The 57671-nt window shown below is 50.8% G+C and carries 47 protein-coding genes (2 of these 47 cut by a window edge); 17 read left to right on the plus strand and 30 right to left on the minus strand.

Features of this window, described 5'->3' with window-relative positions; translation table 11 throughout:
- On the plus strand, positions 1–814 hold the 3' portion of the coding sequence (locus IQ256_RS01685) for a sodium:solute symporter family protein (protein ID WP_193853643.1). It extends 692 nt beyond the left edge of the window; 814 of the gene's 1506 nt are visible here — the last part of the coding sequence; its start codon lies beyond the left edge, outside the window; the stop codon is at positions 812–814.
- Positions 815–833: 19 nt separating this feature from the next.
- Here the strand turns inward: IQ256_RS01685 and IQ256_RS01690 are convergent, their stop codons facing one another.
- Positions 834–2435, minus strand: coding sequence for a hypothetical protein (locus IQ256_RS01690; RefSeq protein ID WP_193853763.1), 1602 nt, complete (start codon positions 2433–2435; stop codon positions 834–836).
- A gap of 122 nt (positions 2436–2557) precedes the next feature.
- On the minus strand, positions 2558–4060 hold the full coding sequence (locus IQ256_RS01695) for a hypothetical protein (protein ID WP_193853645.1): 1503 nt from the start codon (positions 4058–4060) through the stop codon (positions 2558–2560).
- A 594-nt stretch (positions 4061–4654) separates the two neighbouring features.
- On the opposite strand from IQ256_RS01695, the gene IQ256_RS01700 reads away from it, so the two are divergent.
- Both IQ256_RS01700 and IQ256_RS01705 read left to right on the plus strand, forming a co-directional pair.
- Entirely contained in the window at positions 4655–7570 is a 2916-nt protein-coding gene (locus tag IQ256_RS01700) for a S8 family serine peptidase (RefSeq protein WP_193853647.1), read from the plus strand.
- A 197-nt stretch (positions 7571–7767) separates the two neighbouring features.
- Entirely contained in the window at positions 7768–8214 is a 447-nt protein-coding gene (locus IQ256_RS01705) for a carboxypeptidase-like regulatory domain-containing protein (RefSeq protein ID WP_193853649.1), read from the plus strand.
- A 19-nt stretch (positions 8215–8233) separates the two neighbouring features.
- On the opposite strand, the gene IQ256_RS01710 is transcribed toward IQ256_RS01705, so the two are convergent.
- From IQ256_RS01710 to IQ256_RS01745, 8 genes are all read right to left on the minus strand, one after another.
- On the minus strand, positions 8234–10309 hold the full coding sequence (locus IQ256_RS01710; RefSeq protein ID WP_193853651.1) for a cation:proton antiporter: 2076 nt from the start codon (positions 10307–10309) through the stop codon (positions 8234–8236).
- Positions 10310–10477: 168 nt separating this feature from the next.
- Positions 10478–11971 (minus strand): TrkH family potassium uptake protein, encoded by a 1494-nt coding sequence (locus IQ256_RS01715; RefSeq protein ID WP_193853653.1) that lies wholly within the window; start codon positions 11969–11971, stop codon positions 10478–10480.
- 3 nt (positions 11972–11974) lie between these two features.
- Entirely contained in the window at positions 11975–12637 is a 663-nt protein-coding gene (locus tag IQ256_RS01720) for a TrkA family potassium uptake protein (protein ID WP_193853657.1), read from the minus strand.
- 8 nt (positions 12638–12645) lie between these two features.
- The gene (locus IQ256_RS01725) at positions 12646–13116 is read right to left on the minus strand and encodes a TrkA family potassium uptake protein (RefSeq protein WP_193853659.1); all 471 of its coding nucleotides are present in this window, start codon (positions 13114–13116) and stop codon (positions 12646–12648) included.
- A 106-nt stretch (positions 13117–13222) separates the two neighbouring features.
- A complete protein-coding gene (locus IQ256_RS01730) occupies positions 13223–13873 on the minus strand; it encodes a sigma-54 dependent transcriptional regulator (protein ID WP_193853661.1) in 651 nt (216 codons plus the stop codon).
- An 11-nt stretch (positions 13874–13884) separates the two neighbouring features.
- Positions 13885–15762, minus strand: a complete 1878-nt coding sequence (locus IQ256_RS01735; RefSeq protein ID WP_193853663.1) for an ATP-binding protein — start codon at positions 15760–15762, stop codon at positions 13885–13887.
- Positions 15763–15973: 211 nt separating this feature from the next.
- Positions 15974–16930, minus strand: a complete 957-nt coding sequence (locus tag IQ256_RS01740; RefSeq protein ID WP_193853665.1) for a YegS/Rv2252/BmrU family lipid kinase — start codon at positions 16928–16930, stop codon at positions 15974–15976.
- A 327-nt stretch (positions 16931–17257) separates the two neighbouring features.
- A complete protein-coding gene (locus IQ256_RS01745) occupies positions 17258–17998 on the minus strand; it encodes a DUF2993 domain-containing protein (protein WP_193853667.1) in 741 nt (246 codons plus the stop codon).
- Between the two features lie 378 nt (positions 17999–18376).
- Between IQ256_RS01745 and IQ256_RS01750 the strand changes: the two genes are divergently transcribed.
- Both IQ256_RS01750 and IQ256_RS01755 read left to right on the plus strand, forming a co-directional pair.
- A complete protein-coding gene (locus tag IQ256_RS01750) occupies positions 18377–19252 on the plus strand; it encodes a TIGR02587 family membrane protein (RefSeq protein ID WP_193853669.1) in 876 nt (291 codons plus the stop codon).
- Positions 19253–19285: 33 nt separating this feature from the next.
- Positions 19286–19744, plus strand: coding sequence for a TIGR02588 family protein (locus tag IQ256_RS01755; protein ID WP_228024475.1), 459 nt, complete (start codon positions 19286–19288; stop codon positions 19742–19744).
- Positions 19745–19760: 16 nt separating this feature from the next.
- Here the strand turns inward: IQ256_RS01755 and IQ256_RS01760 are convergent, their stop codons facing one another.
- From IQ256_RS01760 to IQ256_RS01775, 4 genes are all read right to left on the minus strand, one after another.
- Entirely contained in the window at positions 19761–20483 is a 723-nt protein-coding gene (locus tag IQ256_RS01760) for a hypothetical protein (protein WP_193853671.1), read from the minus strand.
- Between the two features lie 187 nt (positions 20484–20670).
- Positions 20671–22218: a 1-acyl-sn-glycerol-3-phosphate acyltransferase gene (locus IQ256_RS01765; protein WP_193853673.1), complete on the minus strand. Its 1548-nt coding sequence runs from the start codon at positions 22216–22218 to the stop codon at positions 20671–20673.
- A 309-nt stretch (positions 22219–22527) separates the two neighbouring features.
- Positions 22528–23013 carry a translation initiation factor IF-3 gene (gene infC / locus IQ256_RS01770; protein WP_193853748.1) on the minus strand — a complete coding sequence of 162 codons (486 nt, stop codon included), beginning with the start codon at positions 23011–23013 and terminating at the stop codon, positions 22528–22530.
- 363 nt (positions 23014–23376) lie between these two features.
- Entirely contained in the window at positions 23377–25158 is a 1782-nt protein-coding gene (locus IQ256_RS01775) for a vanadium-dependent haloperoxidase (RefSeq protein ID WP_193853675.1), read from the minus strand.
- A gap of 293 nt (positions 25159–25451) precedes the next feature.
- Here IQ256_RS01775 and nudC point away from each other — a divergent pair, with 293 nt between their 5' ends.
- Positions 25452–26315 (plus strand): NAD(+) diphosphatase, encoded by an 864-nt coding sequence (gene nudC, locus IQ256_RS01780; protein ID WP_193853677.1) that lies wholly within the window; start codon positions 25452–25454, stop codon positions 26313–26315.
- A 303-nt stretch (positions 26316–26618) separates the two neighbouring features.
- Here the strand turns inward: nudC and IQ256_RS01785 are convergent, their stop codons facing one another.
- From IQ256_RS01785 to IQ256_RS01810, 6 genes are all read right to left on the minus strand, one after another.
- Positions 26619–27014 (minus strand): TIGR03643 family protein, encoded by a 396-nt coding sequence (locus IQ256_RS01785; RefSeq protein WP_193853679.1) that lies wholly within the window; start codon positions 27012–27014, stop codon positions 26619–26621.
- A 53-nt stretch (positions 27015–27067) separates the two neighbouring features.
- Positions 27068–27550, minus strand: coding sequence for a cupin domain-containing protein (locus IQ256_RS01790; protein WP_193853681.1), 483 nt, complete (start codon positions 27548–27550; stop codon positions 27068–27070).
- Between the two features lie 102 nt (positions 27551–27652).
- Positions 27653–28081, minus strand: coding sequence for an HHL1-like protein (locus tag IQ256_RS01795; protein ID WP_193853683.1), 429 nt, complete (start codon positions 28079–28081; stop codon positions 27653–27655).
- A 41-nt stretch (positions 28082–28122) separates the two neighbouring features.
- Positions 28123–28806, minus strand: coding sequence for a tRNA (guanosine(46)-N7)-methyltransferase TrmB (gene trmB / locus IQ256_RS01800; RefSeq protein ID WP_193853685.1), 684 nt, complete (start codon positions 28804–28806; stop codon positions 28123–28125).
- Positions 28807–28869: 63 nt separating this feature from the next.
- Positions 28870–29778: a CPBP family intramembrane glutamic endopeptidase gene (locus tag IQ256_RS01805; RefSeq protein ID WP_193853686.1), complete on the minus strand. Its 909-nt coding sequence runs from the start codon at positions 29776–29778 to the stop codon at positions 28870–28872.
- A 118-nt stretch (positions 29779–29896) separates the two neighbouring features.
- Entirely contained in the window at positions 29897–30109 is a 213-nt protein-coding gene (locus IQ256_RS01810; protein WP_193853688.1) for a hypothetical protein, read from the minus strand.
- Positions 30110–30174: 65 nt separating this feature from the next.
- Between IQ256_RS01810 and IQ256_RS30260 the strand changes: the two genes are divergently transcribed.
- Together IQ256_RS30260 and IQ256_RS01820 are read left to right on the plus strand one after the other, a co-directional pair.
- Positions 30175–35430: a translocation/assembly module TamB domain-containing protein gene (locus IQ256_RS30260; protein ID WP_193853690.1), complete on the plus strand. Its 5256-nt coding sequence runs from the start codon at positions 30175–30177 to the stop codon at positions 35428–35430.
- 124 nt (positions 35431–35554) lie between these two features.
- Entirely contained in the window at positions 35555–36436 is an 882-nt protein-coding gene (locus tag IQ256_RS01820; RefSeq protein WP_193853692.1) for a tetratricopeptide repeat protein, read from the plus strand.
- Positions 36437–36586: 150 nt separating this feature from the next.
- Here the strand turns inward: IQ256_RS01820 and IQ256_RS01825 are convergent, their stop codons facing one another.
- Positions 36587–36988, minus strand: coding sequence for a response regulator (locus IQ256_RS01825; protein WP_193853694.1), 402 nt, complete (start codon positions 36986–36988; stop codon positions 36587–36589).
- Between the two features lie 626 nt (positions 36989–37614).
- Between IQ256_RS01825 and gyrA the strand changes: the two genes are divergently transcribed.
- The 4 genes from gyrA (at position 37615) to IQ256_RS01850 (ending at position 42932) form a co-directional block, all read left to right on the plus strand.
- The gene (gene gyrA, locus IQ256_RS01835; RefSeq protein WP_193853698.1) at positions 37615–40119 is read left to right on the plus strand and encodes a DNA gyrase subunit A; all 2505 of its coding nucleotides are present in this window, start codon (positions 37615–37617) and stop codon (positions 40117–40119) included.
- A gap of 104 nt (positions 40120–40223) precedes the next feature.
- The gene (locus IQ256_RS01840) at positions 40224–41477 is read left to right on the plus strand and encodes an ABC transporter ATP-binding protein (protein WP_193853700.1); all 1254 of its coding nucleotides are present in this window, start codon (positions 40224–40226) and stop codon (positions 41475–41477) included.
- A gap of 80 nt (positions 41478–41557) precedes the next feature.
- Entirely contained in the window at positions 41558–41752 is a 195-nt protein-coding gene (locus IQ256_RS01845) for a hypothetical protein (RefSeq protein ID WP_193853702.1), read from the plus strand.
- Between the two features lie 10 nt (positions 41753–41762).
- Positions 41763–42932, plus strand: a complete 1170-nt coding sequence (locus IQ256_RS01850) for an alpha/beta fold hydrolase (RefSeq protein ID WP_370623325.1) — start codon at positions 41763–41765, stop codon at positions 42930–42932.
- A 174-nt stretch (positions 42933–43106) separates the two neighbouring features.
- Here IQ256_RS01850 and IQ256_RS01855 read toward each other — a convergent pair whose 3' ends face one another.
- The 5 genes from IQ256_RS01855 to IQ256_RS01875 form a co-directional block, all read right to left on the minus strand.
- A complete protein-coding gene (locus IQ256_RS01855; protein WP_193853704.1) occupies positions 43107–46115 on the minus strand; it encodes an AAA family ATPase in 3009 nt (1002 codons plus the stop codon).
- A gap of 167 nt (positions 46116–46282) precedes the next feature.
- Positions 46283–46552, minus strand: a complete 270-nt coding sequence (gene nrtS / locus IQ256_RS01860) for a nitrate/nitrite transporter NrtS (protein WP_228024476.1) — start codon at positions 46550–46552, stop codon at positions 46283–46285.
- A gap of 128 nt (positions 46553–46680) precedes the next feature.
- Positions 46681–46857, minus strand: a complete 177-nt coding sequence (rpmF, locus tag IQ256_RS01865; RefSeq protein WP_193853706.1) for a 50S ribosomal protein L32 — start codon at positions 46855–46857, stop codon at positions 46681–46683.
- A 71-nt stretch (positions 46858–46928) separates the two neighbouring features.
- Entirely contained in the window at positions 46929–47984 is a 1056-nt protein-coding gene (thiL, locus tag IQ256_RS01870; RefSeq protein WP_193853755.1) for a thiamine-phosphate kinase, read from the minus strand.
- A gap of 36 nt (positions 47985–48020) precedes the next feature.
- Positions 48021–49148: a peptidylprolyl isomerase gene (locus IQ256_RS01875; RefSeq protein WP_228024478.1), complete on the minus strand. Its 1128-nt coding sequence runs from the start codon at positions 49146–49148 to the stop codon at positions 48021–48023.
- Positions 49149–49466: 318 nt separating this feature from the next.
- Here IQ256_RS01875 and efp point away from each other — a divergent pair, with 318 nt between their 5' ends.
- From efp to IQ256_RS01900, 5 genes are all read left to right on the plus strand, one after another.
- Positions 49467–50027 (plus strand): elongation factor P, encoded by a 561-nt coding sequence (efp, locus tag IQ256_RS01880; protein WP_193853708.1) that lies wholly within the window; start codon positions 49467–49469, stop codon positions 50025–50027.
- 124 nt (positions 50028–50151) lie between these two features.
- The gene (accB, locus tag IQ256_RS01885; protein WP_370623326.1) at positions 50152–50640 is read left to right on the plus strand and encodes an acetyl-CoA carboxylase biotin carboxyl carrier protein; all 489 of its coding nucleotides are present in this window, start codon (positions 50152–50154) and stop codon (positions 50638–50640) included.
- Positions 50641–50975: 335 nt separating this feature from the next.
- Entirely contained in the window at positions 50976–51377 is a 402-nt protein-coding gene (locus tag IQ256_RS01890; RefSeq protein WP_193853710.1) for a hypothetical protein, read from the plus strand.
- Between the two features lie 251 nt (positions 51378–51628).
- Positions 51629–54187, plus strand: a complete 2559-nt coding sequence (locus IQ256_RS01895; protein ID WP_193853712.1) for a glycogen/starch/alpha-glucan phosphorylase — start codon at positions 51629–51631, stop codon at positions 54185–54187.
- A 117-nt stretch (positions 54188–54304) separates the two neighbouring features.
- The gene (locus IQ256_RS01900; protein WP_193853714.1) at positions 54305–55255 is read left to right on the plus strand and encodes a threonine/serine dehydratase; all 951 of its coding nucleotides are present in this window, start codon (positions 54305–54307) and stop codon (positions 55253–55255) included.
- Positions 55256–55431: 176 nt separating this feature from the next.
- Here IQ256_RS01900 and IQ256_RS01905 read toward each other — a convergent pair whose 3' ends face one another.
- The 4 genes from IQ256_RS01905 to IQ256_RS01920 all read right to left on the minus strand — a co-directional run.
- Entirely contained in the window at positions 55432–55737 is a 306-nt protein-coding gene (locus tag IQ256_RS01905; RefSeq protein WP_193853717.1) for a YggT family protein, read from the minus strand.
- A gap of 220 nt (positions 55738–55957) precedes the next feature.
- Positions 55958–56290: a gas vesicle protein gene (locus tag IQ256_RS01910; protein ID WP_193853719.1), complete on the minus strand. Its 333-nt coding sequence runs from the start codon at positions 56288–56290 to the stop codon at positions 55958–55960.
- 26 nt (positions 56291–56316) lie between these two features.
- On the minus strand, positions 56317–56967 hold the full coding sequence (gene upp / locus IQ256_RS01915) for a uracil phosphoribosyltransferase (protein WP_193853721.1): 651 nt from the start codon (positions 56965–56967) through the stop codon (positions 56317–56319).
- Positions 56968–57122: 155 nt separating this feature from the next.
- Positions 57123–57671 carry the 3' portion of a tetratricopeptide repeat protein gene (locus IQ256_RS01920; protein WP_228024479.1) on the minus strand. It continues 174 nt past the right edge of the window, so only the last 549 of its 723 coding nucleotides appear in the window; its start codon lies off the right edge, out of view; the stop codon is at positions 57123–57125.

Consider the following 57671-nt stretch of genomic DNA (forward strand, 5'->3'; position numbering starts at 1 on the left):
CATACTGGCTTTGGGTATTGGTAACCTGGCGGCCATCGACTTTATGGCTAGAATATTCGCGGCAGATAGCCCTGAAACGGCGCGGCGTGCTTGCTTTATTGGCGGTACAGGCACGCTGGTCATCGGTATTCCGTTTTCTTTGGTGGCGCTATCTGCCAACCGAATCTTAGAGCAGGCTGGCGTCGTTCCTGATGGGCCTGTGCTTTTCGCGCTGCTCGGTAGTGTGGTTCCCGCTTTCCTCGGACTGCTGGTGGTGATGTCGATTATGTCCGCATCGCTCTCTACGGCAGATGGGGCTATTCTAGGCACCTCTTCAGTGATTGCTCACAATGTCATGGGTATTCGCCACGGTCACGATGGCCATGCTGGGCCAGGCGGCGGTAGCGATCAGCTATTAAAAATCACCCGGCTAATGGCTGTTGCAATCACGTTGGTAGGCGTTCTCTTTGCGCTTCGAATTCCGCAAACCGGCGTTTTGCTTTCGCTGGCGTTTGACCTTAGTTTTGCGGGGCTCGTGGTGCCTTTGACTGGCGGGCTATTCTGGTCAAAAGCAACTTGGCAGGGGGCACTGTCCTGTATTCTAGTCGGCTCTGTCACGCGGATTATCTTGTTTGCGCTCACGCCTACGGTTTTTGGGGCCGAAAATACGCTGTTCTATATCCCCAATGGCTTGTTTTCAGAGAGTTTTGACGGGTTTCCTACCCTGATTTGTCCTCTCATTGGATTGGTTGTATTTGTTGTTGTTTCGAATATGACTTATGTTCCTTTGACGACTCAAGCCACCGAGAGACAGCGCGCCCTCTCTCAGCTGTAACGGCTACGCTTCCTTCTAGCTAGCCTTCAAACCGAATGCGATCGCCCGTTTCATCGGTTCGATAGGTGAATTGAATCAGCCCACCTGGCAGATTAGCTTCTACCTTCACTCGCCAGCCTGGAACCAGCGCCTGCGTGCAGACTTCATCTGGCTGCGGCAGACCTAAGCAACCATCAGACCAAGTCTCTTCTTCAACAGAAACAATCTCAAACACACCCGATTCTGCTTCTGTGTCGGTAGAGGCCAACTCTAAGACTGCGGTTTGAACAGCCTCAGGCAGCTGACGAAGACCCGCCTCTGGCACGATGGACGCAAAGGAATCTGCGATCGCCTGTGCCACCGGGCCAAACTCTCGCCGCAGCGCTTGGTCGTACTCGATCTCTAATACTTTAAAAATATCGTCTTCTAGCAGCGTTTTGCGATACACCACTTTGCCGTTATCTGTGCCTGAAACCACAAAGAAATTGTCGGTAATCGCTCGATAGGTTGTACGCTGAGCCGTCTGAGCTTGTTCGTAGCGCTCTACGAGCGTCTCTGACTGATTGGGCTCACCGTAGACGCGCACCGAGATATCGCCCGCCGCATCGAGGAATGTTTGACCCGCACCATCAGCCGATTCGCCTTGTGGAGTCAAAATGCCGCTAGGGTAGAGCAGGCTATAGCGAAAGCGCTGATTACGATAGCGTTCATAGCTAGCGGCGTCGATGCCTGGATCGATATCGAGCTGGGCGTATTCTTGGCAAACGTGGCGGATGGCGGCGTAGCGCTGCGCGGCGAAGGGGCTGCCTTGATGGACAGGAACGGCTTTGTTGACGACTTCTAGCTCTTGCAGATCGCCGTCACCGTCGTAGTAGCGCGATCGCAGTACCTGAACGTTTTCCAAGTTTTGACAGTCCACCTGGTATTCGGTCTCACTCAGGCGGTTGGGTCTGCCGATCAGGGTTGTATAGAAATAGGTATCGGTACTAGACGGAACAGGCTCAATGCTGCCGAAATCCAGATAGACAGGCTGATTATAATAAGCAGAAGCACCTACTTCTCTTAGATCATTGAAGTCTGGGGCGACGCTGACGATACTGCCGGGGCGAGTTAGACAGCTTATAGGCGCAGCAATCTTACCCGCATTGTACTGATAGAAATTATTCAGGTTGAGCAGGGCACTGCGATACAAAATGGCGTCGCGTCGTTCTAGCCGATCGACATACAAACCATTGCCTACTTGCAAAAAGCCTGCATCCCAATTTGATAGCTGAGCCTGTGAGAAATCGTCTGGCGGGGTTTCTCCGGTAGAAAATCGTTCGATCGCCTGGCCGCTAAACGTGTTGTTGTTCACCTGGCCTCTAAAGCAGATGCTGGCTCCTGTATTGGGATAGTAGTAGGTGCCAGTGATGTTTTCTGCCTCCTTTCTAAACCGAAAGCAAGCGCCCATCGCTTGACCGGCTTCATCGGGTCTTTCGCTACAGAATCGGTAGCTACCGTTGGGTAGTTGACCCACAGCCAGCTGCGCTCCGGTCGGCCCAGCAATCACTTCAGCCGACTGAGCAGACCCAGCAGAACCTAGTAGCGCTATTGTGATCAAAGGCAGATAGCGAAGGGTCTGCCTAGCGAAAGAGAGGGTCATGTCGATAGTTAACTGTGTTCAGTCGAGTGTATTTGGCTGTCACAAACTATAGAGCGACGTGGCGATCGCGCCTTATTACTTTTGAGATAGATGCATCGGCGGGCCAATAATCCTGCTATCGACTACTGACCTCGCAATCTTCTCAGCAGCTCTAAAGCCGCCTCCCGGCCCATTCCCTGACGGTTTTCGCTGTGCTTCCAGAATTCTTCCCACCAGTCTTCGGGCTCTTGATGATTGCCTTCGTATTCGGTTGGGCGACCCGTACGGCCATCGGTGACCAGGCTACCCACATAGTCGGCATCGTCGTAGATTCGCTGAATCTGCTCGTCGATTTCGGCTAGGTCCGCTGCGGAGACAACGCCGTTATCGGTAGCTTTGTAGAACTGAATGGTGACACGAATCGGAAAGTTTGGATCGCGTTCTATGGCGAGGTTGTCAATTTCGGTAAACGGCCCTTCGACTTCGCCATGGCTGATGACAGCCGCTTCGACATTGCTACGGTTGCTGGAAAGCGCGGTAGGTTCAGGGGCAGCAGATTCTAGCATCATCAGGTCACTTTGAGCGCCGAAGTTGCCGAAGGGTTCTTTTTGTTTAAGCGGCACCTGGATCAGCATCACCATATTGAGCCCGGCCTCTTCTGACACTTCGACAGGCGGAAGTTCGAGCGTTTCCGCTTGTTCAGCTTGCTCGGTGCGAAAGTCGCTGATGCGTTTTCCCGTCAAAGAAGCGCGATCGCCATTCTGATTAAAGAACAATCTTTGCCCCCAGGTGCGCCCAGTATCAAAGCCGTCTCTTTGATTGTCAATGACCGTGACGCTAGTGCCCTCGCGAGTCGCCAATATAGTCAGCACCGCCGGGTCACCCGGATAAGACTGATAGTTGAACAAAACGGGATTAAAGGTGGCTTCTCCGTTTGCAGGAATGGGTAGAAATGCCGCCTGTGCGCTGACTAAGATATGAGAATCGCGTTCGGCTAGCAAAGAATTTCTACGACCCGCCCAAGAATCTGGCTCGCTCAGGTAGCGCCGCAGATCTTCTAGCACGTCTGCGAGCTGAGTAGATTCTACGTCTTCACCTTTTTCATTGCCTGTCAGAACAGAGAGATTTTGTAAGGGAATATCGGCAGTGCGATCGCTAAAGTTAGGATAGCGAATCACAGGCATCAAGTGTAGCTGCGACTGGTCAGATCGCGGATCGCGGTGCTCGACTTGAATAGTCATATCACTGATATTAGGGCCAACGGCAGAGTTATCGTAGCGGCCCGTATCTTCCCAGGTCACGTCCATAATCTGCAGCCCTTTTTCGTCTGCAAGCTGCTGCGCCTGAGAGTCGTGGATCATAGACTTGGTGCGGTCGATGACCTCGCCGTATTGTTCGTAGTTAGCTATGTCTGCAATTAGCGGGGCAGGTTCTCTTGTATTAGCGGTCGTATCGACAGTTCCATCGCTGACAGCCTCGTTATTCACAGCTTGGTTATTCACAGTCTCGTCATTAGCCGCGTCATTAGCAGGCGGAGTCATGATTCCCCAAGACTGGGCCAAGACAGTTTTACCTAGTCCTGAGACAGAAAGCGTACCTAAGATAAGCGGTAGGGCTAGAAGTCTATTAAGGGCGAGCTTGTTCATAGAGCTGCTTTTAGCTGTTTTGGTAGTGGATCTCTTTGAATTTCTAGAATAGAGCCTGCTTAATGAGGCACTAGAACGGTTGCGGAAAATGAAACGAAGGATAAGACACTTAGTCTAAGAAGCGCTGTCTAGTCAGCAAGACAGGCCAATAATGTCAATAATTTTAATTCTCCTTATTGATTTTTTACGACTGTTTACGTTTCTCATATTTCTTAACACGTCGCCGTCAGGTTAGAGAAAACGTCAAGACTTAGACCTCAATCTAAACAGAAGTTGCTATTTTGATTTGTCAGTTTCTATTAGACATGTTTTTCTACAACCGGTTGCTGCGGGCTTTGAGAATAGTAGCGATCGCCGATTATGAATCTGTTATTTATCCGTTATGAATCTGTTGTTCATCCGTTATGAATTTGTTATGCGGTGTTAATTTCTTTGCGCCTCTAGCTACAATAAAGCAGTCATTTACGCCACGCTTAGCTGACCGACTGTCTTTCTTGAAAAGGGGCCTAAAGAGGGACTGTTGAGTGGGATTGTTGAGTGGGATCGGTCGCTTGCCGTGAGTGATTAGAAGTTTTATGTGCAGGGTAATTCGTGATGTTGTTTGAGCCTTCGTCTTCTGAGTCAATGTTTTTGGCGACTAAAGGGACTTTCCCATTAGCCGAATCGACTAGTCCTGATCTTATTTTAGAGTCACTTCAAAACCAATCTTCACTAGCTTTGAACAGACCAGAACCGATCGACTTAGCTGGGGCGCTGGCCAGTAGTGAGACTAGCAGTAAGGCCAATAGGGAGATGACTTTTGGTGAGATGGCCTTTGGTGAGATAGCTTTTGGTGAGACAACCTTTGAGCAGTCTACCGCTCATACAGGCGTTGTGTATGATGCCAGCGGCATCGGCACATTGGATCCCCTGACGGGTCTGTCTCAATCTGTTGCTACAACGATGCTGCTCAATAGTCAAGGTGATGCGATCGCCAAGTCTACTCAGCCAGAATATAAATCCGAAAGTCTCGATAGAGTTTTGATAGAGGAAGATTCTTTTGTCAAAGAGTTCTCGAATACTCAGAAAGCTAACACAGACTACAGACTAATGCTGTCTGAGGCTGCTGCGGGTTCTTCTAAACCTGACCGGGCGGGAAATACTCCTGGAAGGGCCCGCGATTTAGGTGTTTTGAACCAGTCTACCCGAGTCAAAGACTTTGTTGGCAGAAATGATCGAAACGACTTTTATCGCTTTAGTCTCTCACAGGAGAGTAAATTTAGCCTATCGCTGACTGGGTTGGGAGAAAATGCCAATGTGAGGCTACTCAGCAGTGACAGAAAGACAATTGAAAAGTCTGCTAATAAGAGAACAGACGCTGAAAGTATCGAGCGAACTTTGGCAGCAGGCGACTACCTCATAAAGGTTTTCTCGCATAAACAGTCCGATACCGCCTACAAACTTCAGCTATCTGCAACGGCAGCTTTGTCTTCACCAAATCCGAACGTTAGACCAGGCGATACATTAGATACCGCTGGCGATCTTGGCAGCTTTAGCGGCAGCCGCTCCTTTGAGAACTCGCTTGGATCTACCAATCAAAATGACTACTACCGCTTCACGTTAGAAAAAGACAGCGACTTTAGCCTGATCTTAGGCGTATTGAGTGGGCCTGTGGACGCGCAGCTATTAGACAGTAGCGGCAGTGCGATCGCCAATTCTGCTTGGGTTTCGGGCCGCGATGAGAGCATTAGGGTGGCGCTGACAGCGGGAACCTACTATGTAAACGTTTCTCCTTATTTCTCATTTATAGGCGCAGACTACACGCTAGATCTATCGGCAACAGAGCGCTCGAACCAAGCAGGCAACACGTTTGCGACTGCGTTTAATATGGGCCGACTCAGTAAACAGCGCTCTTTCCAAAGCTTTGTAGGGCCTTACAACAAAAATGACTACTATCGCTTTAACGTTAATAAAGTCAGTCAGCTAGAAGTATCCCTAGGCGATCTAGGGGCGCTTGCCAGCGTCGAACTATATGACAGTAGCGGTACTAGCCTTCGGTCTTCTCAGCATGAAGGCATATTGCCTGAAGGCATGCTGAAGTCGTTGCACCCCGGCACGTATTATGTTCGCGTCTATGTGAATCCCTATTACAGCCGCGATACTGACTATACTTTATCGCTGTCTACCACCCCGCTATCTATTGCAGACGGCGCTGGTAATACAAGAGAGAAAGCTCGTGACCTAGGTGTTTTGAATCGCAGTCGTTCTGTTAGCGATCTGTTGGGAGCGGGTGATGACAAAGAGGACTACTACCGCTTTGAACTCAAAAAGAGACAGGGATTTAGCCTAAGTGTGACCGAGCTAAATGACAATATTAATGTCAAGCTACTCGATAGTAGTGGCAGGGTCATTGAGAGTTCGTCGCGCTATAACGATAGTCCAGAGAGTATAGATGCGCTGCTAGATGCGGGCGTCTACTATATCCGGCTGACGCCTCGCAGTTCGCTCTTAGGGCCAGACAATCCGCTGTCAACCTACCAACTGTCTCTAGCGGCTGAGGATGTGCCAGAGGGATTTGATAGTACCTATGGCTATGGGCTAATCAACGCTGCGGATGCGATCGCTACCGCGCTGGGTCGAACTACTCCACTGAAAGACGTCCGCGATCTAGGTGGCAATAACTGGGGCGTAGATATGGTTAACGCGCCTGAAGCCTGGGCTAAAGGCTATACCGGGAAAGGCATTGTTGTAGCGGTTGTAGATTCGGGTGTGGACTACAACCATAGCGAGCTCCGCCAGAACATCTGGAGGAACAAAGACGAAATTGCCAACAACGGTATAGACGATGATCGCAACGGCTATATAGACGATATTCGCGGCTGGAGCTTTGTCAACGACAGCAACGATCCAATGGATGAAAACAGCCACGGCACACATGTCGCGGGTACGATTGCTTCTGCCAAAAACAATATTGGGGTGACAGGCGTGGCCTATGACGCTCAGATCATGCCAATCCAGGTTTTGAATGCAGCCGGTTCTGGCTTTTATGTTGACGTTGCCGCAGGTATTCGATATGCGGTAGACAATGGCGCAGATGTTGTCAATCTCAGTTTGGGTAGCAGTTCTTCTGCGCCAGATGTGCTCGCGGCGATGCGCTATGCGTCTGAGCGAGATGTAATTGTTGTTTCAGCTTCTGGAAATGAAGGCGGACTTTTTGGAGCTACTCAGCCTATGTTCCCAGCACGCTATGCGATTGACTACGGCATTGCCATCGGCGCACTAGATAGCGATCGCACTGCGGCCAGCTTCTCCAATCCAGCAGGCTATGACGCGAATATGCGCTACGTTACTGCTCCAGGCGTAGACGTTCTATCTACAACGCCCGATGAGAACTACAGCCGTTATAGCGGCACGTCTATGGCCGCGCCTCACTCGGCAGGCGTAGTAGCATTGTTACTACAGGCAAAGCCAAACTTAACCCATGCTCAGGTTCGCAAAATCCTAATGGACTCGGCTACCAAGCTGCCTTAGGCTTTGCTTGTAGACACTGCGAAAAGATTGCCGTATCAGCCATGAGGTAACAGCCCTTGTATAAGAACTTCCGCAGTCGGTTTCTATTAACCCCTGTGTGCTTGATAGCTTTATGGCTTTCTGCGGCTGCCTGCTCGCAGCTAGAATCGCACTCAGGCGCGCCATCATCTTCCCTATCAGTTCCCCCGAATGATTCTATGTCTTCTCGCCCAGCGGTTGAGCTTCCTTCTCCAAGCACGCTAGATCAAAAGACGCTGCCTGCCGAATCTCAAGGCATTGTCGGTACTGTGCAGCGCTTAAGCGGCAACCATATGCCCGGTTCTAGCCCTAGCCAAAATGGTCAGGCGACTGAGCTGGTGAGTACTCAGGTGTGGATATTTTCTGGCAAAGTCCAGAATATGTCTCCTCGCTGGGCGCTAGCAGAAGCTAGAGAGCATCCGGGTTTGATTGGCTGGGTAGCGAGCGATGCTGAAGGAAGGTTTGCCGTTGGACTGCCAGAAGGAGAGTATACGGTACTTGCTCAGTACGAAGAAGATCTCTATCTCAATAGCTTTCAGGGTGATGGTAGCTACAGTTCAGTGGAGGTGACTGAAGATCAAACGACTGAGGTGGATTTGGTCAATAGTGAGAACGCTGTCTTCTAGAGGTGAATCATTGTTTGGCCTAACGTTTGGCCTGACGTTTGGGCTGGTGTTTGGGCTTAGTTGGTAAAGGGTAGTGAGCGACGAGGATAGAGACGTTGGGATGCGATCGCACTACTTCTTCAGGGATATAGCCAATCGCTGGCATGCCTGCTATCTGCTTTTTGCTGGTATTGACTTCTAGTACAAGCAAATCGTTGGGCTGTATGCGTTTGGAGATGCGCTTGAACAAAGATCCTTTGACCTGTTCGACTGTGATCTCTGGGCTGATTTCACATAGCGCCCCCTTGTCCAAAAGAGACTGCCTGCGACCGCTGACAATCAGCACTTGGGGCGTAGACTTGAGCTCATTGGCGATAGTTTGAACAATCTCCAGCGTCGGCGCGAAGTTCTCTGAGAGCGCCTGCTGCCGGTTGACCGCCAAAATAATCCGCCCCGTATTTGAGATGGGATAAACAAATCGGGTCACCAGTACAGGCACCTGCGCTCTAGAAGCAACCGTATCTAGCACATCGCCAAAAAAGTTGTCTTTGTAGCTGGAATAGCCTTTCCAGCCGCAGACGATTAGGCTCGCATCTTGCTCTACCGCCGTCCGCAAGATTCCTTTATCGATGGCGTCGTCTACTCGGCCAATCGGCTCTACTTTGGTCACCGTCGCATGAGCAATATCTTCTGCTGTTTCTAAGAGCTTTACTTGCTGCCTTTTGTCCGCTGCTGAAACCGCTCGCTTGCGATCGCAAATAACATTCAAAGGCAGCAGCGTCCCCTCTCCTGCTCTGGCCAAAATGATGGCCAAATTTAGCAAGGTATCTTCCGTGCTAGGGTTGGCTACGGTTACCAAAACGCGCCGCATCAGCGCCTGGGGTGCGCCTTCAGACTTAGGGGCCACCACATCCACTTTTCTTCCCCAGCGCTGCACGATCCAGGGCGATATAATCGAGGTCGCCAAAATCATTGCCACCACGCCATTGACAGTGAGCTGATCGACTAGCCCAATGTTGAACGCCACCGTAATCGCCGCTAGCGTTGAAGCCGCCTGAGCAATCGATAGCCCAAACATCACCATCACATCTGGCGATCGAAATCCGAATAGCCTGCCCGCTATCCAAGCCGCCGCGTATTTGCCCACTATCTCCGCACCAATCATCACTCCAGCGATCAGCAGCACCCGAGGCTGACGAATTAGCGCCACTGGATCAATTAGCATGCCGACCGAAATCAAGAAAAAAGGCACAAACAGCGCGTTGCCAATGAACTGAATTCGGTTCATCAGCGGACTAACTTGTGGAATCAGCGGCGTTAGCGCGATGCCCGCTAGAAACGCCCCAATAATCGGTTCTATTTCAATCACGCTGGCCGCATAGGAGACGACAAACAGCGTCGCTAGCACAAAAGTAAATTCAGCGTTTTCATCATGGCCGAACCTGTGAAAAAACCAACGGCCCAAAATGGGCACGCCCCACAGGCAGGCTACGGTGTATATAGTCAGCGCCGGAATTAGAAACAGCCAAAAGGAGAGCGTCAGACTACCCTCATCGGCTTTGATAATAACGGCCAGAGTCAGCAGCGCTAGAACATTCGTAATTAAAGTCGCCCCTAGCGTCACCGAGACGGCAGAGGCCCGCATAATCCCTAGCTTGTTTAGCACGGGCAGTGCCAGCAGCGTATGCGAAGAAAAGCAAGACGCCACCAGAATCGCCGCTAGCCAGCCGTAGCCTAGCGCTAGCATCGCCCCTGTTCCGATCACCAGCGGAATTAGAAACGTCGCGATCCCAAACAGAGTTGCCTTATCACCATCTTCTTTAAAGTCATCTAGGCTGGTTTCTAACCCAGCCATAAACATCAAAAACAGCAGGCCCACGGTGCCTAGTAGCACAATCGTGCCATCGCGCTCTAGCAGCCCTAGTCCATCAGGGCCGACCACCACCCCTGCCAGAATTAGCCCGACAATACCTGGTAGCTGCAGTCGCTCGAATAGCAGCGGCGCGACCAGCATAATTGCCAGGATTGTTAAGAAGATAGCGACCGGGTCAGTGATCGGATTAGAAAGGAAATTAGCAACTACAAAGGAGTTGATCGAAAGGATGGTGGCTAGCAAAATATCAACTCACGAGATGTTATAGCTTTTGCCACTTAGCTCTGCACATTTTCAATTGGTGAGACCCGCGTGTGCATGACCCGCGTGTGCATATTGCATATAGAGCTAAGTGGTCAGCAATCGCCGGATGCATCCGGCGGTTACTACAATTTACGCAGTGGCAATTCGCTAGGAAGAGGGCTTAGTCTGGCGGCTGACCATCGGCCCGAAGTCTCGAATCATGCAAGCGACTCCAACAAACACTGTGAAGAACTCCAAACGGCCTAAGAACATGCCGACGGTCTCAGCCCACAGCATGCCAACAGGGGCGTCGGCAGCCGTTACCCCCACAGACAGTCCGACCGTTCCCATCGCGCTAGCGTATTCAAATAAGCTATCTTGCAAGGAATAGCCGTAGCCCATCATGATGGCGCTGCCGATAAAGAAAATCGCCATATACAAAAAAACAAACAGCGAGACTTGGCGAATCTGCTTTGCCTGCAAGAATCGACGCTGTTCTCCCTGCCATATCTGAGTTTCATTGATGGCACCTTTTGGCAGCAGCATTTGCTTAGATTCTGAGATCAAGGCGCGATAGAGAATATAGATTCTTAGCTGCTTGATGCCGCCTGCTGTCGAGCCCGCCCCGCCGCCAATCAGCATCAGCACAATCATGCCGATCCAGGGCAGGCTGTTCCAATCGCCATAGCCAACGGTAGAAAATCCGGTCGTAGTCAGCGCGGTCACCGCTTCAAAAATAGAGACGCGAACGGCCTTGCCCAACGTAGGGTATAGCCCGATAGCAGAGCCAAAAAAGATAATCACGGCGACCAGCGGAATCATAAATGCCTGCAATCGCACCTGACCGTTGCGAACGACAGATTTGATACTGCCCGTCAGCAGCAGGTAGATAGTGACAAAGTTTAGACCGCCAAACAGCATCAGAACGATGGTCACCGCCTCGACGAAGGGGCTATCCCAGTAGCCAATCGAATCTGGGCGGGTAGAAAAACCGCCGGTTGAGAGCGCCGCAAAAGAGTGATTGACCGCGTCAAACCAGCCGACGCCAGAGATTCGCAGCGCCACGATGCCAATCGCGCACAGACTGCTGTAGATAATTACCACCAGCTTAGACGAGCGCCGAACGTTGGGCGCAAGCTGCTCGGCGCGACCTTCAGCGCTGCTAAGACTCGCCCCGACTGGGCCGGCGATCGCACTCAAGGTAATAATCGCCAGTCCGGCCCCGCCAAACAATTCCATAATGCTGCGATACAGCAAAATCAAATTAGACGTCGCGGTGACATCGACTACCGATAGCCCAGTTGTCGTCCAGCCGCTAGTCGATTCAAAAGCGGCCTGCGTAAAGTTCAGCCCGCCCACGGTTAGAAACGGCACCGTGCCAAATAGCACGGCCAAAAACCATGAGAGTACGACGATGACCGACCCTTCTTGTAGGGTCAGCGTCGCTCCAGACTTGGGCGCGAGCGATCGCCACAGAATGACACCCAATCCGCTCAAGCCCAGTCCTGGCAAGAGAAACCCCCAGGCCAGATTGGCTTCTTCGGGGTAGGCAAAAAGGGCCAAAAGCGGTGCCAAAATGCAAAGACCCGCGATCGCACAGGTAAGTCCGGTATAGCCCAAGATCGCTTGATACCGTTGTCGCAAAAAGCTCTGATGACGCATGTTCTAGGCCCCCTCACCAGTCAAGGCTTTTTGAGCCTGACCATATCTGTCACTTTCGCTGATTAGCAAGACGCGATCGCCCGCATGCAAATAGCTGCGCCGCTGCGCCAATAGCACCCGGCCTCGCCGAACGACGCAGGCCACGACGGCCCCTTGCAGTTTCAAATCTTTGATGGCCGAGCCGACCGCAGGGCTGTTTTCTGCTAAGACAACTTCTGTAATCGTCACTCCGCTATCGGTCACGGGTACTAGATTGCGAATATCCGCGCTCGCTGTCTGCTGCTCGATCATCGAGCCGAGCACTTCAGTCGCTGAAAAAGCCACGCTCACGCCTAGCTCTTCAAAGATCTCTCGGTTTTCTGGATCGTTGACTAGCGCCACTGTCTTGGGCACACCGTAGCGGTCTTGAGCGATCTGGCAGGCGATCAGGTTGTCCTGATCCTTTGGCGTTAGTGCCAGCAGCACATCTGCCTGATACGCGCCTGCTTCTTGAAGCATAGCCGGATCGCTGCCATTGCCCGTTAGCACTGTTGCCTTTAGCTTACGAGAAAGTGCGATCGCATTCTCTTCTTCAGGGGTGATGATGGTCAAAAAATATCCTTTGCTGGCAAATCGCCGACCCAAAAAATAGGTCAGCTTATCGGTCCCAATCAAAATAATTCTCATTTTGCTGCCTACTTAGCACTTTGCTGACTTTGATTCTCAAAACGCTCGCCTAGCCTTTGCAAAAATAGGTCGGCAGAAAGTTGAGTCGGACTAATCGTATCAATCTCTAGCTCTTGATAAATTGCTTCGCGATCGGGATCAAAAACGCGAGCAAGCACAATTGGAATTTCAAAAACAGTTCTAGCAATCTGCGCCACCATCAGATTGATATTGTCTTCGCTTGTGACGGCGAGCAGACAGTCGGCCTTGTCTACTTTGGCTTGACGCAGTGTGGCTAGCTCGGCGGCATCGCCCACCACGCTAAATCCACTAAATTCGCTAGAGAGATTCCCGAGGCACGATTCGTTTTGTTCGATTACGACAATGCTATGCCCCTGGGAGCTAAGATCGCCAGCTAGCAAAGAGCCTAGCCGTCCACAGCCGACGATGACAATGTACTGAGATTGTTTGGCACTACCACCAAAGAGGTTAGAAACCATAGACAGGAGTTCTCGCTACTAAAAAACGGTCAGATAGAAAGTAGGTGCAAGACTAGCTGCTTTAACGCAACCTACCTCAAAGGCGTTCGGAAAATAACTAAAATAACTAAAAGGAAGGTTTTGAACTGGGGTTGGTTGCTGCTCTGTCTAGGTTTTTGCTAGCCGCTGTATAGGTTGGATCGAGATCGAGCGCGACGCGATAGTTCTTCAGCGCTTCTGAGCGATCGCCCCCTGCCTCTAACAGTTCGCCTAGTAAATTGAAGCCAGCCGCATTCTCGGGATGACTGCCAATACACTGCTTAACGATTGCGATCGCATCCTCATACTTGCCCTCACCTGCTAACTGGCGAGCATTGGTAACCTGCGCGTCATAGTCGCCGCTCTCTACCGCCTCTCTTTCTAGAACGCGACTGACTAGCTCACGCAGCTCACTCGGTGTAAACGGCTTTTGCAAATAGTCAACTGCGCCTAGCTTCATCGCATCGACAGCGTTATCGACCGAGCCATGCGCTGAAACCATGATTACTTTTAGCGAAGGCTGCTGCGCGATCGCCTTTTGCAATACCTCGATGCCGTCCATCCCAGGCATTTGAATATCTAACAGCAGCAGATCGGCAGGTGTTTCCTTTAGCTGCTCTAGGGCAGTACTACCATCGACAGCAGTAGAAACCTTGTAGCCTTGAGAGGAAAGCGCCTGGCTAATTGTTAAGCGAATGCTTTTCTCATCATCAGCGACTAAAATACTAGAGTTAGGCATCGATCATATCCTCATGCGGGGGTAGAAGAAGTAACAGGAAGTGTGAAAGTAAACGTGCTACCTTGACCAGGGGTTGAATCAACCCAAATTGTACCGCCATGTGCCTTAATAATCTCCTTACAAATGGCGAGTCCTAACCCGGTACCGCCCACGTCTTTTTCGGTTTTGACCTGCACGAACTTGTCGAAGATCTTGGTCTGATAGGCCGGGTCAATGCCAGGCCCGTCATCAATCACGGCAATCGATATCCAAGTGCCATGACGTCTGGTCATGATTTTAATAGTCTCTTTGGCGTAGCGCAGCGCGTTAGCAATCAGGTTGGTCATCACCCACGTAATTTTGTTGATATCTGCCTCTACATGAGGTAAGTTACTGGCCGTTTGACTGGTGACTTCAATCTGTTTGTCTTCTGCTTGAATCTTTAATAGGTCGATTGCTTTTTCGACTAGCGCTTTAGGATCTACCGTTGCTTTTTCCATCTCTAGCTTGCCAGATTCAATCTTAGAAAGATCTAGCAGGTCATTGACTAACTCTCGCAGCCGCTCTACATCCTCTTGCGCGGTCTGCAAAAGCGCCTGTTCATTCTCAGAGAGTTTTGTCTTAGCCGTTTCTGTTAGCAAGTTGATACTCATTGCCATACCGGTCAGCGGCGTTCGCAGCTCGTGAGAAGCGGTCATGACAAATTCACTTTTGAGCTGGTCTAACTGTTTTAGGTTGGTGACATTTTGTAGCAGTAGAACAACCCCTAGTCGGCGGTTGTCTGGCGTTGTTACCGGCGTGGCCAAATATTGATAGTGCTCGACGCTGCCCCGTTCAACCGTCAGCTCGGCGCATCTGGTGTTGTCATCTGCTGTCTCGAACTCTGTGGCGTCAGCGTCTGCTGTCTGAGTCCCTGCTGGCAGTACAGGCGTTTGAGACTCTGCAACAGACTGAATCTGGCTATATAGCGTGCGATCGTCAATAATCTCTAGGCAGTGACGGCCTTGAGCCAGCTCCGGCTTAGTGCCAAATATAGTAGCAGCCACTGGATTAATTGCAACAATATGGAGCTGACCATCGACGACGACAATGCCATCACTCAAACTGTAGATGATCGCTTCGCTGCGCTGCTTTTCGGCCACTACTTTATCCAAGTTCAGCGCCTTAAATGCCTGAAGCCGCTGGCTCATAATGTTGATTTCGTCGGCTAGCTGGCCGAGTTCGTCTCTAGAGGCGATCGCCAGCTTGACATCATAGTTACCGCTCGCAATTTGCTCGGTGGCCTCTTGAATGGCCTCGACCGGTCGAATCAGATTACGTGAAAGCAGCCAGCTAATGATAAAACCGACGGCAGCAGCGCTGAGTCCGGCAGTGGCGACCGACGCGATCGCCTGCCGTGATGTTGCCGCCGCTCGCTCAGCAGCAGCACTCATCGCGCTCTGATTGGTGTCTCTTAGCTCAGCAGCTGAAGCTCGAACAATTTGAAATGCCGGGCGCACTGCCTGTTCATACTCATCTGTTCTATTCTCGGGTGCGGCAATTAGCTGATCGACACTGAGCAGATACTCTTCATAAGCAGTTTCTAGTTCAATAAGAATTTCTGACTCACTCGGTAGCGTAACGTTGTCCTTAGCCCGGCCCAGCCACTGCAAGAACTGCACCTGATACTCACGGAAAATAGAGCGCCCTTCTCCCGCATCGCCCAGCAGCAGGATTAACGTTGCGCTATCTTGCCGCTCCAAAGAGTCGATCATGCTATCGGCGGCGCGAATACTGCGATAGTTCTCTTCCAAGATATCGCCGCTAGCCTGACCCAATCGCCAGAGATTGAAAACGCCCCACAGCCCAACTAGTACAACTAGTGACAGGCTCGCTGCATAACCCGATAGAACCTTCGCCTGGAGTTTCATAGATAACCTAGGTCTGCGTGCAGATCAGTATATCGAAGTTGATGACAGCTAGATGATTTCCACACGTCACACAGGCTTCAACCTCTGCTAAAAAATGCTGTGCTCTGAATGCCTAGAGGCTCTGAGCACAAATGTTTTGACCAAAAAGACAGTGGCGAGAGTAGTCTAGTGCGCCCGCTATTACCGCTACCTATCAGCGCTATCTTCAGCGCTATTTGTATTGAATTTCTAGCTCTGGTAAATCTTCTAATTTCTCTAACGGATCGAAGTTACCATTCGCCGGGGTCATCAGCATTAGTCCATCGGGAATGCAGTAAATGTCGAGTGGGGTAGGCCCAATCATTTCACCATCTAGAACTACTTCTTGTTCAGGATCTGTTGTGATTTTGACCGAGCTGCAGCGAAAGTAGCCAACGTCTTCTCTTTTGGTAGAGCGCTTGTTAAGGGCTGTTTGAAACAGATTATAGGAAGCGGCGATCGCCCCGCCGGTTCCTTCGGGCGCAAAGATAGTGACATCTAGTAACCCATCGTAGGGCACCACCCCGGAAGGGCCTTGCGCCAGCACCGAAGTAGCGGGTGCAACATTAGCAACCGTAATCCCAGAGGCTCTCACCGTGATGATTCGATCGGGCGTTTCCATTACCGCCTTGAAGGTATCTAGCTCTTGCACCTGCCGAAAGGCTGAGAGGATATAGGCGGCGCTACCAATTTTGTTCTTGAGCTGACGGTTGGCCTGAGAGATCACGTCTGCTTCTAGTCCGATGCCTGCTAGCAGCAGCAGCGGCTGATCGTTACAGCTAGCAACGTCAATGCTGTGAGGATTGCCCGTTAGGATCGTCCGACAGGCTTCACGCAGGTCGTTCGAGATGCTAAAAGCTGCTGCGATCGCGTTCGCTGTTCCTCTAGGCACAATGCCCAATGTTGTATCAGTCTTGATCAAAGCGCCAGCCACTGCCGAGACAGTGCCATCTCCACCCGAAGCGATCACGCAGTCAGCACCTTTACTCACGGCTAATTTAGCTAATTTTTTAGCCGGATCTTCCTTGGTCGTTTCTAAAACGGTCAACGACGCATTTGGCTCTATCTCGCTGCGAATGAGGGCAAGATCCTCCTCAGGGTTTCCTTGACCAGAGACAGGATTGAAAATCAGATAAATGTTATTGAACATATAGCTTTCGAAGAGTTGCTTGGTAAATTCTCATCGACTAAAACCTTTACAGGGCAACAGGCAACTCTTCCCGCAACGGTAGGAACCCGAGTCGTCGTACGGCGCTAGGGAACTAGCAGCCATTAGATGCCTCCAGTGGGTAATGACAACAAAGCCATAGCAGAGTCTGCATAGAATAAAATATATGCTAATTGTTATCTTCTATACATAGACACAGAATAGATAGACACTTATTAAGTCAATCGGAGTAGATATAGCAATGCGTGGATGTATTCGCGCAGTCGTCTTGGTGCGCGAATCTGACAGCATTTGTGACCGCTTGGAAAACTACTGAGGAGAAAAGCTAGCAGGATCGCCGATCACTTCCATGCCGATGCTTTCTCCGGCGGCGACTACAGAGGCAATCTCTACATCCACTGGCAGATCCTTGAGATCCGCTAGCGGGTTGATAGCGTCAGAGAGACGGCTTGCTGCGATCGCACTGACATCGATACCTGCTGCGCTCACGCTATCCACCTCAAAGCGAAGCTGAGTATCACGGCCCACTAGCTCGCCACCCACATCAACTGTAATCCCGCTAGGCAAGGCAAACTGGTCGATTTGAGGGCGGATACGAAGCATGGCTCGATCGGGTGCTTGTAGCGTCACTTCAGCTTCTCGAACGTTTCGATAGGTTTCTAAAAAGTCTGATAGATCCGGCGTTTTAACCACGGCTGTAAGACTGACGTTATCCACACGAGAAAGTCTTTCCGCCTGTTTGTCATAGACGACGCCGGTTAGATTCAAAGCTAGTCGGTCGATCACAGGCGCGCCTTCTGGCCGTACCCTTTCACCGACAGCCACAACGCTATCAGCACTTCCTTTACTGGCGTCAAATCCTTCGATCTTCACGTCGTAGCGCTCGGCAGGACCCACGTACTTAGGGAGCTCGCGCTCAATTCCCTGCTCGACTAGGCTAGACGGTGTGCAGCTAATAACGGATAGTCCACACAGCAGCGCAGAGAGGCTAACTGTTAGCCGGGCTGTTGAGCTATGAACTTCTCTCTTTTTTGGGTTTGCGGTGACCATAGTCCCCTTTGTTTAAAGTAGGCGCTGCTGAGTAAACGCTCGATTGACAGATCGGAGGGCTGCTCAGGTGCTCGGGTACAAGCTGATGCTGGGGCTACACTCTAAACCCTTAGGCAAGTGTGCTTGGAGATTGCGCTTAGAAAGTGAACTCAGAACAAGCTGAGTGGTAAAAGTATCGATCTAGCCCTAACTTAATCTGGCTTTCGCATCAACTCAATTCGTATCAATTTAACTTGTAGCTTGAACCTAATTTACCCTCAAGCTAGATCATTCCATCACGGCTAGCTATGAACCTGCACTAATTGCTCTCATAGTATTAACGAACCGTTATAAAAGTACAATTAAGAAACGGTTGGATGGACTTGTCAAAAAGATCTTATGTGGGTAGCTGAGCTGCGGGCAATTTTGCGAGGAGCAGCGGGAAGCTTTTTGTTTGGCATTCCGCTGCTCTACACCGTCGAAGTCTGGTCGATTGGTTCTTCTACTAATCCGCTGCGGCTGCTATTGGTGCAGGCGGTGACCTTCTTCGTGGTGCTGTTACTTACTCAGATAGAGGGCTTTAGGCGATCGCTATCGATCGAGCCTCTAGAAACGGTACTAGAGAGTATTGAGGCGTTAGGCATTGGCATCATCTGCGCGGCGATCGCACTGCTTTTACTCCGTCGCATCACGCTAGAAACGCCTTTATCCGAAGCCCTAGGCAAGCTTATCTTTGAGGGCGTGCCGTTCTCTTTGGGGGTGACGCTAGCGAGATCTACGCTAGAAAGGCGTCGTTCTGATCAGCGGCGGACGCTGAGCACTGATTCGGCGCTGACGGTCAATTTGCGAAAAACGATGAAAAACTCGATTGGCAGCGCCCTAGGCAATACGCTAATCGATATAGATGCCACCTTGATTGGGGCCATTGTGATCGCCTTTAGCATTGCACCCACCGAAGAAATTGCGATTATTGCCGCTGGTATGCCTCCTTGGTGGCTGCTGCTGGTGATGAGCGCCTCTTTGACTATCTCCTATATCATTGTGTTCGCTTCAGGGTTTACAGATCGCACCGAGCGAACGCAAAGGGGGCTGTTGCTCAGTCCGATTACTGAGACGCTGCTGGCTTACATTGTGGTGCTAGCCGCCTCAACGCTGATGCTGGTTTTCTTTCAGCAGTTGACTGGCAACGATCCTTGGCAGGAATGGCTGGGCGATGCGATTGTTTTGGGTCTGCCTGCTTCGGTGGGCGGCGCAGCGGGTCGTATTTTGGCATGATGTTGCTTATAGATAGCTTAAGCGTGGGGGGATATGGCTGAAGTTGACGCCACTAAGATCGAGACATCGACAGGTGAGGTACTGACCGAAGGCGTCCCAGCAGTAGAAGCATCAGGCGCGCGATCGCTGGCTGAATGGCTCACTCTAGCGATTTCATCTCTGGTCCTACTCCTGATCGTCTTCCTGGTTCTGTACGACTGGCAGCTCGGCAAGAATCTACCGCCCGCTTTTCAAGTAGAGGTCAGCGAAACCAGCAGACTGACAGCAGATCGATACTACGTGCCGTTCACCCTCAAGAATACAGGTGGGCGAATTGCTAGAACGGTTCAAGTAACGGCAGAACTGACCCTCCCTGACGGCAGCGACGAGACCGGAGAACAACAGTTTGACTTTCTATCTGGCAACGAACAAAAGCAAGGGGGATTTGTCTTCGACCATGACCCTCAAACAGGAGAGCTGGTAGTGCGAGTGGCCAGCTTTGGACTGCCATAAACGCTGCCAAACCAGACTACGCCGTTTTTTCGTCCATCTCTGCGTCTAGGTCGGCTTCTATCAAATAGTCTTCTAACAGGCCATCGACCCTTTGCTGCTGGTCGGCTGGGATGCTGAGCATCAGATAGCGACGCGACAAGAAGGTGCGGGGTATGGTTTTGAGGATTAAAGTATTCGGTTTGTCATCGTCCCAGCCAAAAGCTTGAATGCGCTCCCAGGGCTGCCAGGCGAACAGATAGGAGAGACCGTTTTCTCTAATTTCTAGTCGGCTACAGCCCAGCAAAATAAATAACAGCGCCAGACTCCACCAAAAGGCTAGCTCGACGGCCCCAGAAATGATCCCGCCGAGAGTAACTAAGCTACCGGTAAACTGATCGAGCCGAGAGATCGTAATGGCGATCGCCAGCCCTACTTGAAACAGCCCCAGCCACAGCAGTACTTTGCTTTGCAAGGTGTTGCCCAATCGCAGCAGCAGATCGCCTGCCTGCTTTTTTCGCAGCGGCCAGCTCGCCATCCAGATCACCGCACCCGCCGCATACAGTCCATACAGAGCCACTAGGCCATATCGCCCCGCAAAAGCCAGCACCAGCGGCAGCAAAAGTCCGATCGCAACAGCAGGCGCAGCATGTACAAGGCTACGGCGAGCTGAGCGCGATCCTAGCACTCTACTCAAGGCAAAGTAGCCCAGACTGAAGGTAAAGGCGACTATCAGTAGAAGCAAGACTAGATTCGCTGCCATGCCTACGCTCTATTCCTAAGTTTGGGTCTCAGCTTTTGGTTCTAAGTTTTTGGTTCTAAAGCTTTGGTTCTAAAGCTTTTTAGCTGTAGGCAAGCCTACCACGTCACTCTGCTCAGACGACATTTCTCACAGACACAACCTATTGGCCCTCATGCATTAGCGGTTAACTGGTTATCACCCGATTCTCTCAGCGCTCGATGGTTTCTTCTAGCGACTGCCGGATTGCTTCGGTAAGGTCAGCGACGGCAATGCGGCCTGCGCGTCTGTTTTGCTGATAGTCGGCGAGGCGATCGCTAACACAAATAGGCGGCTGCACCGTCATTGTCACCCAGCGTTTTCCCAGCCGAGGCCGACCAGTACCGCGCCCTTTAATATCTAGTTTTAGAATGCTATCTAGTTTCAAAATGCTTGTGCGATCGCCTAGCTTAGTCACCAGATCAAACATCAGCATCGCCATCTCAGCGCAACGCTCAAAAGAAGGCTTTTCCTTTAAATACTCACCGTCTGCTGCCACAAAGCTTTCCACAACGCGCATATGCAATTCTCTGAGACTAGCTTCCTGAGCCGCCCAATCCGTCAATCCTCTCTCAAAAGGCGAAAGCGTCGAAAGTTCTGGTAAATCCTCACGGTAGATCACCTGCCAGCTTGCTTCTTCTATGCGCCTGCAGCGATCGACAACAGTCCCTTTACTCGGCAGGTTGAAGAACTGCTCAGCGACCTTCAAAGCACCGTCGAGTAGCGCGCGTAGTCTGTCGGAGTAGTTTGCCGGATCTAGATCGGCGATCTCAACGTAAGAGAGTTTTTCACTATCCGCAGTCTGGCTCTTATTCTTGTTTTCATTTTTGCTCTCAGCTTGGTTCTCAGTCTGGCTTTCATCTTTGCTTTCATAGGCATACTGATAGAACCGAGCATAGAAAGCTTCCATCTTTGCCATCAGATAGATGCCTAGTCTAAGAATGCGTAAATAGCAGTCTTTGTCGGCAGTAGGGGCGAGCGAGCAGGCAAACTGTTCCTCACTAGATAAGCCGCTCTCTTTCTCTAACCTTGTCAATAAGGTTTGTAGCTGAGGCCAGTAAGCCTGTTCGTAGCGATATTGAATTCCTATAGGAACAATAAAAACTTTCTCAGAGCGGCGATCGCGCTGCAAATCTTCCGCGCACCAAAAGCCTAACTGCGCTACCCCCGGCTCTAATGGCCCCAACCGCTCGCTGTGGCCATTGGTCGCCCCTTCTGGTGCTACTACCATCGGCATCGACCCTTGCGTCATCAGCTTTCTAGCAGCCTTTAGCCCTACCCAGTCAGGCCGTCTCCCTCGACGAATCGGCACGCCGCCAATGCGTGAGAGCATCCAGCCTAGCCCTTTGCCAGCCCAAATAGTCATGCCGCGCTCGTACAAAAAATGCGTATGAATCGGCTGCCGTAGTGAGATTCCCTCTGCTTTGGCGGCCCGCTTCACAGCCCGAGAGCATAGATATAGCCCGGTGAGCGGATCGTCTACCTCCACGTGCCGCACCGCCATCAAAAAGCGCGACTTTCCAGCCTCTAGCTCGGCATAGAGTTTGACTAACCTTTCTACCTGCTTCACCTCTATTCGACTGATACCCGCTGGCAGCCAGGGACGAATGCGAACCCGCAGTAGAATCGGTAGCACCCAGTGAATCATCCGCATCACCCAGGGGCTATAGGCGGTAGGAATGAAGGTAAGCGGCGCAGCAGCACGGCGGGTGACAGGCATAGAAGAGAAGGCGGAAGGAACGGATGATGAACGGCAATGAATGACGAACGGCAGAAGTAGGCAGCTAGAAGCCCGCTAGAAGCAGGATAGGACTAATTTAGTGAATTTCTTGTGTCTTTTTGTGCCTTTATGACGATCGACTAAATGCGTACTTTCGGGCTTGCTTCTGGCAAAGAGTCTATACAGAAAGACCAGAGCATTGATGTAAAAACTGCCCTGGTCTTTTTTGCTATGAGATTGTTGAGCGCGAAGATTTTTTGCTTAGATGCTTTGGTCAGGTGCTCTAGTTAGTCGCCTTGGTCAGTCGCTTTAGTTAGGGACAACTTGAACCATCAGCGATCGCCGATCGAAGGTCTGAACTTTGCTGACTTTCGATAGATCTTCTACGACGCGATTTAGCAGGTCAGTCGCGCGATCACGATGCTGGTGCTCACGGCCTCTTAGACGAACCTGAAACTTGACCGAATCACCGCGCTCTAGCCACGCGATCGCCTTGTTGATTCGCACCATATAGTCAGAATCACCGACATTAGGACGCAATCTAACTTCTTTTACAGACGTACGAGCGCTTTGCTTTTGGCGCTTACGGCTTTGATACTGGTGCTTGCCGTAGTCTAGAATCTTGGCAACTGGCGTATCTTGGTCAGGTGAGACCACTACAAGGTCAAGCTTGGCCGCTTTTGCTAAGGCCAGCGCCTCTGAAGTATCGGTCAGGCCGCGATTGGTACCTTCATTGTCAATCAGAAGAACCTGCGCGGAACGGATCTGTTGATTGATTAGTGGTTTTTTAGCGATTGTATTTTCCTCTTAGATTAGAACGCAACAAAAGGGTATCGAGATTAAACTTACTCTTGAATGACATGAGTAACTTTCTAGAGCTGCATTATCTTAATGAATGCTAGGCTGTAGAGCCATTATCTGTAGAGTTACTTGCTAGGCTGTAAAGCCACAGCTGTAGAGTTATAAGCTGTGGAGCCATAGTCAGAATCACAGCCTATAAAGTCATTGTGCAAGACAAAAATCCTGCGACAAAAATCCTGCATAGAGTCCATAGTTCATGATTTCCACTTATAAGGTATTTTAGGCGAAGTTACTAGGGTAGCATTACACCCTAGTAACTTGTCTTTACAAAGCTATAGCAATGCGCGAATGCGTTAGCTAGATTTGCACGGTCCCGCCGTCGAACAAAGGAACCGTCATGCTGAAGTCCTCACCATAGGTCAGCTTTTGCTCTTCTAGAATGCCTAGCGCCACCTGTTCGCCCATTCGCACTGACTCATAATAGTCAGTGAAGTAGTGAACACCTGCCCAGTCACGGCCAATCGAAATATTAGACGCCAGCTTATTAAGCTCGCCTTCGATCGTTAGGCTCAGCCCTTGGCTCGGAACTGACTGCAGCTTTTGACCGTTGGTACTCGGCACCACGTAGGGCTCTGGTAGCACGTAGCTGTGGTCAAAAAAGGCTTTGAGGATAGTCACGCAGGCACCCGCAACCGTTGCGTGGCCTGCTCCATACGAAGGATGCATGGGCGATCCTTCTGCAAAGGCCATCGGCAATAGATAGACATCATCGCGATCAAACTCTACGCCGCCGATCGATGACTTGTACTGGTCGTTTTGCGCCTTGTTGTGGGCTTTTACTGCTTGCAAGGTTTCATTGATCTCGGTGCTTATCTGGGCGACAGGCGCTAGGTTAGTCGGTTGGGCATCGCGCCACTGGTGAATGCGGCCAGCGATCGCCTCTGGGCGCAATCGACGATGAATATTGAACTTCTGATAGCGGACGGCTTTGAGGGCGCGGGTGGCCACTTCGGTTACTAAAGACAGCACGTGAGGCCCGCCGAACTGGGCAAAGCCCTGCTGATGATCGAGCCGATCGGCTGCCTGAAAAGGTACACCGGGATCGAAGGGAACGCCGAGAGATAGCATCGCTAGGCAGGCATTGAGATAAGCCTGATAGAGGGCGTCGTAGTGGACATAAGTTGCTAGATCGCGGGGAGTAGCGATATAGCGATAGCGATTGCGATCGCTGTTACTGCCCAAAGAATAAGTCTCTGTTCCTCGCAGGTCTGCGCCATTTTGCACATCGAGCCACCATTCCCAGCTAGTCATGTAGTCTTTTTTGGGGGTGACAGTACGAACCCTGTTTCTAAATGCGATCGCGCCGTAGGCCACTCGCCCGTCTAGAACATTGTCGTATCTAGAGCCGATTTCTGGGGTGCCGCGAGTGAGAAACTGTGAAATGTAGGGGCCAGTGGTATCTCCAAACGTGTTTCCTCTAAATGCATTTTGAGGATTGATCTGACCACGCCGACGCTTAGCGGCTGCCTCACTGAGGCTAGGGAGGTCTTCTTGCTTAAACCACTTGAGTTTATTGAGCCTTTTAATAGACGCGGCGACTTTTGGGTCAGTGTCAAACTCGCTGAACGGAATATCGCGCAGCAGCGCCATCTCATAAACTTCAGCAATTTCAGCGGTTAGCTCATCACTGCCGATAGTTGGCGCGGGTGGCAGCGCTACCGCCTGAGCATCTGGGCCTTCTAAGTCAAAAGTGAGCCCCGCGCCCGCGCTTTCCCAGGCTCGCACTTCCACCCCGTGATGCTGAGTATAGGCAGATTTCCACTCAGCCGCCGCCTCTGAGGTCGATCCCTTTGGCCCTAACGGCGTTGCCTTAAAATCGTCTGGATCGCCCGAATTGATACCTTTAACAAAAAGCTGGTAGTCATCCGAATTGCAGATTAGCCCGTCTACTTCGCTGTGAGGAAGTCCCTTTGTATAGTTAGCTAGATAAGAAGGCTGGCTGCCTCGCTCTGAGTCGGTGCCGTCGAAGTGATAGCTAGACTCTTCGCCGTTAGCCTGCTGCGGAGCATGAGGCCGAGTATAGGCGAGCTTGGCAGCGGCGATTCGGACGTCTAAAGCTTTCTGCTTACGAGATTTCATAAGGCTGTATCCTTGATGTTGACGATGGGTATGGTTAAGCGCTCTTGTGATGAGTTCAATCTAAGCAATTTCACTCATGAGGGGTGGTACCCAGCAGGGTAATGTTTTTAGCGGAAAGCAGTAGCGCTACAGAGACGTCTTTAGTGGCTTCTCTATACTCTTCTATTCGACTGTCCGCTCAGGTTTGAAGTTGTTATCGATTTGTCTGCAGTTCAGGTGATCAAGTTCAGGTAATTAAGTTCAGGCAATTAAGTTTAGGCAATTAAGTTCAGGCAATTAACCCCAGCAGCCCTTTGTATTCTCCTAATCCATTCGCTATTTCTCATCGCTTTCTAGCAGCGACAAGTCCTAACGCTGATGGCCCAAGAGACGACCAAAAGCCTGCTGCCGAGGCCGCTGGTAGCTGGTGGTTTCTCTGCAGTGGCTCTTCTCTACTGCTCAACAAAGAGAGTTTTACGATTCCTTTGGCGGTTGATGCTGAGGCTATTGGAATAGCGCCGTTGCGAACTCAGTTTTTGGGATATTTAGATGGAGTGGCCTGTGTGGCGGCTGAGGTGAGTAGAGAAGCGTCAGTGCCAGCAGGATTAGACTGGTATCACTTGCGATCGCTCTATCAAAAGATGGATGAAGTTGGGTTTGCGATCGCGGCCCGCGCCGTCCAAATCATTGACTGGGACCGCACTCATCAATACTGCGGTCACTGTGCGACACCCACGACACAGCTACCGACAGAAAGAGCAAAGCGCTGCCCTAGCTGCGGTCTCAGACAGTATCCGAGACTTTCACCAGCGGTGATTATGCTGATCTATAAAGGTGAAGAAGTCTTGCTGGCTAGAGCGCCGCGCTTTCGCACAGGCATGTATAGCGTGCTAGCCGGGTTTGTCGAACCGGGCGAGTCTTTAGAAGAAACAGTCGCGCGTGAGGTCAGAGAAGAAGTCGGCATAGAAATTCAGAACATCCGCTACTTTGGTTCTCAGCCCTGGCCTTTTCCGAACTCGCTGATGGTGGGATTTGTTGCAGAATACGACAGTGGAACGCTCGTGCTCGAACCCGATGAAATCGAAGCGGCAGAATGGTTTACCAAAGAGAATCTACCGCCTGTTCCTGGAAAGTTAAGCATTGCTAGAAAGCTAATTGATTGGTTTGTCTCGCAGTAGCAGAACATGATAGCGATAGCGCTACGGCTACCTGTACGAAATCGCGTTCTAGACCTGCTTTCTACCAGATTTAGAGTTTATAGATATGTTGTTGCTGCACAGAGCAGAACTGTTACCTGTAGCCAAATCCGTTGAAAACAGTAGAAATACTACCTAATAACTGGGAAGTAAGAATTAAATAATTTGTTTCTTCTATTGCTTTTTCTAGCAGTCACCCTACTCTGCGAGAAAGCTACGCCAACGACTCCACTCGGGTTCAAGATCAGCCACTCAGTGCTGCCTGAGCGGGGTCAAAGGCGCAATTCAGTAATTCTTCTGATTGCTAGAGTGAAATCTGCCTACCTCAAACTCTCGCTGCTTTGCATGCTTGGTTTTGCGTCCAGTCACTCGCCTACGCCACATTTTGAAACTAGAGCGTTTCATATACCGCCGCATTACTGCGATCACGTCTTTCTCTTTTAGGCCAAACTGCTCTTTGATCACACCAAACGGGGTGCGATCTTCCCAGGCCATTTCGATCACACGATCAACTGTCGCCGAATCTAGTTCTTTGATGTCTGGGCTGCTGTAAGTTAATGCGTCGTCGGCTAGATCGTCAGAGCTTTCTTCATTTCCTTTCTGTCGCAGATCAAACTCTTCTACCTTGAATTCTTCCAAAGTGGGTGTCTTCTTTATCTTATCGGACGCTTCAATTTCCATAGCTACTTCGATGTTTCAGCAGAAAGGTATGACTGTGTGGCTAACAGTCTCATCTAGCTCAAGTCTCCGGGCCGAGCTGCTAAATAGGCATCGCCTTTGAGTTGCACGACCATCAGCTTTGCAGGCTGATCGCCTACACAGCCAGACGTATGTCCCTTTCGCCCTGCCGCATCTGCCTGTGTATTTTGATCGGCCCCAAACGAAATCTCTCCTGGCCCCATTTCTACGCGATCGCCATCCATGGTTTCTACATACCAAACGCCAGATATCGGTACGATCCATTGCGGTCTAGGATTTTCGTGCCATTCGCCTACCCAGGCTACTGGCAAAGTGGCAAACAGCACTTCAGCATCGTCACTCATCAATCGATTGTTCCACTGCGGCGCGGCGTTGCCGCCCATACTTTCTTGGGTGAAGTCTGTCAGTTCGCAGCGCGTTTGATGGCTGATGCCGTCATCATCTGTCCAGACGTGCCAGTAAGAAAGCGTGGGTTTAAGAGTAGATTTGGATGTGGATTGTTTGGAGGAAGTGCTCATGGTTTGACAGATAAACTGGCCACTGAAAATAGCAAAGGCTCGCTAGAAACCTAGTATAGAAACCCAGTGGTGAAGACTTAACTGAAGAGATGGAAAGAGAGATTACTTTGCTGCTTGCTTTTGACCAAACAATCCTTTGATGCCGTTGACTAAACCCATCAGACCCCGCTGGCTGCGATCGCGTGGTTTTGCAGCTGGTTCAATATCGTCTTCAGTTTCACCTTTGAGGCGATAGCCATACTCTAGATTGTCTCTACTCTTCTTTAGCACCGGAAAAGCGCGAAACGCACCCTGTAGCAGATCTTTTTCACTGTGATAGATGGCGCGGCTAATTTGGCTAGATCGACGAACAGCGATCGCACCAATCGGATACCACTGCTTTGAGCCAGCACCTCGCACATATACCTCATACTCTGGCAGGCCATCTGTCTTCATCTTGTCGTACTGCTTAGAAGCTTTCTCCCGCTGCTTCGTTCGCTCAGACTTAGGCTTTTTCGGTGTTTTCTTGCCAAATCCAACTGGCTCTGCCATAACTTTCACGGAGTGCGTCATTCATAAAAGTTTACATCGTTTTAAGGCAAACCTTGGCGAAAATACATCGCTCGGTATACGGGTAGTCCCTTTTCTTCACCGACTCGCTCTCGGTCAGTTTTAGCTGGAAAGGGGCTAGCATCTAGCCACTGGACGTTTTGATGCTGCGCTTTTTGATGCTGAGCGTTTTGATGGCTAGACGATCTGGCAAAAGCTGGATTCTCATCAAAGCGATCGCACATCTCCTGGCAGACTGTCTCAATATCTGACTGCAGCCACACTTTTCCACCTGCTGTCATTAGAGTCGCTAGCGTGCTAACGAGTTCTGGCTGTACAACTCGCCTTTTTTGGTGCCGCTTTTTGAACCACGGATCGGGGAACTGAATGCTGACGCACTGCAAAGCTGACGGATAGTTTTCCAAAAGTGGCTTTAGCGAATTATTGGCATTGCAAAAGACAAAATGTAGGTTGCGCTGGCGGTCTAGGTTGCGTCGAATCAACGCTCTTTCTACTAAAGGCGCTCTGATTTCTAGCCCCAGAAAATTCCAATCTGGCACTTTTTGGGCCATTTCCCTGACAAAATCGCCCTTAGCGCAGCCAATATCTAGATGCAGCGGCAGATGGGGGTTGGCAAAGATCTCGCTCCAGTCTGGCGCGATCGCAGGGATGGCGTATTTGTGGCTGAGCGGGTTGACATGCTGACGAACGCGGCGAATGGGGGGCATGGAGAGGCAAAGAGGCAAACAAAAGGGGCAAAGCTAAGGAAAAGAAAGAAGGGGAGCAGAAGCTTATTCCGCAGCGTCTTTTAGCTGGGCTTCTAATTTCTGGGCGTTGAGCAGGTAAGGGATACGGTCTCCGGCTTTTGGCCAGCTGCGCTTGATAAACTGCCAGAGAAACGGCGCGGCGATCGCGATCAAAATCAGCCCTGTCCACCAGCTTTCTTGCAGGCTCGTGACGGTCACTGGCTCAGCCGATTCGCTCCCGAGCCAGCTAGAGAGGCGATCGATGCCGACGGCTGCTAGGTTGTTGAGACTGTGGCAGCCAATTGGAATCCATAGGCTACGCGATCGCACATACAGCAGCCCCATCAGCAAGCCAAACAGCGTCAGCCCGACTGGATTATTGATATGCAGCACGCCAAAGAGCAAAGAAGACGCCATCAGACCGTTTCTTAGGCCCCACTTCGAAGCCCAGCGCTGTAGTAAGAATCCTCGAAAGATCAGCTCTTCGACTAGCGGTGCGTACACTAATAGCAAAAACAGCATCAGGATGTTGTATAGCTGCGGATATTGACTACTGAGGCCGCCGCCTAATAGATCGGACTCTAGTATCTGGGCGGCATAGCCAGGGAAACCCAGCGACAGCAAATAAAAGAAGACCGAAAAGCTGCCTAGCGAAAACAACAGCGCACTGGCGACGAGTCCCGCCGCGTAAAGCAACGAAAACTGTGGCATACCCTGTCCGAAAAGCGATCGCGCACTCAGTCCATGCTGACGGCTTTCTCGCCAGAACACCGCTAGCGGTACCAGCCAAATCGCAATCGACATGATCGGAATCGACAGCGGATCGTTTTGATCCCACGGCAACAGCTGAAACGCTTCTAGATAGCCATAGCCGACCCCAATGCCTAAGGCCCCCACCACGTACGCGCCCAGTACTAGATAGCGGCTTCTCAGCGCCAAAAATGGATTAGTCAATGATTCAAACCTGTAGAACCTATAGCAGTCTGCACTTAGCTGGCACCATCATCAAAGGCCATAGTCCTTAGCAGACAGCGCTAACTTCCAGACAAAGCTGAGCGCTTAACGCAAGTGCTCAGCTAACTTGCTTCATAGCGCGCTGTAGGCATAGCCCTGCCGCCAAAGATGCCGCCAAAGAGTCGCCAAAGAATTGTGCATTCAGCGGATTGCTACCGCTGTAGGGCATGCTTAGTTCAACCATTATAGAAACCTTTCGACCGCTGCTACCTGCTTTAGCCCGTGCGGTTTGGTCAGTGCAGACAAAAGTCGCCGCTGACCAAACTGCCACATCCTCATAAAAGGACTGACCAAAGTTGCTAAAGTAACTGAGTAGTCAGGTTTTGAGCGATTTTTGTGCCTCAAATCGATCCGCCAGACCCCAATTTAGAGCCATCCGAAGATTCCCTGGATAATCGTTCATCTCGTCGATTGCCCTGGTTCTGGCTGGGTGCCTTTACAGGTTCTGTTATCGGTACGATTGGGCTAGGTCTAGCAGTCTGGGGCTGGCTGTATATCCACGAAGATCTGTCCCCGCTAATTTCAAAGATTTTAACCAACTACCTAGACCGTCCAGTCGAGCTAGGCGAAGTTGAACAGGTAGGGTTTGGCAGCGTTCGCGTTGGCGCTTCTACAGTCGGCGAGTCGGCTTTAGATCCGACGACGCTAGAAGCTGAAAATGTCATTGTCCAATTTGATTTGCTCAAAACACTGTTTACTTTTGAGCTTGGCCTAGATCTGATTGTGGTCGATGCGGACGGCTACCTGGCTCAAGATTCAGAAAGAGGCTGGCTGAACTACGTGTTTCCTGAACAGGAAGAAGGCCCAGAAAATCGATTTAAGATCCGGCTAGACGAAGTTTATCTAGAGGAATCTCAGCTAACCTTAGTACCCTTGCCAGTACCGAATGAAGCGCCTGAGCCCATCTTGCTAAACAATGTAGAAGGGCAGCTGGCGCTCGATCAGGTCGTGGTCGCTGAAAAAGACAGTTTTGCGGTTCGATTTGAAGTAGAAGGCAATCCTGTTGAGGGCGGCACTATCGGGCTCAAGGGGGAAGTCCAGCCGATGGTTGCGCCGATAGTCGTTGACAGTGATGAGCTAGCTCTCGATCAAGACACCAGCGAACAGCCGATCCCAGACGGCCAAGCAGACAGCCAAGCAGACGGCCAAGCAGACGGCCAAGTAGAAGAACCAGCCCTGGCTTTTGCGACTAATTTGGCTGTGCGAGCAGAGGATGCGCCTCTTTCAGACATACTGAGCTTCACGCTCTCTACGCTAGATCTGCAAACCAACGATGTTAGGGCCAATGCCGGCGATGTCAGCGGTCTGCTCGATCTAGAATTTCGCCCAGAAGAAGACGTCGAGTACTCAGGCGCGATCAGCTTAGAAAACGGCGAGCTGGCGACCGAAATCTTGCCGCTGCCAGTAGAAAATATCAGCGGGCAAACTCAGTTCAAGAACAATCTGTGGACGATTGATCGGATCTCGGCTGACTATGGGCTGATTGATGCGATCGCCGAAGGACTAGTCGACTTTAACGAGGGCTATTACGATCTAGCAGCCAAGACCAAAGACGTGACGGTCGCAGAGTTTGTCAAAACGATCGATCTCGATCTGCCAGTGCCTGCTGCGGGTGTGTTCGAGGCGGTTGCCCGAGTCGATGGCCCCCTAGATAAACCAGTCTTTACAGGGCTAGCGACCGCGACAAGTGAGGTTGTAGTCGATGAGGTTGTCTTTGATACCGCATCAACAGGATTTCAGCTACAGGGTCAAGATCTAGAACTGGTCGATATCTTTGCAACGCCAAGCGTAGGCGGCTCGCTGCGAGGTATGGGTGAGGTGTTCTTGGGCGCAGGATCGCCGTTCTCCTTTCAGTTTGCGGGGCGCGATTTGCCAGCGAATGCGATCGCGTCTCTATACGGCGCAGAAACTAACTTTCAGATGGGGCGAGTGTCAACTGATACAACGGTGGTCGGCGGCGACGGCATTGTCGATACGACAGTGGAATGGAACGCACCAGAAGCCGAATACGCTGGCTCAGGCACGATTGACATTCGCGGCACAGACCTAGTTTTTCGCGATACGGTTTTTGCGGTAGGCGGCGGTACGCTTAGCGGCGGCGGCACGCTGGCAAACGGGTTTCTTGAAAGCGATGTGACCCTATCAGGCGTGCAGCTAGGCGCGTTTTCACCGGATTTGCGCGGGGATGTCAGCGGCCAGTTCACCTTGAGTGGTTCGACCAATAATCTGGCGTTAGATGCGATCGCCGCTCAAGGTAATATCGCCTTTTCTCAGGGGCTAGCTAGCTTTAGTCCTCAGTTCGATGGCTTTAGCGGGCCGCTCACCGCTCAGGTCGCCTGGAATGGTGAAAAAATTCAGGTCGTCGAAGCTAATTTAGATCGTGCCACCGCTAGCGGTACCCTAACGCCTAGCTTTGATAATGGCTTCAGCCTTGACCGCCTGGATATGAGGGTGATTGCTAGGGACTATGCGATCGCTGATCTTCCCTTCGAGCTGCCTTCTATCCTGGCAGTTACTGGCCGCACCGATTTCATCGGCACCATTACGGGCAGCCCAACCGATCCTACCGTCGACGGCAGCGTGAACATTGCTAACCTCGTTGTCAACAGCCTGCCGTTTGAATCCACGCTTACGGGCCAAGTTGCCTATGCCTCGGGTACTGGCGTTGCCCTAGATGTCGCCGGGGGCGGCGAGAGTATTCTAGTCAATACCGGGCCGCTGCTAAGCCAAGACAGTCTGCCTAGCTTTGACTTTGCCGTTGCCTGGAAAGGTGCAACCGCCAGCGGCCAAACCCAAGGCGATGTACTAACCCTAACCGCCCGAGACTTTCCGCTAGCAACCCTCAATTTCCCGACCGGTGGGGTGACTGAGATTGGTCAGCTACGTGGCACGCTGTCTACTAACCAGCTAGCCGTCAATCTAGTCAATCAGTCGCTAGAAGGCGATGTCAAAATTGATCGGCTGGGCCTAGGCTACCTTTCTGGCGGCCAGCTCATCGGACAAATTAGCTACGCAGATAGTCTAGCAACGCTATCTGGTGGCCAGGTCATCCTCAACAAAGGGGACAACAACCCAGAAAACAATACGACTTATCAGCTGGCCGGACAGCTAGATCTAAACGGAGCAGAGCCTATCTACAGTGCTACGCTCACCACTCAAAAAGGCAACATCAACAGTCTTTTGAGTGCGGCTTCGATCTATCGGCTAGAAGATTTTAATCGCGGTCTGACACCGCCCGACTGGCTGAGCGATCCCCTCTCTGAGAATGACTTGGATCGACTTCTAGAGACCGTCAGCATTAATAATTCTGTTACTGACCAACCGATTGAGCTAAACGATCGGCTCAATCGGCTAGCTGAAGTTCAAGAGCTACAGGCAGAGAGCGCGATCGCCGATGATACTAACCCAATACCGCCGCTGCGTGAACTAGAAGGGCCTTTTGCTGGCTCCTTTCAGCTAGAGGGCGTTGGCGGCGACTTCGATCTAGGGTTCGACATAGTCGGTGAAAATTGGCAATGGGGAGACGACTACAGCGCCGAAAACGTAGTTGCCGCTGGCAGCCTATCACCAAATCTTCTCGTGCTACAGCCTGTCCGATTTACCTCTGTCGTCTCTGAGCAGAATCTAGCCGACAATCCCGATATTCTTAGCCCAGGTGACGAAGCCATTATCAATCTGGTAGGGCAAATTGCCTTTGGCCAGGACACTGAGCTGACATCTGACCTGCAGGCCAATGCCAACAATATCGACGCGAGCATACTCGATAGCGTTTTTGAGCTGCCCTTTGATATTGAAGGGCTAGCCGATGCGACTGCAACGCTAGGCGGCAATCTGTCCAATCCTCAGCTTAGAGGGCGAGTAACCCTCTCGTCTGCGGAGATCAACGACACACCTTTGCAAACCGCTTCAGCCAATTTTGCCTACCGGAACGCCATTCTTAGCTTGCAGAGCGAATTAACTGCATCAACGCCAGAGCGGCCTCTGTTGCTTACAGGTCAGATTCCTTATGCGTTTGACTTTATGACCGTTGAGCCCGACAGCGATCGCCTAGATATTGACATCAATGTTGAAAATGAAGGCTTGGCGCTGCTGAATATCTTTAATGACCAGGTGGCGTACGAATCGGGTGAGGGCCAAGTGAGCTTGACGGTCGATGGCACATTAGACAAGCCAATTATTAGAGGATCTGCTTCGCTATCGGACGCAGTAGTTAGCGCTTCGATCTTGCCAGAACCTCTGACAAACGTAACGGGCGAGGCGGAATTTCTAGGCGAGCGCATCGTCGTCAACCGCCTGCAAGGTCAGTTTGAATCAGGGCAGGTGAGCGCCGCTGGCGTACTGCCGCTGCGAGCAAACGGGGGTGGGCTGAACGATCCTTTGCAGGGGTCAGTGCCCGCCGCTAGCACTAATCCACTAAGCGTGATTCTAGACGGCGTTGATATCTCGCTAAACGATATCTATGACGGTGGCGTAGACGGCCAGCTCGTCATTGGGGGCAGTATTGCTGGCGGAACAGAGATCGGCGGTCAGGTTTTTCTTTCTGATGGCCGTATCCAACTACCGGACGGTAATAATTCTGAAGTAGATTCAACGTCAGCCGCAGACCAAGCCGCAGACCAAACCGATACTGAAGATACCGAGTTCGAGCTGCCTACGCGACGGCTAACTCCGCGCACGCCGCGTACTGTCGAGCTAGCTAGCAACCGCACCGCGCCCGCTTTTCGCAATCTTCAGCTTATCCTGGGTGACTCTATCCAGATTACTCAGGGTACGCTATTGAACTTCGTTGCCGACGGCTCTCTATTGCTAGACGGTCCTCCTACCGCGCTCAGTCCACAGGGCACTATCAATCTCCGCTCTGGCCGCGTTAATCTGTTCACCACGCTGTTTCGACTCAATGGCGACGATAATACGGCGACTTTCACACCCGAGACCGGCTTACAAAACCCGACCCTAGATGTTTCGCTGCGAGCCGCTGTGTCTGAAGTCAACCGGGCGGCCCCGATTGCTAGTTCACCTTTTGCCCGTTCTGAAATTGTGGATGATACGAACTTGGGCTTTGAGAGTACAGGATCTTTGCGAACGATTCGAGTACGGGCAGATGTGGAAGGCCCAGCGAATGAAATTTTTGAGAATTTAGAGCTGAGCAGCACGCCACCGCGATCGCAAACCGAACTGCTAGGACTGATCGGCAGCGGCGTAGTTACCGCGCTAGAGTCAACCATCGGCTCGCTCTCGGGCGGGGGAGATAGCTTCAGCGGCTTGATTAACCTAGTAGGCAGTGCTTTGCTCGACAATGTGCAAGATTTTGTTGGCGGTGCGCTCAATCTCAGCGAGTTTCGGCTGTTTCCAGTCACCGCTGCTAGCCGTACCCTTTCAGAAGAAGATAACGATACTGGACTAGATCTTGCTGCTGAAATCGGTTTTGATGTGACAGACGATTTCTCGCTGAGCGTCTCTAAAATATTAACCGATAGCACTAATCCTGAGTTTGGCCTCAACTATCGCCTTAGCAACTCTTTTACAGTGCGTTCAAACACGAACCTCGATGATATCAACCAAGTTTTCTTGGAATATAGAATAAGGTTTTAGTATTTTTTGCTGCTTTCCTTTACTATCAATCTGGATAAAATTGGCCGAATCTATACTGAAGATGCCCCATCCAGTCTGTATCCGCTATTCATATCAGAAACGTCCTCTACTTATAAAGCAACCTGTGTTCAAACGATTTACCTTCTCATTACTTCTGTGTCTGAGCGCTTCGACCAGCATTTTAGGCGGCGTTTTAGGCGTTGCTAGATCGGTAAAAGCGCAAGCACTGCTGCCCTACACGCTACCTTTGGACGAAGAGCGTCTGCGCGCAGATGGAGAAGTGTTAGCGCAAGACGCTCTGCAGCTGGCTCAGTTTCAGCAGTTTGATGAAGCCCTTGCTAGAGCGCAGTTGGCTGCTCAGCTACTGCCAAACGAACCGACCATACTGGCGCTGCTGGGCAACCTATACCTGCGCTCTAGCGACCCAGATCCGAGAAAGGCAATCGATCATCTAGAGCGAGCAAAGGATCTAGAACCGACTGATCCTTTGATTTTGTTCAATCTGGGGACAGCTTACTTTAGCGAAGCCTATTACTGGCAGGCGGCTCGCTCAATAGAAGCTGGGCTGAAGCTATCGCCAGACAATCCTAGTGCGCTATTTGATCTTGGCAACGTGTACTACAAGCTCGACCGCTTTGATCAGGCGATCGCGCACTATGAAAAAGCCGTCAGCAGCGACGCGGCTATGTGGCCTGCCGTTAATAACATTGGCCTAGTGATGTATGAGCGTGGGGATATTGACGGGGCGATCGCCAAGTGGCAAGAAGCCCTTAGCCTAGTAGGAAATGAAGAGACCGAACCTCTGCTGGCGATCGCGGTTGCTAAATTCGCCCAAGGAATGCCTAGCTCAGCCGATACGGAAAGTGCGATCGCTGGCATAGAGCGCGACCCCCGCTACGCCGAAATTGAATTTCTTGAAGAAAACCTTTGGGGCGATCAGCTAATCACGGCTACCCAAGAATTCTTCAATACGCCCGATCTTCAGGCTTTGCTAGAACAGCTATAAATGAACTATGATACAAACGAACTATGACTAAATTTATGGCAATTTGCACTTAGTTTTCACTAATATGCTTTCATTAGTGTTAGAGACTATAAGCCTGATTAGACAAGGCTCTTAGCATCGTCCCCGGTAGGGAGATAGCATGCTATGCCTCTACTTTCCGGCAGGCATCATAGCGGCAATCTCGTTGACAAACTGCTGGTGGTCTACCACTGGTTTAGAGATATAGCCATCGGCTCCACTTTGGGTCAAGAAGGTCTCTCTATCCCCATCCATAGCATGGGCAGTCACCAAAATAACCGGTACTGCCGCAGTCTGTGGATCGCTCTTTAGTATCTGAGTAATCTCAATGCCATCTACTGGCTTGCCCTGATACATGCTATGAGAGAGCGAAACATCCATCAAAATGACATCGGCCTCTTTGTTTCGAGCAGTGTCAATAACTTCATCCACATTCTCAGTGTGTTTGACATTTAGCCCTCCCCGTTTTGTCAAAATCTTTGAGAAAACGCGGGCATTCACCATATCGTCTTCCACAATTAAAACGGTCTTCATAGCGCTATCTACCCTAATGACGATGTCCCACGAGACAACTTACAACCTGTAGGGTGCGCTGCTCTCTATCCAAACTATCAAAATAAGTTTGTATAGGATCATCATTTTCACAAACTGATATTCTGCAAAAGCAGATGTATTGTTTGAGAACTTACTTTTTGAGAACTTACTTTTTGAGAACTTATCTTTTAAGAACTTAAAGAGTACCTTGCTTGAGACTGTTCGGTTTTCGACCAGTTTCTCTACTCATAGGCAATCGGATTGACTTTATGCCTATAACTTCCAAGAAGTTCGGCCTGAAGTGTTGCGATTTTTCAACACTTCCGTGTAACGTACAGCATTGTTACACCTACTTTTTGATTAGTTCTTTTTGATTAGTTCGTCGCTTTGGCCGCTTTGCGTCAAATCTGTCTGGCTAGCTCTTTGGCTAGTTCTCTGGCTAGTTCTTTGGCTAATGTCTCCTTGGACTTTCACGTTGCGATCGCTATTCTCGCCCCGCAAAGTCTTTATTCGGCAAAGCTTTATCTGGTCGCTTTACTTGGCACAGTGTCGAGCAGTCGCTACTGGCGATTACCCTCATCCACCTAATGCTTGCTTAAGCATCTATTCATTCACAGGCTCCGTTCATGGCTAAACAGCTAAAATTTTCTGAAGAGCAGATCGTACCGATTTCCTTGCATACCGAGGTACAGCGATCGTATTTGGAATACGCCATGAGTGTGATCGTCGGACGGGCGCTGCCTGACGTTCGCGATGGCCTCAAGCCTGTGCATCGACGCATTATGTACGCTATGCACGAGCTAGGCTTAGTCCCCGATCGACCTTTTCGCAAGTGCGCTAGGGTCGTAGGCGATGTGCTAGGTAAGTATCATCCGCATGGCGATCAGGCCGTGTATGATGCGCTGGTGCGGATGGTTCAAGATTTCTCTAGCCGCTATCCGCTGCTAGCGGGGCATGGCAACTTTGGTTCGGTCGATAATGATCCACCAGCGGCGATGCGTTATACCGAAACTCGCTTGGCTGAGATTGGTCATGTGGCCTTGCTCGGTGAAGTCAGCGAAGCAACCGTCGATTTTATTGATAACTTTGACAGCTCTCAGCAGGAGCCGATTGTTCTACCGGCTCAGCTGCCTAATCTGATTTTGAATGGCAGCTCGGGTATTGCGGTGGGCATGGCGACCAACATTCCACCGCATAACTTGGCTGAGGTGATCGATGGTTTGATTGCGTTGATCGATCGGCCTAATCTATCGAATGATTCGCTCTTTAAGCTGATTCCAGGGCCGGATTTTCCAACGGGCGCAGAAATTATTGACACCAAAGGGATTCACGATGCCTATCGAACCGGGCGCGGCAGCATCCCGATCAGAGGTATTGCCAACTTTGAAGAGATTCGACCCGGAAAAGGAAAGCGATCGCGCCAGGCTATCATCGTCACCGAGCTACCCTACCAGGTCAACAAAGCGAGCTGGATCACCAAGATTGCTAGCCTGGTCAACCAGGGGCGTATTGAGGGCATCTCTGATATTCGCGACGAAAGCGATCGCGAGGGCATGCGAGTAGTGATTGAGCTCAAGCGAGAAGCTCAGCCGCAGCTAATCTTGAACGATCTCTACAAGATGACGGCCCTGCAGACCAATTTCGGGGCGCTGATGCTAGCGATCGAAGACGGCCAGCCCCGGCAGCTTTCACTCAGAGAAATTTTAGAAGCGTTTCTCAACTTCCGAGAAGACACGCTGATTCGCCAGTACAGCCACGAGCTAGAGCAAAAGCGCAATCGTTTTCACATTGTCGAAGGCTTACTGATTGCGCTAGATAGCCTAGACGATATCATCGACATTTTGCGTAACGCGCCAGATGGCACAACGGCCAAAATAGAGATGGTCGAGGCGTTTGACCTGAGCGATCGTCAGGCCGATAGCATCCTATCGATGCCGCTACGACGCCTGACCGGGCTAGAGCAGCAAAAGCTACGCGATGAAAGCGATGAACTCGACGAGCGCATCAATCAGCTAGAGACGCTAGTGAGCGATCGCAATGTGCTGATGAAGTCGCTCAAAAAAGAGCTACGTGCGCTTAAAAAGAAATTTGGCGATCAGCGCCGCACTCGCATTCAAACCGAAGCTGAGCGAGCCAAAGAAGAACAAATACTCGCCGAAATTGCCGCTGAAGAAAGCGAAGAAGAATTTGTCCTAGAATTCACCCGCAAAGGCTATGTCCGCCGCTCTTCTCCCAAGACACATGCTCGGCGCAAAGACGACTCTAGCGTGCCTAACAAGGTATTAGAAGAGTTTGATGATGTGACGGTTCAAACCGAAACTACCAACCCAACCGAGGAAGTTCTCGTCTTTACCCAAGAGGGTAAAGCCTTCACGCTTGGCGTCGGCGATATTCCCATTACCCAACGACAAAGCAAAGGCGTGCCGCTAATCAGCCTATTGCCCAACGCCGTTGGTAGCACGCCTGACAACATCGTCGCCCAGATTATCCTCAGTAAGGATAGGTTGGCTCAGCAGCTGATCTTAGTAACCGCCAAAGGCCGAGTCAAACGTCTGCCCGCTAGCGAAATGTCGAATCTAACCGGGCGCGGACTGACCGCTGTCAAGCTCAAAGGCGACGATCTCTTGAAGCATGCCTTCATTACCGCTATGGGCAGCGATCTGGTTCTAGCCTCTTCTGGTGGCAGACTGCTGCGGTTTAGAATCGACGAAGATCAGCTACCAGAGATGAGCCGCACTGCTCAAGGACCACAGGGTATCCGACTGCCCAAGAGTGAGCGGCTAGTCGGCTGCATCCCGGTCAGTCCAAAAGACACGCTGATTCTAGTCTCTAGCAAAGGCTACGGAAAACGGATTCTGGTCAGCACCTTCAAGACTTCCAATCGCGGCGGTATCGGCTCTCAATCTTTCAAGTTCAACCTCAAGAGCGATGTCCTAGCCTCTCTCAATATCGCCGTACCCGCCGCGAACCTAACGGTACTGACCGATGAAGGCCGCGCGACCAAAATCACAATAGAGAAGGTGCCGCTGCAGGGGCGCTCTCAACCCTGCGCTCGGCTAGTGACGCCAGGACGCTCTGAAACCATCATCGAGGCGCTGGTTACCGATATCCCTGACGAGGATGACGAATGATGAATGATGAAGTAAAGATGCGTTGCTATTCGCTCGCTTGATATTATCAGTTTGCCTTCAGCCTCTCATTTCCATTCACTGTTCATCATTCATCACGTTACTCCTTGGCTTCTGTTCTGCTCAAAAACATCACCAAAATCTTTCCGCCGCAGGCCGCTTCCACTCAGGCCGACGCGCCTGCTAAAGCGGTCGATCGTCCGGTTCTAGAAGATATTAACTTGACGATCGCCGACGGTGAATTTATGGTGCTAGTCGGCCCGTCAGGCTGTGGCAAAAGTACGCTGCTGCGGCTGATTTCTGGGCTAGAAACGTTGACTAGTGGAGAAATTTGGGTGGGCGATCACAACGTTGACGCGCTCCCCCCAAAACAAAGAGACATCGCCATGGTGTTTCAAAGCTACGCCCTCTATCCCCACCTGAGCGTTTACGACAATCTCGCCTTTGGACTGAGACGCGCTCGCTCCAAGACCACTACCCAGCGGCCTAGCCTACTTTCTAGTATCCTAGTCGGTCTTACTCGCAACCTGCCCCCAGCCCTGCGCTATCAGTCTGCGGCTGAACAACAAATCGCGACTAGAGTCCATAGCGTTGCCAAAATGCTACAGATTGAAGCGCTGCTGACTCGCCTACCAAAACAGCTTTCTGGCGGGCAAAAGCAAAGAGTTGCCCTCGGTAGAGCCATGGCCCGCGATCCGCAGGCTTTTTTGATGGATGAGCCACTCTCTAACCTAGATGCCAAGCTGCGAACCGAAACCAGAGCGCAGATCGTCAATCTGCAAAGAGAGCTCGGCACCACCACGATATACGTGACCCACGATCAGACTGAAGCCATGACAATGGGCGATCGCATCGCCGTGATGAACGCAGGCAAAATTCAGCAGGTCGATCCACCGCTAGCGCTATATCGTCGGCCAGCCAATCGCTTTGTCGCCGCCTTCATTGGTTCGCCACCGATGAACTTCCTGCCAGTGACTGTCAAAGCCGGTCAGCTTGTTCACCCTAGCTTCGCGATCGCCGTCCCTAGCAACTGGCCGCTAGACACCTACAACAATCAGCAAATTACGCTAGGCATTCGCCCAGAGCATATTGCAGTCGGTCAGACTCCCGGCGCATTTTCAGCAACCGTCACTCAGTTTGAAGCTTTGGGCAGTGAGACCTTCGCAGTGGTGACGCTAGCTCAGAGTGCGGATAGTCGTGATCCAGACAGCGCCGCTGGTCAGTCGCTCCAGGTGAGGATATCTGCCGATCAGCCGATCGAGCGCGGTAGCGTGCTACAGCTCAGCTTTCCGACTGAAAAAATTCATCTATTTGACGATAGTTCAGGCGCGGCTATCTTCTCAGAAGCGACACTAGCATGAGGCGCTAGCCGTTTCTCAGTTGATGAGCATGAAATACTGTTGAGTGGCATTCAGACTGTTAACGAGATTGATGAGAGAATATGCTACAGACTCTTTGGGCCACAATTCGCCAGGGCAAAATTGAACTTCTAGAGTCAACAAAGATTTCCGAAGGAACGAGAGTGTTAGTCACGCTGCTTCCCGACGATGAAGCTGGGTTTTGGCTAACAGGCCAAGTGTCGCTAAATGCCGTGTGGGATAATGCTGAGGATGATGTGTATGCCCAGCTACTCTAAGCATGACATTGTGCTGGTTCGATATCCATTTTCGGATCTGTCAAATTCCAAAGTCAGACCTGCGGTTGTGGTGAGTTCTCTAAGAATATTCTGGCTAAGGCTTGCTTTCGATCGTCGTATTTTTCATCATTTGTCGTGCAAAGGGTCGTTTGCAGGCAGTAAGTCACATACGTCTACAAACTCTGCTGTAGTAATGATAAATAACCTAATTGCGCTTGCTTTAAGTATCACCATCATCGGATTAGTGATGGGTATTGTTTACCAAACTGTGAGCAGAGCTGCTGATCAACGCCAGTATCCTCCTTCAGGTCAACTAATTGATATTGGCGGCTTTCGTCTGCACTTCAACTGTGCAGGGCAGGGGACACCAACAGTCGTTATGGATGCGGGTGGCGGTGCTCCGTCAATTTCTTGGGGCTTAGTACCATCTGAAATTGCTAAGTTCACCCGTGTCTGTACTTACGATAGAGCGGGTTTTGGTTGGAGCGAACCCAATCTCAAGGCACCTCGCAGCAGCCAACAGAGCGTTGACGAATTACATAAGCTTTTGACTAAAGCTAAAATCGAGCCTCCTTACATCTTGGTTGGTCACTCGTTAGGAGGCGCTAATATGCGGCTATATGCCAGTCAGCATCCAGAAGACGTGGTTGGGCTAGTGCTAGTTGATTCTGTCCATGAAGATCAGGTAACGTCTGAACAATGGAAGCATATTGGAAGGGAGCTTTGGTTTTATCAAGCGCTACGTATCGCTAGTCGAATTGGGTTGGTGCGATTAATTGGAGAGACCAATTTGTTGCCGATCCTTGAGGACCTCAAGAAAGACCTTCAAAAGTATCCGCTGGTAGTGCAAGCCCTATTCGATACTTTTAAGTCCCACTGCTATTGTCCTCACTATTGGGCAACTTTATCAAGTGAGCGGGCTAACATCAGAAAGAGTTTTGAACAATTGAGAGAAGTTACATCACTAGATGACTTACCCTTAATTATTTTGAGCCAGGGCTCTAAAGCTCCAGAAGTGAGTGACGAGAGAGTCCAGAGGTGGGCAAAACTTCAAGAAGACTTGACTAGAATATCGCTGGATAGCAAACGTATTGTTGCAGAAAAGAGCGGGCATCTTATTCCACTCGACCAGCCTGAGCTAGTTGTCGATGTGGTCAAACAGTTAGTTGAAAAGGTTTAACTGAACGAGTCTCTGTGCATAAATAAAATTAATAACAGATGTCTCACCAAGTCTTAAACGTTCTGAGAAGACCTTTCTGAGACATGGAATGAGACATATTTCCCTTCTGTTCCAAAAGGTATGAATGTCGAGAAGTTCAGATGGACTCAAGGAGTTTACGAACAGTATCCAAGGCTATTCTGAAATTAGAATGTGAGAGCCGTCGTTGTCTTTGTATACGTCTATGCGGGTCTGAAAGGCTTCGCGAAAGTGGGGCATGTGGGTGATGGTGAGAATACAGGCAAAGTCGGGTGCGATCGCCTCTATCGCTGCAATCAGCCGCTCGCATCCGGCGCTATCTTGGGTACCAAAGCCTTCATCGACAATCAGCATCTGCAAGGCTGTACCCGATCGCAGTGCCAGTAATCTGGCGATCGCCAGTCGAATCGCAAAATTCACTCTAAACGCCTCGCCACCCGAGTAAGTTTCGTAGGGCCGCGTTCCTTTGGCATCGGCGATTAGAATATCTAGCGTGTCAATCAGTTTCTTTTTGTTTCGCCCGGTTCGCTGTGTCACAAACCTAACGTGTAGCTGATAGTGACTCAATCTGCCTAAGATTTGATTTGTGGTTGCTTCTAGCTGAGGCAGCAGATTTTCAATCATCAGCGCCTGAATGCCGTTACGACCAAAGGCGTCTGATAGTGATTTATAGACCAGGTAACTGTGCTGAAGATCGGCTAGTTTCTTCTGTTGTTCCTGGTGTTGAACTTGAACAATGTCTAGCTGAGAAAGCTGCTGCTGCAGACGGCCTAGCGTAGAAAGCTGCCGATCGCGGCTTTCGCGGTAGCGATCTAACCACAGTTGCAGCGCCTCAATATCGGAGGTGACATCTGGCAGCCTAGAGAGCTGCTGAGTAAAAGCAGTCACTTTCTTTGTAATTTTCTCTAGCTCTGCGCTTTGAGCTTTGTAGTCCGCGCTCAACTGGCTAACTTTGCTAGCCACTTCACTCTGCTGAGTCTGTGCCTGCTGTAGCTGCTGATAGTGCTTTTCCCACTGCTTGGACTGCTTCAGTTTGTCTCTGATCTGGTTGTGTTCAGTTAGGCTATAGCGGGTTACCGTTAGCTGATGGTCTAGTTCTGCTAGCGCTTTCGCATTTGGATGATGGCGTGCTGCTTTTACGGCAGCTTGGATGGACTGACTCTCGGTTTCTAGCTGCGATCGCTGCGATTGAATTTGCCTTAACCGCCGCTCGGCCTGCTTGATCTCACTGTACTTGAGTTCACTCCAGCGAAGCCTTTCGACCTGCGATCGCACCAAGGCGTGATCGCGATCGTCGTAGCTAATCTCAGCTAGCTGCTTCTCAATTTGTTGAAGTTCGCCCTGAACTTCTGCCGCATAGTCGTTTTCTTGTAGACACCGCTCTAGCTGCAGCCGCTCTGTGCCCATCGCTTCTAGCTGGCCCTGCCAAGTGTCGACAGAAGCAAGTTTCTCCTTTAGCTGCCCCTTTTCTTCTAAGAAAGAAGAATAGCTAGCTAGTTCTGCTTCTAATACGCGATATTCCTGGCGCAGTACCTGAATCTCACTTTCTGAAACGGCTAGCTGTTCACGAGTAGCCCAGATCTGATTTTGAACATCTTCCCTTTGCTCTTGGAGGCGATCGCGCAGCTTTTGCCAGGTTCCACCATTTAATGTTTGAGCGCACAGTGGACAGTGAGCTGTATCTGGATCTTCTAGCAGTGCTAGCATCTGATCAAACTTGTTTAGCTCTACCTCGCAGTTACGCTGACTCTCGCGCAGCCTAGCCATAAAGCTGCGTCGCTCTACTCCTTTTTCCCTAACCGCCTCCTGATAGGCTTTTCTCTGTTCTAAATACGCTAGTCGATGAGAAATTTCTGTCGCGCTTTCTGCTAATTGAGGGGCCCGTGCTTGCTGGGTCACAATTTGCGCTTGGCGGCTATCCAATTCTTCTATGCGAGTTGCCAAACGTGTTTTGGCCTGGGCAATCTGACCTTGAAGCTGTTGGCATCGCTGCCGCAGCGGCGCGCTTCTTGCCTGGGTAGCATCAAACTGCCTGAGCTGCTTTTTGGCAGCTTTCAGTGTTTCTAGCCGATGCGATATGTCGGCTTTTTTCTCTAGCGTCTTTCCGAGTGACTTTTCCTGCTGGGTCAGTTCGTGTAGCTGAGCCTCTAGCTGAGCTAATCGAATTTGCCGTGTTTGTTGCTGCTGGTTATGCTGCTGCTGATAGCGCAACCGCTCGGACTGAATGCGTTGATAGCGCTGAAACTGCTCGGACTGTTCTTCTTCTTGCTGGCGTAGCGCTTCTAGATGTGTGTACTGCTGTCGAGTCTCAGTCGCATTTTTCAGCACCTGCTCAATATTAGATAGCTGAGCGCGGGCCTGTTCTAAAGAGCTGCTCGTCCTACCTAAGATACTCTGTTGATAGCGCTGTTCTTGTTCTAACAGCGCTATCTGTTGCCGATGGTGCCGCTTCTTCTCTTGCTGCTTTACCAGCTTGTTTAGCCTGCACTTCTGTTGCTTTTGCTCCACTTTGGCTGCTTCAGCCTCGGCCTGTAGCCGCTCGTAGTCTTGCCTAGTTGCAAGGCGAGTGTCTAGCTGGGCCGATAGCTGAGCCAAAAAAAGCGCTATTGGTTGAATCTGTGCCTTATAGTCTTTTGCCTGCGCTTTTGCCTGTTCGGCGAGCCGATCGTAATGATCTAAACCTAACAGATCGGCTAATACCTGCTTTCTTTCAGCCGGGCGCTTCAGCATAAACTCATCAGCTCGGCCCTGGCGCAGATAGGCGGCGTTGACAAAGGTCTCGTAGTCAATTTTGAGCTGCTGAGAAATGTATTGCTGAGTGGTGCGTACGCCTTTTTGAGTCAGGCTCCTAAAGCCGGTGGCGGTCTCTATTTGAAATTCTAGGCTGCTGTTTTGCTGACGACGGCGAGTGCGAATAATCCGATAGCTCTGTCCGCCTTGCTCAAAGTAAAAGCTGACTTGAGCTTCTAGGCTGCCCTGACGGATGATATCGTCTTCGGCGCTGACTCGGCTCTGACCCCAAATGCACCAGGCGATTGCCTCTAGCAAAGAAGATTTTCCAGCCCCATTCGGCCCGCATACACAGGCCACGTGCAGCCCAGAAAAATCTAGCACTACCTCCTGGTAGCTCAAAAAGTTTTGCAGCCTTAGCCGTTTTGGAACCATCGTCTTGGAACCATGGTGTTAGAACCACGAAGTGCGATCGCACAGAACAAGGTTCCTATCATACCAATACAAACGATCTGTCGTACATCTGCACTTGTTTGATCGAGTATTTAAATAAGTGCGATCGCGATCGATCCGGCTAGCTTATGAGCGAGGCTGCGGCTAGATCAAGACAGTCGGCTGGGCTGCTGGCTACTTTGGCCGTGGATGCTGACCATGAACGGCACGCAGTAGGTCAATAGTGCTGCAAACCAGCGGCTGGGGCTCATTTCGTCTTGCAGTACCGCCTGGCCATGATTGATAGTGAATAGCACTGTCCCGACGAATAGCGCCACTCGGATAGCCACAGTGCGGCATCGCTGCTGAGCTAGCGTGAGCTGAATACGTTTGACAGTTTTCTTCGGCCTGACCATGTCTTCTAGGAAATTGATATGCATCGCTAACAAAAAAGACAGAGCCTAAGACTCCGCCTTTTAAGAATTGTATCAAATTGTATCGCTTTCGATATTTGTATCAGTACTTGCTAGATAAGTACCGCTACTAGGCCAGTAAAGCAGTCTGTGGCTTACTCATCGTCATCTTCGTCATCGTCAGAAGGATATTCGAAGCTATTCGAGCGATCGGTTAATACAGACTTACCTAGAGAAAGCGCTCGCTGGGCTTGGATAGCTGCTTTGCGATTCCAGGTAGCTCTGCGACTGTTCCGCTTTGATTTGGACGTTTTCTTCTTTGGAACCGCCATGAGCGTAAATATTTTAGAACTGAACAACTCTGCTAGTGTAGTGCATTTTCGCATTCAGTTCAAAGGTTGAATTAGAAGTGCTGAAAGCCTTTATGAGTAAGCAACATTCCCTCTTTTTGAGTGTCTGATGTGGGGTAGAGGGTGACGATGCCGGTGTGTGTTGTCGTGCCAATAGTAGTGCCGAATGGAGTTTGGGTGAATGCTTCTGCTAGCGGCGGCGGCATGCATAGCACTAGCTCAAAGTCTTCGCCGCCATAGAGCGCCCAGTCGAAAGCGGTGTCAGGGCCGACGGTGTTATTGAGCCCAGGAGGTAGGGGAATTTGCGATCGCACAATATCCATGCCGACGCTGCTGCTGCTGCTCAACTGCAATAGCGCATTCGCCAAGCCGTCGCTGCTGTCCATACCTGCAATGGTCGAATAGACATCTGCTGCTGGCTGTGTCGTTTGACCTTTATCAAGTTGATCTTGAATAAGCTGACGCAGCGCGGCGATCGCATCAAATCGAGGCACTGGTTTTTGGTGCGCTAAGACCCAGCTGTCTGCGTCGGCTGCATTCACTTTACCTTTGATGTCTGTCAGCTCATCCAACAGCACGGCCAGCCCAGCTCTAGAAGCGCCGTGTGCGCCTGTTACAACAACGCTCATGCCCGGTGTCGCCGTATTTCGGCAGATTATTTGCGTTGGCTGAACTTCTCCTAGTGCCGTCACCGATACCGTCTGGTTGCTAGCGCGGCAGAGATCGCCGCCCACGATCGCGCCGCCATATTTGCCCAGGCAGTCCGACATCCCCTGATAGAGTTCTTCTACCCAGCGTAGTGGTGTATCACCGGGCAGCCCCAATCCCACTGTCACCGCCAAAGGGACTGCGCCCATCGCCGCTAGATCAGAGAGATTGACTGCCACCGCGCGCCATCCTACTGAATAAGGCGGCATGGTGCGATCACTGAAGTGAACGCCTTCAACCAACACATCGGTCGTAGCGACCAGCCTATGATTTGGCCTAGTCTCTAGAATCGCGGCATCGTCGCCGATGGCATCAGTCTGGCAATAGGGCTTTAACCGCTCAATTAGCGCTAATTCACCAATGTCTGCAATCCTTCTAATGCCATCATCAAAGCCATCCACAGGTGCTCGATCTCTATCTGTGTCTGTCAACTGTTTTTAGCCTGGCTGTTCTAGGTTCTCTAGGCCGTCAATTACTTTAGCTGAGATGATTTTGTCTTCTTGGCTGAGCGATCGCAACACCTCTTTGCCGTCGATCGTATAGCCAAAGACCGCATAGCGTCCGTCGAGCATGTTGCGGCCCGCAGGCGTTAACTCTGCCTCAAACAAGAAGAAGAAAAACTGCGAAGAGCCGCCATTATTGTCATCGCTAGGTCTAGCGAGTGCCAAGCTGCCGTAGGAATTAAACGGCAGAACAGGCTCGTCCATATATTGACCGATTTCTTCTAGCGTAAAACCGTAGATCGGCTCGTCGTCTCCCTTGACTAGAATCTCCATTGGGATCGCCCGATACTCACCCGTCTTCGGGTCGATATAACCCGCCTCCGGGCCTTCTGGATCGCCTGTTTGCAGCACATAGAAGTCTTCAGCACGGATAAACGGCATGTCGTCGTAGAATCCTTTGTTCACCAGATCGACAAAGTTACCAGCCGTCACCGGAGCGCTGTAGCCATCTGCCACTACGGTAACATCGCCCTTAGTTGTCGTGAATTTAATAGTTGATCTGCCTTTTAGCTGCGGTAGATTGTCGTATTCTTCTGGCACTTCAAACGGAAAGCCGTCTACCATCAGCTCTTCTAGCTCACCGACTTGATCGAGCAACTGTTTACGCTCGGTCCAAACAGCTTCTTTATCTTCAGCCTCAATTGCCTCACGAATTGGCTCTAATCCACCGGCTAAGCTATCGAGAATCTCACTGGCCTGCGCCTGACGCTCTTCTGGCACGCTCGCTAGGATGGCCTCTCTCTTTTTGTTTAACACTCTCTCTACTTTCTTCACATCTTTCTTCATTGGGCCCCAGCGCTTGCTGCGTAGCCATTCAGAAATCTCTTCTAAATTACCTTGAATCGAGCGAATCTCTTTGTTGTCAACAGGCAAGGCGTAGCGCAATAAAGCCGCACCGTCTGTGATTGCGTTGCCCGGTGGCAGCCCGGCAAAAATAGGAGACAAGGTAGGGTTGAGTGCGCTTGCCTGAGCCGGCATCACGGATGTAAGTAGACACATCGCCGATAGCAGCAGGCTAAAACAGGCGGCTTTGATCAGACTTTTGAGCTTTCGCAAATTCATGGCTTGATCGTAAGAGGGCTTCTAGGCGTTCAGGTTTGATCTTGCCATAGTCTGTACCCTAGAAGCTGAGTCATAGGCGGATGATGTAACCCTTATTAGCAATTTCGCCCAGTCAGCTAGACAGGCAGTTGCTAGATGATGGGTAGTTGACTAGTCGCTGATGAGGAGTTGAAGCGTTAGTTGAGCGTGAAAGGGCCACTGCCAATTAGCCTTTGCTAGCCGATTTAGCCTGTTAATTTATAGAGCATAATTGGCGGGCAACTTACCGCCGGGCTGTACAATGATTGCCGATTGCCTTAGCACTTTTTAGCTATCACCATGATCTCTAGCAATGATTTTCGCACCGGTACCAGTATCGAAATTGATGGCTCCGTGTGGCGCGTCGTTGAGTTTTTGCATGTAAAACCTGGTAAGGGTTCTGCTTTTGTGCGTACTAAGCTAAAAAACGCGCAGACGGGCAACACGCTAGAGCGCACATTTAGAGCTGGCGAGATGGTGCCTCAAGCAGTGCTTGAAAAGAGAAACAAGCAATATACCTACAGAGACGGCGATCAGTATGTCTTTATGGATATGGAAACCTATGAAGAAAGTCGCCTGAACGCCGATCAAATTGGCGATTCAGTAAAGTATCTCAAAGAAGAAATGGAAGTGACCGTTTTAACTTGGGATGACAGGGTTTTGGAAGTAGAGCTGCCCAACTCAGTCACGCTAGAGATCGTTCAGACTGATCCAGGTGTCAAGGGTGACACGGCCACAGGAGGCACTAAGCCTGCAACGGTTGAGACGGGCGCTCAGGTAATGGTGCCTTTGTTTATTTCTCAGGGTGAAAGAATTAAAATCGACACCCGCAATGATACTTATCTAGGTCGCGAGACTTAGACTATGAAGCTCAAGCTATGAAACTTAGGCTATGCAGCTCGACGCTAACTATGCATTAACTATGCAGATGGGCTATGCAGATGGGCTCTAGCCGTGAATACTTTTTTGATATGGGATTTTACAGGTGAATTTTAAAGAACTCCGCGAGTTGGTAGCGGCTATAGACCAGACTGACATCGCTGAGCTAACCCTAAAGAACACTGAATTTGAACTGACGCTTCGCAAGCCTTCGGCGCTGCAACCAGATGTTGTTCTTAGCGCGGCTCATGCTGTCCCTACTGTGCCAAGTGCGCCAATTGCAGCGCCAGCGGCGGTTGTCAGCACCCCTACAGAGCCCGTTGCTCAGTCCACTCCGACGATCGATCCTTCTCTGGTCGAAATCACCGCGCCGATGGTAGGCACTTTCTATCGCTCGCCAGCGCCAGATGAGCCTGCCTTTGTAGAAGTGGGCGATCGCATTCAGTCGGGTCAGACCGTTTGCATTATCGAAGCGATGAAGCTGATGAACGAGCTAGAGGCCGAAGTGTCTGGCGAAGTTGTTGCTGTCTTAGTCGAAAACGCCGAGCCGATCGAATTTGGTCAGCCGCTGATGCGAGTGAAGCCGGTCAAATAGCGCTATCAAGCCCTATCAAACCGAGACGATCAATTGAGTAGGGATTTGCTATGTTGTAGTGATATGTCACCCCTTTGCCTGTAAAGGGAAGTCTAGGATGAGGATTGTCAGCCGTAGATGTACGATTCTCTACAGTTAGATCTCCCTTTTTAGTTCAGGAGACTAGTCCTTGTAAGCGAGGTATGTTAGGCCGAAAGTACCGCTCAAGCCGGAATTCTCAACCGAACTGACGAAATGAACATCTCGTGTCCTAAAAATAGCAGAAGTGACGAGATCCAGACAGTATGCCCAATGGAGCAGGACACAGATAATTAGCGTATTTTAGGAGGAAGATTATGACAGAAGGCATGATGAAGAACACCGCCCGTCAAGAGCAGTCCACCAGCACGCGATCTGCCACCGCCGCTTCTTCAACTTCTTCGAGCCGACTGTACCACCGATTAGAAGAAGCCCTTCACGCCGGGAGCGAAGTTTGGTTTCGCATGCCAGGAACCCGGCTAGTGGGCATTCCTATTTATTTAGATGTCGAATACGTCGAAGTCGTCGATGTTGATGTGGCCGAAGGCTTTGAAGACGAAGAGCTGCCTGACGAACCCTATCAACGCACTGTCTGGCTAATTCGTCTAGAGGAGATCAGCGCCATTTCTTATGCCACCGATCGCTGGAGCAAAGAGCGCTTTGAACGCCTACTAGAGCAATCTCAAAAAGACGATGGACCTGCGGATAAACCTCGTTAGATTCTGCATTACGTACATGGCCAACATGATTAAAGTCGCTCAGTAGTCGGAACAAACGCTGCTGGGCGACTTTTATGGCGATCGGCTACGCACGGACTACGTAGTTTTAGTAGTTAGCTTTACCGTTTATCTCTGCATCTTATGACTTTATGTAGGTTGAACCTGAGCGAGCGCATGTCCATATAACCTTGAGTGAATTGAGAAATTGCCTCAGCTTTCTATTGCCCTCACGTCTATTTATCTAGTGAATTATGCAATCCAAAGAGATCAACACACCACCGGCATGCCCTGATGTTCGAGTCGAAGATGACCGCACGGGCTTAACCTCAGAAACCATAAAACGAGCGTTTTTAGACAACTTGTTTTATGTGCAGGGGAAATCGCCAGAGATTGCCTCTATGCAGGACTACTATATGGCGTTGGCCTATACGGTGCGCGATCGCATGCTGCACCACTGGCTGAGTTCAGCGAGTACCTACCGGGCCGGGCAATCGCGCACGGCAGTTTATCTATCGGCTGAGTTTTTGATGGGCCCTTATCTGGGGAATAACCTGATCAACCTAGAGCTTTACGATGTCGTCGATGAAGCGATGGCCGACTTGGGTTTGAGCCTGCCAGAAATCATGGCGCAAGAGCAAGAGCCTGGTCTGGGCAACGGTGGCTTGGGTCGATTAGCGGCCTGCTATCTCGATTCGATGGCAACCCTACAGATCCCTTCTTTGGGCTATGGCATCCGCTATGAGTTCGGTATTTTCAAGCAAGAGCTGCAAGACGGCTGGCAGGTCGAGCGCACGGACAAGTGGCTCGCTAATGGCAATCCTTGGGAGATTGTTCGGCCTTTGTGGGCCCAAGAGGTCAAGCTAGGCGGCTATACCCGCGCCTATACCGACAATAAGGGCAGCTACCGGGTGGAGTGGGTGAGCGATCGCACTGTCAAGGGCGTTCCTTACGATACCGCTATCCTCGGCTACAAGGTCAACACTGCGACGACGCTGCGCCTTTGGAAGGCCGAATCGCCTGACGCCTTTGACTTTGAGGCGTTCAACCACGGTGACTACTCCGGCGCGGTTAACTCCAAGGTGGTCTCTGAGAATATCTCTAAAGTGCTCTATCCCAACGACGAGCACCTAGAAGGCAAACAGCTTCGTCTAGAGCAGCAGTACTTCTTTGTCTCTTGCTCCTTGCAAGACATGATTCGCATCATGCTGCGCGATGGCATTCCGCTAGAGCAGTTCCCAGAAAAATACACGCTGCAAATGAACGATACGCACCCTGCGATCGCCGTTGCCGAGCTGATGCGTCTGCTGATTGACGTGCATGAATTTGAATGGGACAAAGCCTGGGAAATCACTCAGAAATCTCTGGCCTACACCAACCATACGCTCTTGCCAGAAGCGCTAGAGCGCTGGCCGATTGGTCTATTTGGTAACTTGCTGCCTCGCCATCTAGAAATCATCTTCGAGATCAACCGCCACTTCTTAGAAGATGTGCGACTCAAGTTTGGCCAAGACAATGAGCGCATTGCCCGCATGTCTTTGATCGACGAAAGCAGCGGTCGCTATGTTCGTATGGCTAACCTCGCCTGCGTCGGCAGTCATGCGATCAACGGCGTGGCGGCCCTACACACAGAGCTGCTCAAGCAAACTGTGCTCAATGATTTCTATCAGCTCTTCCCTGAGAAATTTATTAATAAGACCAACGGCGTTACGCCCCGCCGCTGGATGGTGCTGAGCAATCCTAAGCTCACTCGATTGATCAATCAGCGAATTGGCAAAGAGTGGCCCACCGATCTTTTCCAGCTTAAAAAGCTAGAGGCATTTGCTGACGATCCGGGATTCCGTACCGAATGGCGACAGATCAAGCAGGCTAACAAAGAAGCCTTGGCTGTTCGCATCGAGCGAGCCACTGGCGTCAAAGTCAGCCCGACCTCTATGTTTGACGTGCAAATCAAGCGCATTCATGAGTACAAGCGTCAGCAGCTCAACGCCCTGCATATCATCTCGCTCTATCACCAGCTCAAGAACAATCCAGAGATGAACATCACCCCGCGCACCTTTATCTTTGCGGGTAAGGCAGCGCCGGGCTACTTCATGGCCAAGCTAATCATCAAGTTGATTACCTCGGTAGGCCGCGTCGTCAACCGCGATCCGGATATCCGCGATCAGATCAAAGTTATCTTCTATCCAAACTACAACGTTACCAACGCGCAGCCGATTTATCCTGCCTCTGATCTCTCAGAACAGATTTCGACCGCAGGCTTTGAAGCCTCAGGCACAGGCAATATGAAATTTGCCATGAACGGTGCGCTCACTATCGGTACCCTAGACGGGGCCAACGTTGAAATTCGTGAGGAAGTAGGTGATGACAACTTCTTCTTGTTTGGTATGCAGGCGCATGAAGTTGCTGAGCTAAAGGCCAAAGGTTATAACCCACGTCAGTACTATGAGGAAAACGAAGGGCTACGCACCGTACTCGATCTGATCGGCTCTGGCATATTCTCTAGTGGTGATACAGAAATGTTCAAACCACTGATCGATAATTTGCTAAATCAGGATAGGTTCATGGTCTTGGCTGACTATCAAGCCTATATCGACTGCCAGCAGCAAGTCAGCGCTGCTTATAAAGATCAAGATAGCTGGGTTCGCATGTCGATTTTGAATGCTGCTCGTATGGGTAAGTTCTCGTCTGATCGGTCTATTCAAGAATATTGCGATCAGATTTGGAACATCGAGCCTGTGCCGGTAGAGCTACAGGAGTACAGCAAAACCCTGTCGATGATGTCCGATAAGAGCACTCGCCTGCCGGTGTAGTCTCGGTGAGTGAAGCTGCTCTGGTTAGAAGCTTCACCTTCAATAAAAGCTAACCTCCAGTGATAGTAAAAAGAGCCTTCGGTTTTTTAATCGAAGGCTTTTGAATTGGATATAAAAATGAAGCCAGAAGATTTCAAACCGCTGATCGAAGACGCCTATAGCACTATTTCTCCATACATTCGAGAAACGCCAGTGATTCAGCTAAAAGAGGGTGGCTTTGGCATAGACGCTGGTCTGGTGCTAAAGCTAGAGCTGTTTCAGCACGCAGGATCTTTTAAATCGAGAGGCGCTTTCAACAGGATTTTGAACAATACTGTGCCACCAGCGGGCGTGATTGCAGCTTCTGGTGGCAACCACGGCGCGGCGGTCGCCTACGCAGCCAAGCGGCTGGGCTATTCGGCTGAAATCTTTGTGCCAACCGTTTCTTCTGCAACCAAGATCGAACGAATCAAAAGCTATGGTGCGACGCTCTCTGTCGGTGGCCGCGACTACTTTGAAGCTTTAGAGGAAAGTAATAGTCGAGCTACGCAAACGCATGCTTTAGTCGTCCATGCCTTCAATCAGTGGGAGGTGATTGCCGGACAGGGAACGGTTGGTTTAGAGTTTGAAAAGCAGTCTCCCGCGCTCGATACTGTTTTGATATCGGTCGGGGGTGGTGGCTTGATTGCGGGCATCGCCGCCTGGTATCAGGATCGGTGCCAGGTGGTGAGCGTAGAGCCTGAGAGCGCCCCAACTTTGCATGATTCTATGAGGGTGGGCGATCGCACGACTGTAGAGGTGGGCGGCATTGCCGCAGATGCGCTAGGTGCTAGACAAGTCGGCGAGATGATGTTCCCGATTGCTCAACGCTATGTCAATAAATGTGTGCTGGTTGACGAAGCTTCGATCATCAAGGCGCAGCTGCTGCTGTGGGATGAGCTGCGAATTGTAGCAGAGCCGGCGGGCGTAGTGCCGATTGCCGCTTTGATCTCGAAGCAATATGTGCCGCAGCCTGGAGAGAGAATTGGGGTTTTGATCTGTGGGGGAAATACAAAGCTGTCAGATTTTGTGGAAGCTACTGGAGGCTAACGACAACCCCACGACAAAGCCCAACCAGAGACTTTTCTGGTCGGGCTAGTAAAGCTAATTAGCGAGTAGGGTTAGGACTGATCTATCTCTGACTAACAGGCTCTGACTAACAGGCTCTGACTAACAGGCTCTGACTAACAGGCTCTGACTAATAGGCTCTGACTAATAGGCTCTGACTAATAGGCGGAGTAGTAAGCCATCGCGACGATCTGATTGCCAGCGCTAGATACCAGGCCAGAGACAATCTGCAGCGCAAAGATAGCGATGATAGCAGAAAGATCTAGGCCGCCAATCGGTGGAATGATGCCACGGAATATGTTCAGATAGGGATCTGTGAGCTGCGAGAGCGTGGCAAACACAGAGTTGGACCAGTCGATATTAGGAAACCAGCTCAGCAAGATACGGATGAATATTAGTACTAGGTAGATGCTAAGGAATGTAGACACTCCTTGGACAATAGGAGCAATGATTTGTGCAGGCATAGATCTACAGGATAAGCGTTGAAGTGTGTGGGTAGTTTCGTCGTTTGGATGTCTAAGCGTTTGAATGTCTGAGCGTTTGAATGTCTGAGCGTCTAGTCTTAGCGTCTATTAGAAGCGTAAGTTCTAAATAATGACTTGTATTTTAACCGATCGGCTCCCGATCGTGGGATAGCCTCTTATTCACTACAGAATTCACTACAGGAATTGAAGTCTTTAGCGCTCAGATCGACTGGTCTTGCGGACTGGTTCTAAATCGGTCTGAGGTCTGACCGTTGGGGGTATCGCTGCTGACTTTTCCCATTTGCAAACGGGCATCTTCAATCGCCATATTTAGCTGAGAGATTTTGTCTTCTAGGCCGCGTCTGGCAATTTCCATTTTCTCTTCGGCGCTAGCGCCTTCAAATCGGCGACGATCGTCTTCTGACATCTGAGCGAAGGTATCAGTTTCGTCCGTGCGTAGGCGGTTGCTAGCAAGTACGCCGACGATGCCACCAATAATTCCACCGACAAAAGCGCCAGCGACAAATCCACCTGCAAAGTTATTTCGACTCATGACTCTCCTTTATATCTAGGGCAACACTAGGTATCGAAGGTGCGATCGCCCGCATCTCCTAACCCTGGCACAATAAATCCATTCTCATCTAATCCTTCATCAATCATGGCCGCGTAAATTCCCACGGCTGGATACGAATCGGCAATCTTTTGCAAGGCAGGCGGAGCGGTCACGACTGAAACAATCCTCACTAGCGCCGGATCTACACCGCGCTGGGTGAGTTCAGCCAGTGTTGCCATCATCGTACCGCCCGTCGCCATCATGGGCTCACTGATCATGATTCGGGTATTGGGCTCAAACCTTTCTGGCAGCTTGTTGAGATACCAAAAGGGTTCTAGCGTTTCCTCATCTCTAGCTAAGCCGATGTGGTATGTCCGGCTGTTGGGCACCGTGCTCTGAATGCCTTCAACCAGTGCTAGTCCTGCTCGCAAAATCGGGATGACGACAACGGGCACCTCTGGATCGACAAAGGTCGCCGGGCAAGTCGTTAGCGGCGTTTCTACGGTCATATCCACAGTCGGTAGCCAGTCGCGTACGGCTTCGTAGGCTAGCCAGCGTCCTAGTTCTGTCATGGCACTGCGAAAGACACCAGATGGCGTGGTCGCGCTACGGACAACGCCCAGCCAATGCTTGATCAGTGGATGGGGCGGAACGTGAATACGCAGTTTCGGAGCCATGAAGTAGATGGGAAAGAGTGATCCCACTCATCATACTGCTGGGGAGAGAAGTATGAGTGATGAACGATGAATGATGAAGTGAATAATGGAACATGAGGTAATATCCAACATCAAAACGGCCACAAAAACGGCCATAAAAACGGCCATAAAAACGGCTAGCTGAGCCAGAATAGGCCACCTAGAGTCAGGGCAATGCCAATCAGGGCAATCCAGACAAATTGGTTATCGGCGGTGTTTACCTGGCTTAGGTCGATTGGTTCGGGTTCGGGCTTGGGCTTGCGGCGGCGAGGCTTTTTGGGTCTTTGGGCATAGCGGATTTGGCTGTCGTCGTCCATGCTCGCTAGATCTGGAATTTTGGTGATCCATTCTGGTTTTAGCTCTAGCTCAGGTGCTTCTAGGATGTAGAGGATGCGTTTGCTCTGCTGCTTGGTGTCTAGATCAGGGTGGACGATTAGCTTGCGACAGAGCGCTAGTCCTTCGGCTTCTCTGCCGCTGGCGATATAGGCGTTGACTAGCCATAGCTGGATTTCACCGCCCCGGCTGCCGACTGGGTTAGAGAGCGATAAAGCGGTTTGAAAGTGCGCGATCGCCTGCTTGTATCGGCCCCTTTCAAACAAAAGCTGACCACTGGCCATTTCTGCATTTGCCTGCGCCTTTTTTTCGGCATTGTTCAGTCGGTCGAGCGCAGAACGAGCCGTGTCCGG

It is taken from the genome of cf. Phormidesmis sp. LEGE 11477 (assembly GCF_015207105.1).
Classification (GTDB): Bacteria; Cyanobacteriota; Cyanobacteriia; order Phormidesmidales; family Phormidesmidaceae; genus Phormidesmis.

What these genes read in the sequence shown, in the direction of transcription:
- IQ256_RS01690 (WP_193853763.1), bottom strand. Translation starts at nt 2,435, where the DNA reads ATGACCCTCTCTTTCGCTAGGCAGACCCTTCGCTATCTGCCTTTGATC.
- IQ256_RS01695 (WP_193853645.1), bottom strand. Translation starts at nt 4,060, where the DNA reads ATGAACAAGCTCGCCCTTAATAGACTTCTAGCCCTACCGCTTATCTTA.
- IQ256_RS01700 (WP_193853647.1), top strand. Translation starts at nt 4,655, where the DNA reads ATGTTGTTTGAGCCTTCGTCTTCTGAGTCAATGTTTTTGGCGACTAAA.
- IQ256_RS01705 (WP_193853649.1), top strand. Translation starts at nt 7,768, where the DNA reads ATGTCTTCTCGCCCAGCGGTTGAGCTTCCTTCTCCAAGCACGCTAGAT.
- IQ256_RS01715 (WP_193853653.1), bottom strand. Translation starts at nt 11,971, where the DNA reads ATGCGTCATCAGAGCTTTTTGCGACAACGGTATCAAGCGATCTTGGGC.
- IQ256_RS01720 (WP_193853657.1), bottom strand. Translation starts at nt 12,637, where the DNA reads ATGAGAATTATTTTGATTGGGACCGATAAGCTGACCTATTTTTTGGGT.
- IQ256_RS01725 (WP_193853659.1), bottom strand. Translation starts at nt 13,116, where the DNA reads ATGGTTTCTAACCTCTTTGGTGGTAGTGCCAAACAATCTCAGTACATT.
- IQ256_RS01730 (WP_193853661.1), bottom strand. Translation starts at nt 13,873, where the DNA reads ATGCCTAACTCTAGTATTTTAGTCGCTGATGATGAGAAAAGCATTCGC.
- IQ256_RS01735 (WP_193853663.1), bottom strand. Translation starts at nt 15,762, where the DNA reads ATGAAACTCCAGGCGAAGGTTCTATCGGGTTATGCAGCGAGCCTGTCA.
- IQ256_RS01740 (WP_193853665.1), bottom strand. Translation starts at nt 16,930, where the DNA reads ATGTTCAATAACATTTATCTGATTTTCAATCCTGTCTCTGGTCAAGGA.
- IQ256_RS01745 (WP_193853667.1), bottom strand. Translation starts at nt 17,998, where the DNA reads ATGGTCACCGCAAACCCAAAAAAGAGAGAAGTTCATAGCTCAACAGCC.
- IQ256_RS01750 (WP_193853669.1), top strand. Translation starts at nt 18,377, where the DNA reads ATGTGGGTAGCTGAGCTGCGGGCAATTTTGCGAGGAGCAGCGGGAAGC.
- IQ256_RS01755 (WP_228024475.1), top strand. Translation starts at nt 19,286, where the DNA reads ATGGCTGAAGTTGACGCCACTAAGATCGAGACATCGACAGGTGAGGTA.
- IQ256_RS01760 (WP_193853671.1), bottom strand. Translation starts at nt 20,483, where the DNA reads ATGGCAGCGAATCTAGTCTTGCTTCTACTGATAGTCGCCTTTACCTTC.
- IQ256_RS01765 (WP_193853673.1), bottom strand. Translation starts at nt 22,218, where the DNA reads ATGCCTGTCACCCGCCGTGCTGCTGCGCCGCTTACCTTCATTCCTACC.
- IQ256_RS01775 (WP_193853675.1), bottom strand. Translation starts at nt 25,158, where the DNA reads ATGAAATCTCGTAAGCAGAAAGCTTTAGACGTCCGAATCGCCGCTGCC.
- IQ256_RS01785 (WP_193853679.1), bottom strand. Translation starts at nt 27,014, where the DNA reads ATGGAAATTGAAGCGTCCGATAAGATAAAGAAGACACCCACTTTGGAA.
- IQ256_RS01790 (WP_193853681.1), bottom strand. Translation starts at nt 27,550, where the DNA reads ATGAGCACTTCCTCCAAACAATCCACATCCAAATCTACTCTTAAACCC.
- IQ256_RS01795 (WP_193853683.1), bottom strand. Translation starts at nt 28,081, where the DNA reads ATGGCAGAGCCAGTTGGATTTGGCAAGAAAACACCGAAAAAGCCTAAG.
- trmB (WP_193853685.1), bottom strand. Translation starts at nt 28,806, where the DNA reads ATGCCCCCCATTCGCCGCGTTCGTCAGCATGTCAACCCGCTCAGCCAC.
- IQ256_RS01825 (WP_193853694.1), bottom strand. Translation starts at nt 36,988, where the DNA reads ATGAAGACCGTTTTAATTGTGGAAGACGATATGGTGAATGCCCGCGTT.
- gyrA (WP_193853698.1), top strand. Translation starts at nt 37,615, where the DNA reads ATGGCTAAACAGCTAAAATTTTCTGAAGAGCAGATCGTACCGATTTCC.
- IQ256_RS01845 (WP_193853702.1), top strand. Translation starts at nt 41,558, where the DNA reads ATGCTACAGACTCTTTGGGCCACAATTCGCCAGGGCAAAATTGAACTT.
- IQ256_RS01855 (WP_193853704.1), bottom strand. Translation starts at nt 46,115, where the DNA reads ATGGTTCCAAAACGGCTAAGGCTGCAAAACTTTTTGAGCTACCAGGAG.
- nrtS (WP_228024476.1), bottom strand. Translation starts at nt 46,552, where the DNA reads ATGCATATCAATTTCCTAGAAGACATGGTCAGGCCGAAGAAAACTGTC.
- rpmF (WP_193853706.1), bottom strand. Translation starts at nt 46,857, where the DNA reads ATGGCGGTTCCAAAGAAGAAAACGTCCAAATCAAAGCGGAACAGTCGC.
- IQ256_RS01875 (WP_228024478.1), bottom strand. Translation starts at nt 49,148, where the DNA reads ATGAATTTGCGAAAGCTCAAAAGTCTGATCAAAGCCGCCTGTTTTAGC.
- efp (WP_193853708.1), top strand. Translation starts at nt 49,467, where the DNA reads ATGATCTCTAGCAATGATTTTCGCACCGGTACCAGTATCGAAATTGAT.
- IQ256_RS01890 (WP_193853710.1), top strand. Translation starts at nt 50,976, where the DNA reads ATGACAGAAGGCATGATGAAGAACACCGCCCGTCAAGAGCAGTCCACC.
- IQ256_RS01895 (WP_193853712.1), top strand. Translation starts at nt 51,629, where the DNA reads ATGCAATCCAAAGAGATCAACACACCACCGGCATGCCCTGATGTTCGA.
- IQ256_RS01900 (WP_193853714.1), top strand. Translation starts at nt 54,305, where the DNA reads ATGAAGCCAGAAGATTTCAAACCGCTGATCGAAGACGCCTATAGCACT.
- IQ256_RS01905 (WP_193853717.1), bottom strand. Translation starts at nt 55,737, where the DNA reads ATGCCTGCACAAATCATTGCTCCTATTGTCCAAGGAGTGTCTACATTC.
- IQ256_RS01910 (WP_193853719.1), bottom strand. Translation starts at nt 56,290, where the DNA reads ATGAGTCGAAATAACTTTGCAGGTGGATTTGTCGCTGGCGCTTTTGTC.
- upp (WP_193853721.1), bottom strand. Translation starts at nt 56,967, where the DNA reads ATGGCTCCGAAACTGCGTATTCACGTTCCGCCCCATCCACTGATCAAG.